Source organism: Pseudomonas sp. Sample_21, assembly GCF_004307525.1.
Lineage (GTDB): Bacteria > Pseudomonadota > Gammaproteobacteria > Pseudomonadales > Pseudomonadaceae > Aquipseudomonas > Aquipseudomonas atacamensis.
In genome coordinates, this window is sequence record NZ_RCNZ01000040.1 from 1 (window position 1) to 46,533 (window position 46,533).

At 60.7% G+C, this 46,533-nt stretch carries 35 protein-coding genes and 5 tRNA genes; 11 read left to right on the top strand and 29 right to left on the bottom strand.

What is annotated here, in order from left to right; translation table 11 throughout:
- Positions 1-100: 100 nt before the first annotated feature.
- The 4 genes from leuB to leuC all read right to left on the bottom strand — a co-directional run bounded on the left by leuB (position 101) and on the right by leuC (position 4,177).
- On the bottom strand, positions 101-1,183 hold the full coding sequence (gene leuB, locus D8U71_RS05835) for a 3-isopropylmalate dehydrogenase (protein ID WP_016773933.1): 1,083 nt from the start codon (positions 1,181-1,183) through the stop codon (positions 101-103).
- A gap of 55 nt (positions 1,184-1,238) precedes the next feature.
- Positions 1,239-2,006, bottom strand: a complete 768-nt coding sequence (locus tag D8U71_RS05840; RefSeq protein WP_130887372.1) for a class I SAM-dependent methyltransferase — start codon at positions 2,004-2,006, stop codon at positions 1,239-1,241.
- A gap of 95 nt (positions 2,007-2,101) precedes the next feature.
- Positions 2,102-2,746: a 3-isopropylmalate dehydratase small subunit gene (gene leuD / locus D8U71_RS05845; RefSeq protein WP_073474092.1), complete on the bottom strand. Its 645-nt coding sequence runs from the start codon at positions 2,744-2,746 to the stop codon at positions 2,102-2,104.
- A 12-nt stretch (positions 2,747-2,758) separates the two neighbouring features.
- Complete coding sequence (leuC, locus tag D8U71_RS05850) at positions 2,759-4,177, bottom strand: 3-isopropylmalate dehydratase large subunit (RefSeq protein ID WP_016773930.1); 1,419 nt, start codon at positions 4,175-4,177, stop codon at positions 2,759-2,761.
- Positions 4,178-4,316: 139 nt separating this feature from the next.
- On the opposite strand from leuC, the gene D8U71_RS05855 reads away from it, so the two are divergent.
- The 3 genes from D8U71_RS05855 to D8U71_RS05865 all read left to right on the top strand — a co-directional run bounded on the left by D8U71_RS05855 (position 4,317) and on the right by D8U71_RS05865 (position 10,335).
- Positions 4,317-5,207 carry a LysR family transcriptional regulator gene (locus tag D8U71_RS05855; protein WP_024012384.1) on the top strand — a complete coding sequence of 297 codons (891 nt, stop codon included), beginning with the start codon at positions 4,317-4,319 and terminating at the stop codon, positions 5,205-5,207.
- A 63-nt stretch (positions 5,208-5,270) separates the two neighbouring features.
- Positions 5,271-8,549 (top strand): PAS domain S-box protein, encoded by a 3,279-nt coding sequence (locus tag D8U71_RS05860; protein ID WP_125927224.1) that lies wholly within the window; start codon positions 5,271-5,273, stop codon positions 8,547-8,549.
- A gap of 94 nt (positions 8,550-8,643) precedes the next feature.
- On the top strand, positions 8,644-10,335 hold the full coding sequence (locus D8U71_RS05865) for a molecular chaperone HscC (protein WP_130887373.1): 1,692 nt from the start codon (positions 8,644-8,646) through the stop codon (positions 10,333-10,335).
- On the opposite strand, the gene D8U71_RS05870 is transcribed toward D8U71_RS05865, so the two are convergent.
- From D8U71_RS05870 to uvrB, 13 genes are all read right to left on the bottom strand, one after another.
- Entirely contained in the window at positions 10,332-13,004 is a 2,673-nt protein-coding gene (locus tag D8U71_RS05870) for a DUF805 domain-containing protein (RefSeq protein ID WP_130887374.1), read from the bottom strand. The two genes, D8U71_RS05865 and D8U71_RS05870, sit on opposite strands and share 4 nt — an antisense overlap.
- Positions 13,001-13,696 carry a DUF1266 domain-containing protein gene (locus D8U71_RS05875; protein WP_071171646.1) on the bottom strand — a complete coding sequence of 232 codons (696 nt, stop codon included), beginning with the start codon at positions 13,694-13,696 and terminating at the stop codon, positions 13,001-13,003. The genes D8U71_RS05870 and D8U71_RS05875 overlap by 4 nt, the downstream gene beginning before the upstream one ends.
- A 187-nt stretch (positions 13,697-13,883) precedes the next feature.
- Positions 13,884-14,330: an Hsp20 family protein gene (locus D8U71_RS05880; RefSeq protein ID WP_016773925.1), complete on the bottom strand. Its 447-nt coding sequence runs from the start codon at positions 14,328-14,330 to the stop codon at positions 13,884-13,886.
- A 119-nt stretch (positions 14,331-14,449) separates the two neighbouring features.
- Entirely contained in the window at positions 14,450-15,409 is a 960-nt protein-coding gene (locus D8U71_RS05885; RefSeq protein ID WP_130887375.1) for a tRNA-dihydrouridine synthase, read from the bottom strand.
- Positions 15,410-15,583: 174 nt separating this feature from the next.
- Complete coding sequence (locus tag D8U71_RS05890; RefSeq protein WP_016773923.1) at positions 15,584-16,027, bottom strand: thioesterase family protein; 444 nt, start codon at positions 16,025-16,027, stop codon at positions 15,584-15,586.
- Positions 16,028-16,073: 46 nt separating this feature from the next.
- Positions 16,074-16,907: an alpha/beta fold hydrolase gene (locus D8U71_RS05895; protein ID WP_125927218.1), complete on the bottom strand. Its 834-nt coding sequence runs from the start codon at positions 16,905-16,907 to the stop codon at positions 16,074-16,076.
- Positions 16,908-16,937: 30 nt separating this feature from the next.
- Positions 16,938-17,477, bottom strand: coding sequence for a TetR/AcrR family transcriptional regulator (locus tag D8U71_RS05900; protein ID WP_016773921.1), 540 nt, complete (start codon positions 17,475-17,477; stop codon positions 16,938-16,940).
- Between the two features lie 181 nt (positions 17,478-17,658).
- Positions 17,659-17,734 (bottom strand) — tRNA-Glu (locus D8U71_RS05905).
- A gap of 80 nt (positions 17,735-17,814) precedes the next feature.
- A tRNA-Ala gene (locus D8U71_RS05910) sits at positions 17,815-17,890 on the bottom strand.
- A gap of 53 nt (positions 17,891-17,943) precedes the next feature.
- Positions 17,944-18,019 (bottom strand) — tRNA-Glu (locus tag D8U71_RS05915).
- 79 nt (positions 18,020-18,098) lie between these two features.
- Positions 18,099-18,174, bottom strand: a tRNA-Ala gene (locus D8U71_RS05920).
- A 188-nt stretch (positions 18,175-18,362) separates the two neighbouring features.
- Positions 18,363-19,844: a glutamate--tRNA ligase gene (gene gltX / locus D8U71_RS05925; RefSeq protein ID WP_071171803.1), complete on the bottom strand. Its 1,482-nt coding sequence runs from the start codon at positions 19,842-19,844 to the stop codon at positions 18,363-18,365.
- Positions 19,845-20,068: 224 nt separating this feature from the next.
- Entirely contained in the window at positions 20,069-22,084 is a 2,016-nt protein-coding gene (uvrB, locus tag D8U71_RS05930; protein WP_024012378.1) for an excinuclease ABC subunit UvrB, read from the bottom strand.
- A gap of 337 nt (positions 22,085-22,421) precedes the next feature.
- On the opposite strand from uvrB, the gene D8U71_RS05935 reads away from it, so the two are divergent.
- Together D8U71_RS05935 and D8U71_RS05940 are read left to right on the top strand one after the other, a co-directional pair.
- Positions 22,422-23,618 (top strand): amino acid aminotransferase, encoded by a 1,197-nt coding sequence (locus D8U71_RS05935; RefSeq protein WP_016773918.1) that lies wholly within the window; start codon positions 22,422-22,424, stop codon positions 23,616-23,618.
- A 223-nt stretch (positions 23,619-23,841) separates the two neighbouring features.
- Entirely contained in the window at positions 23,842-24,042 is a 201-nt protein-coding gene (locus D8U71_RS05940) for a hypothetical protein (protein ID WP_016773917.1), read from the top strand.
- On the opposite strand, the gene D8U71_RS05945 is transcribed toward D8U71_RS05940, so the two are convergent.
- Entirely contained in the window at positions 24,039-24,269 is a 231-nt protein-coding gene (locus tag D8U71_RS05945; RefSeq protein WP_122700510.1) for a hypothetical protein, read from the bottom strand. The genes D8U71_RS05940 and D8U71_RS05945 overlap by 4 nt on opposite strands.
- 219 nt (positions 24,270-24,488) lie before the next feature.
- On the opposite strand from D8U71_RS05945, the gene D8U71_RS05950 reads away from it, so the two are divergent.
- Positions 24,489-24,564: transfer RNA gene (locus D8U71_RS05950), tRNA-Asn, on the top strand.
- A gap of 113 nt (positions 24,565-24,677) precedes the next feature.
- Here the strand turns inward: D8U71_RS05950 and D8U71_RS05955 are convergent.
- Entirely contained in the window at positions 24,678-26,201 is a 1,524-nt protein-coding gene (locus D8U71_RS05955) for a nucleobase:cation symporter-2 family protein (RefSeq protein WP_024012376.1), read from the bottom strand.
- 252 nt (positions 26,202-26,453) lie between these two features.
- Here D8U71_RS05955 and D8U71_RS05960 point away from each other — a divergent pair, with 252 nt between their 5' ends.
- Together D8U71_RS05960 and D8U71_RS05965 are read left to right on the top strand one after the other, a co-directional pair.
- Positions 26,454-26,738 carry a BrnT family toxin gene (locus tag D8U71_RS05960; RefSeq protein ID WP_041478522.1) on the top strand — a complete coding sequence of 95 codons (285 nt, stop codon included), beginning with the start codon at positions 26,454-26,456 and terminating at the stop codon, positions 26,736-26,738.
- Between the two features lie 3 nt (positions 26,739-26,741).
- Complete coding sequence (locus tag D8U71_RS05965) at positions 26,742-27,077, top strand: BrnA antitoxin family protein (protein WP_076567077.1); 336 nt, start codon at positions 26,742-26,744, stop codon at positions 27,075-27,077.
- On the opposite strand, the gene D8U71_RS05970 is transcribed toward D8U71_RS05965, so the two are convergent.
- The 10 genes from D8U71_RS05970 to D8U71_RS06015 form a co-directional block, all read right to left on the bottom strand.
- Complete coding sequence (locus D8U71_RS05970; RefSeq protein WP_130887376.1) at positions 27,074-27,907, bottom strand: arylamine N-acetyltransferase; 834 nt, start codon at positions 27,905-27,907, stop codon at positions 27,074-27,076. The genes D8U71_RS05965 and D8U71_RS05970 overlap by 4 nt on opposite strands.
- 100 nt (positions 27,908-28,007) lie before the next feature.
- Complete coding sequence (xth, locus tag D8U71_RS05975; RefSeq protein ID WP_130887377.1) at positions 28,008-28,802, bottom strand: exodeoxyribonuclease III; 795 nt, start codon at positions 28,800-28,802, stop codon at positions 28,008-28,010.
- Positions 28,803-28,885: 83 nt separating this feature from the next.
- Positions 28,886-30,328, bottom strand: a complete 1,443-nt coding sequence (locus D8U71_RS05980; protein WP_024012372.1) for a mechanosensitive ion channel family protein — start codon at positions 30,326-30,328, stop codon at positions 28,886-28,888.
- A 326-nt stretch (positions 30,329-30,654) separates the two neighbouring features.
- Complete coding sequence (locus tag D8U71_RS05985; protein ID WP_130887378.1) at positions 30,655-31,521, bottom strand: pirin family protein; 867 nt, start codon at positions 31,519-31,521, stop codon at positions 30,655-30,657.
- A gap of 158 nt (positions 31,522-31,679) precedes the next feature.
- Entirely contained in the window at positions 31,680-34,886 is a 3,207-nt protein-coding gene (locus tag D8U71_RS05990) for a transporter substrate-binding domain-containing protein (RefSeq protein ID WP_130887379.1), read from the bottom strand.
- A gap of 10 nt (positions 34,887-34,896) precedes the next feature.
- The gene (locus D8U71_RS05995; RefSeq protein WP_130887380.1) at positions 34,897-35,529 is read right to left on the bottom strand and encodes a response regulator transcription factor; all 633 of its coding nucleotides are present in this window, start codon (positions 35,527-35,529) and stop codon (positions 34,897-34,899) included.
- Between the two features lie 125 nt (positions 35,530-35,654).
- On the bottom strand, positions 35,655-36,089 hold the full coding sequence (locus D8U71_RS06000) for a hypothetical protein (protein ID WP_016773907.1): 435 nt from the start codon (positions 36,087-36,089) through the stop codon (positions 35,655-35,657).
- A gap of 216 nt (positions 36,090-36,305) precedes the next feature.
- On the bottom strand, positions 36,306-39,005 hold the full coding sequence (mgtA, locus tag D8U71_RS06005) for a magnesium-translocating P-type ATPase (protein ID WP_130887381.1): 2,700 nt from the start codon (positions 39,003-39,005) through the stop codon (positions 36,306-36,308).
- A gap of 676 nt (positions 39,006-39,681) precedes the next feature.
- Positions 39,682-41,019, bottom strand: coding sequence for a SidA/IucD/PvdA family monooxygenase (locus tag D8U71_RS06010; protein WP_016773905.1), 1,338 nt, complete (start codon positions 41,017-41,019; stop codon positions 39,682-39,684).
- Positions 41,020-41,152: 133 nt separating this feature from the next.
- Positions 41,153-41,635: a sigma-70 family RNA polymerase sigma factor gene (locus tag D8U71_RS06015; protein WP_016773904.1), complete on the bottom strand. Its 483-nt coding sequence runs from the start codon at positions 41,633-41,635 to the stop codon at positions 41,153-41,155.
- Between the two features lie 279 nt (positions 41,636-41,914).
- Here D8U71_RS06015 and D8U71_RS06020 point away from each other — a divergent pair, with 279 nt between their 5' ends.
- The 3 genes from D8U71_RS06020 to D8U71_RS06030 are packed head-to-tail and all read left to right on the top strand — an operon-like array spanning position 41,915 to position 46,451.
- Positions 41,915-43,078: an efflux RND transporter periplasmic adaptor subunit gene (locus D8U71_RS06020; RefSeq protein WP_110646429.1), complete on the top strand. Its 1,164-nt coding sequence runs from the start codon at positions 41,915-41,917 to the stop codon at positions 43,076-43,078.
- Positions 43,079-45,049: a MacB family efflux pump subunit gene (locus tag D8U71_RS06025; protein ID WP_130887382.1), complete on the top strand. Its 1,971-nt coding sequence runs from the start codon at positions 43,079-43,081 to the stop codon at positions 45,047-45,049.
- A 7-nt stretch (positions 45,050-45,056) separates the two neighbouring features.
- The gene (locus tag D8U71_RS06030) at positions 45,057-46,451 is read left to right on the top strand and encodes an efflux transporter outer membrane subunit (protein WP_130887383.1); all 1,395 of its coding nucleotides are present in this window, start codon (positions 45,057-45,059) and stop codon (positions 46,449-46,451) included.
- Positions 46,452-46,533 lie beyond the last annotated feature (82 nt).

Here is a 46,533-nt window from a genome sequence, read left to right on the forward strand (position 1 = left end):
TCCCGCGCCAACCGATCAGACCTACACGTTTCATCGCAACTACACCTTCTTGAAAAGTGGGCCGCTGCTTTGTATTGAATTTCGCAGCGGGCCCGAGAGATTACAGATTCCGCAGCGCGGCGACTACTGCGTCGCCCATTTCCTGCGTACCGACTTTGGTACAACCGGCCGAGTGGATGTCGCCGGTGCGCAAGCCCTGATCGAGCACGACGCTGACGGCTTTTTCGATGGCATCGGCAGCGTCGTGCAGATTGAAGCTGTAACGCAGCATCATCGACACCGACAGGATCGTCGCCAGCGGGTTGGCAATGCCTTTACCGGCAATGTCCGGCGCCGAACCGTGGCACGGCTCGTACATGCCCTTGTTGTTGGAATCCAGCGAGGCCGACGGCAGCATGCCGATCGAACCGGTGAGCATCGACGCTTCGTCGGAGAGGATGTCGCCGAACATGTTGTCGGTGACGATCACGTCGAACTGCTTGGGTGCGCGCACCAACTGCATGGCGGCGTTGTCGACGTACATGTGGCTCAGTTCGACTTCCGGGTAATCCTTGGCCACCTGCTCGACCACTTCACGCCACAACTGGCTGGATGCCAGCACGTTGGCCTTGTCCACCGAGCAGAGCTTCTTGCCACGAACCATGGCCATGTCGAAACCGACACGGGCGATGCGGCGAATTTCGCTTTCGCTGTACGGCAGGGTGTCGTAGGACTGACGCTCGCCATTGTCCAGCGTACGGGTACCACGCGGCGCGCCGAAGTAAATGCCGCCGGTCAGCTCACGGACGATGAGGATGTCCAGACCGGCAACGATTTCCGGCTTCAGGCTCGACGCGTCGGCCAGTTGCGGATAGAGGATCGCCGGGCGCAGGTTGCCGAACAGGCCCAGTTGCGCACGGATTTTCAGCAGACCGCGTTCAGGGCGGATATCACGCTCGATGGTGTCCCATTTCGGGCCACCGACAGCGCCCAGCAGCACGGCGTCGGCAGCGCGGGCGCGATCAAGGGTTTCGTCGGCCAGCGGCACGCCATGCTTGTCGATGGCCGCGCCACCGATCACGTCGTGGCTCAGCTCGAAGCCCAGGCTGTACTTGTCATTGGCCAATTCCAGCACCTTGACCGCTTCGGCCATGATTTCCGGACCAATACCGTCACCCGGGAGAATCAGAATCTGCTTGCTCATGCTTTCCTCGTGTCTTCAAGCGGTGCGCCAGTGAACGGCGCGCCGGGAAAAATTCTTATCGCTCAGCCATCAGTACGATTACATCGGTACTGAACGAGCCGTCGGCATCTATCTCAAAATACTCACGCACTTCGTTGCCCATCGACTGCTGCAACTGGCGGATCGCCGCGCGCATCACGTCAGGTGTGCGCATGCGCTCGACCCAACTGCTGTACTCCAGAAGCAGGCGCTGACGGGTGGTGCTGCGCACATGCAGACCGGCTTCGCTGACCTGGCGCAGCCACTCGGCGGCGGAGTAGTCGCGGACATGGCTGGTGTCGCGCAACACTTCAACGCTTTGCAGGTAAGTGTCGAACAACGCACTGCCCGGTGACAACACATCAACGAACGCCGCCACCCCGCCCGGCTTCAGCACCCGACGCACTTCGCGCAAGGCCTGACCGAGGTCGCTCCAGTGATGCGCCGAATAGCGGCTGAACACAAAATCGAACTCGCCATCGGCGAACGGCAAGCGCTCGGCAGCACCGTTGACGGTAATGATGTTGCTCAAGCCGCGATCGACGGCAGCGCCGGCAACCACATCAAGCATTTGCTGCGACAAGTCGTAAGCCACCACTTCCCTGACCAGCGGCGCGACATGGAAACTGACGTGACCGGCGCCACAGCCCAGATCCAGCACCCGCGCTCCACCCTGCCCGGCCAGTTCAGCCTGGAGCAGCGCGAATTCGCTGCCTTGGGCGTGAACCGCGCTGCTCAGGTAAGCGGCTGCCTGTTCGCCGAATTGCTTCTGGACGACCTGGGTGTGCTGGGCGGTGCTGGTCATGGATCACATCCTGTAAGCAGTGTTATTTGAAATACATTCCCTGTGGGAGCGAGCCTGCTCGCGAAGAGGCCCGCCCTGACTACATCAATCCCGAATCAAGCGTCGCGAAACAACCACGGCTGACTAACCCGATGCTTGGCTTCGAACGTCGCAATCGCATCGCCGTCCTGCAAGGTCAGGCCGATATCGTCAAGACCATTGAGCAGGCAGTGCTTGCGGAACGCGTCGACCTCGAAGCTGTAGACCTTGCCATCCGGGCGGGTCACGGTCTGCGCTTGCAAGTCGATCTGCAATTGATAACCCGGCTCGGCTTCAACCTGCTTAAACAGTTCATCAACTTCTGCATCGCTGAGGATGATCGGCAGCAGGCCGTTCTTGAAACTGTTGTTGAAGAAAATGTCGGCGTAACTCGGCGCGATGATGCTGCGGAAACCGTACTCTTCCAGCGCCCACGGCGCGTGTTCACGGCTCGAGCCGCAGCCGAAGTTCTCGCGGGCGAGCAATACGCTGGCACCCTGATAGCGCTCGGCGTTGAGGACGAAATCCTTGTTCAACGGGCGCTTGGAGTTGTCCTGGTACGGCTGGCCGACATCCAGATAACGCCACTCGTCGAACAGGTTCGGACCGAAACCGGTGCGCTTGATCGACTTCAAGAACTGCTTGGGAATGATCTGATCAGTGTCGACGTTGGCACGATCCAGAGGCGCGACAAGACCAGTGTGCTGGGTAAAAGCTTTCATGCTGCGCTCCTTTTAGATCAATTCACGAACGTCGATGAAACGGCCGTTCACTGCTGCTGCGGCAGCCATGGCCGGGCTGACCAGGTGGGTACGGCCACCGGCGCCCTGACGGCCTTCGAAGTTACGGTTGGAAGTCGAGGCGCAATGCTCGCCGGACTCCAAACGGTCCGGGTTCATCGCCAGGCACATCGAGCAACCCGGCTCGCGCCATTCGAAACCGGCCTCAAGGAAAATCTTGTCCAGCCCTTCGGCTTCCGCCTGCGCCTTGACCAGACCCGAGCCCGGCACGACGATCGCCTGCTTGATGGTCGAGGCCACCTTGCGGCCCTTGGCGATCACCGCAGCGGCGCGCAAGTCTTCGATGCGCGAGTTGGTGCAGGAACCGATGAACACGCGATCAAGCTGAATGTCGGTGATCGCCTGATTGGCGGTCAAACCCATGTATTTCAAGGCGCGGACGATCGAGTCGCGCTTGACCAGATCCATTTCCTTGGCCGGGTCCGGCACGTTCTGATCAACAGCCAAAACCATCTCAGGCGAAGTGCCCCAGCTGACTTGCGGCTTGATTTGCGCGGCGTCGAGCTCGACCACGGTGTCGAATTTGGCATCGGCGTCGGAGACCAGGTCTTTCCAGGCTTCGACGGCCATGTCCCACTGCTCGCCTTTCGGCGCGAATGGACGACCTTTGACGTAGTCGATGGTCTTCTGATCCGCCGCCACCAGGCCGACGCGGGCGCCGGCTTCGATGGACATGTTGCAGATGGTCATGCGGCCTTCGACGGACAGATCACGGATCGCGCTGCCGGCAAATTCGATGGCATGGCCGTTACCGCCGGCGGTGCCGATCTTACCGATCACCGCAAGGACGATGTCCTTGGCGGTCACGCCGAACGGCAATTGGCCTTCGACGCGCACCAGCATGTTCTTCATTTTTTTGGCGACCAGGCACTGTGTGGCGAGGACGTGCTCGACCTCGGAGGTGCCGATGCCGTGGGCCAACGCACCGAATGCGCCGTGGGTCGAGGTGTGCGAATCGCCGCAAACCACGGTCATGCCCGGCAAGGTCGCGCCCTGCTCCGGACTGATCACGTGAACGATGCCCTGACGCACGTCGTTCATCTTGAATTCGACGATGCCGTATTCATCGCAGTTGTCGTCGAGGGTCTGCACCTGCAAACGCGAAACCTGATCGGCAATGGCTTCGATGCCGCCCTTGCGCTCAGGGGTGGTCGGTACGTTGTGGTCCGGGGTCGCAATGTTGGCATCGATGCGCCAAGGCTTGCGCCCGGCCAGACGCAAGCCTTCGAAAGCTTGCGGCGAAGTCACTTCGTGGATGATGTGACGATCGATGTAGATCAGCGCCGAGCCATCGTCGCGCTGCTTGACCAAATGCGAATCCCAGAGCTTGTCGTAGAGCGTTTTGCCGGCCATCAGACGGTTCCTCATCAGCTTGTTTCTATGCCCTGGGCTTATCAATAACCCTTTGGCTTGTGAGGCCGATCCTATGGGGTTAGATTAAATAACTCAAATTCATATTTTTTATGCTTTGGATAACCAACTGGAATGCGACATGGACTTGGCTAACCTCAACGCTTTTATTGCCATCGCCGAGACCGGCAGCTTCTCCGGCGCCGGCGAACGCCTTCATCTGACCCAACCGGCGATCAGCAAGCGCATCGCCGGTCTTGAGCAGCAATTGAAGGTGCGCCTGTTCGACCGCTTGGGCCGTGAAGTCGGCCTGACCGAGGCCGGTCGCGCCCTGCTGCCACGGGCTTATCAGATTCTCAACGTGCTCGACGACACCCGCCGCGCCCTGACCAACCTGACCGGCGAGGTCAGCGGTCGCCTGACGCTGGCCACCAGTCACCACATCGGCCTGCATCGCTTGCCGCCTCTATTAAGGGAGTTCACCCGCCGCTACCCACAGGTTGCGCTGGATATTCAGTTTCTTGATTCGGAAGTGGCCTACGAGGAAATTCTCCACGGCCGCGCAGAATTGGCGGTCATCACCCTCGCGCCAGAGCCGCATACCTTGGTCAAAGCCACGCCGGTGTGGGACGACCCGCTGGATTTCGTCGTCGCCCCGGAGCATTCGCTGATCAACAACGGTGCCGTCAGTCTGGCGGACATCGCCGGCCACCCCGCGGTTTTCCCCGGCGGCAACACCTTTACCCACCACATCGTCCAGCGTTTGTTCGAAGCCCAGGGCCTGACGCCGAACATCGCCATGAGCACCAACTACCTGGAAACCATCAAGATGATGGTCTCCATTGGCCTGGCCTGGAGCGTGCTGCCGCGCACCATGCTCGACGAACAAGTGGCAAGCATCGCATTGCCGGGCATACAGCTCACTCGCCAGCTAGGCTATATCTTGCACACCGAACGGACGCTATCGAATGCAGCACGCGCCTTCATGGCCCTGCTGGATGCACAAATCGATCGGCCAGGGATCCCGGCCTGACTTGTGCTACTCCTATAGAGCCGCTCCTGTGCCTAACGCCACTCAGCTCAAGGCCCGCTGACAATGCCGAAATCTGTTGACCGAACTCCGCCGATGCCGCGAATCCAGGCCGTCGATCCGCGCCATTCCGAGCAGAGCTGGGAAAGCGCGCCGCAATTGCTCGCCGCGCTCAACGGCGCGCGGCTCGGCGCCTGGTATTGGGACATCGAGCGTGGGCAGATCAGCTGGTCGCGGGGCACCCAGGCGTTGTTCGGTTTCGATCCACGGCAGCCGTTGCCCGCCGATTTGGAATACCTCGACCTGTTGCCGCCGGAAGACCGCGCGAAAACCGTGCGTGCTTTCCACGCGGTGATCGCCGGCGCGCCGCTGGAGCAGGCGATGCATCACCGCATCCGCTGGCCCGACGGCAGCCTGCACTGGCTGGAGATCAGCGGCAGCCTGCTGCCAGACAAGAACGGCCGGCCCCGAATGATCGGGGTGATTCGCGAAATCACCCACCAACGCCAGCGCGAGCAGGCCTTGAGCAGCTCGGAGAAACGTTTCGCTACACTTTTCCACCTATGCCCGAACATGGTTCTGCTGACCCGTCAGGATGACGGTCTGATCAGCGAGGCCAACCAGTATTTCGAAAGCCTGTTCGGCTGGCCGGTGCAAAGCGCGATCGGCCGCACCACCCTGGAACTGGGCTTGTGGGTGCAACCCGAGCAACGCGCCGAACTGGTGAAGAAAACCAAAGCCAAGGGCGAGCTGATTAGCATGGAAGTGCAGTTCCGCGCCAGCAATGGCCAGGTGCACGACGGCATCCTCAGCGCGCAGAAGGTCGAGCTCGAAGGCCAGCCCTATCTGCTCAGCACCTTCCTCGACACCACCGAACGCAAAGCCGCCGAACTGGCCTTGAAGGACAGCCAGGAACGCCTCGACCTGGCGCTGGATTCAGCGCAACTCGGCACTTGGGACTGGCACATCCCCAGCGGCATGCTTTACGGCTCGGCGCGCGCTGCGCAATTGCACGGGCTGGAGCCGATTCCATTCCATGAATCATTCGAGGAGTTTTTCGAAGGCGTGCCGGGCGAGGAACGCGACAGCATGCGCGACGCGTACCGCAGCCTGCGCGAAGGCCCCGCCGGCAATTATCAACTGACCTATCGCGTGCAATTGCCCGACGGCAGCTCGCGCTATCTGGAAAGCCGCGCGCGTCTCTATCGCGACGACAACGGCGCACCGCTTCGCATGGCCGGCACGTTGCTGGACATCACCGATCAGGTCGAGCGCGAGCAGCGTCTGGTGGCCTCGGAAGAGAAATTCGCCACGCTGTTTCAGGTCAGCCCTGATCCGATCTGCGTCACGCGCCAGGAAACCGGGGAGTTCATCGAGATCAATTCCAGCTTCAGCCAGACCTTTGGCTGGAGCGCCGCCGATGTGATTGGCCACACCGCCGAGGAAATCGGCCTGTGGGACGCCTCGGCGAAAAGCCTGCAACGCATCGAACGGGTGATTCGCGAACAAGGCCTGAGCAACGTGGCCATTCTCGTCCAGCACAAGGACGGCCAGTCGCTGACCTGCGTGATTTCCAGCCGGCAGATCAGCGTCGGCGACCAGCCGTGCATCGTCACCACCCTGCGCGACATCACCCAGCAACAACGCTCGGAAGCAGCGCTGAAGGCCAGCGAAGAAAAATTCGCCAAGGCGTTTCACTCCAGCCCCGACGCCATCACCATCACCGAGCGCGACACCGGGCGTTATCTTGAGGTCAACGATGGCTTCTGTCGCCTCACCGGCTACCGCGCCGACGAAGTGGTGGGCAAAACCGTTTATCAGGTGGGGATCTGGGCCGAAGAGAAACAGCGCTCGACCTTACTCGCCGAGTTGCAGATCAAGGGCCGCGTGCATCATCAGGAAATGCTCGGGCGCAACAAGCGCGGCGAATTGCTCACGGTGGAAGTCTCGGTCGAGCCGATCACGCTCAATGAAACCGCGTGCCTGCTGCTGACCGCGCGCGACGTCAGCCTGTTGAAGAACGCCGAAGCGCAGATTCGTCACCTGGCCTATCACGACCCGCTGACCAACCTGCCCAACCGCGCCCTGCTGATGGATCGCCTGAGCCAGCAGATCGCCCTGCTCAAGCGCCACAATCTGCGCGGCGCCTTGCTGTTTCTCGACCTCGATCACTTCAAGCACATCAACGATTCCCTCGGCCACCCGGTCGGCGACACCGTGCTGAAAATCATCACCGCGCGGCTCGAAGCCAGTGTGCGCATGGAAGACACGGTGGCGCGCCTCGGTGGCGATGAGTTTGTGGTGTTGCTCAGCGGCCTCGAAGGTTCGCGCAGTGAAGTCAGCGAACAAGTGCGCGCGCTGGCCGACACCATTCGCGAATTGCTTTCGGAGCCGATGTTCCTTGATGGCCAGCGCCTGCAAGTGACGCCGAGCATTGGCGTGGCGCTGATTCCCGATCACGGCTCGACTCCGACCGACCTGCTCAAACGCGCCGACATCGCCCTGTACCGGGCCAAGGATTCCGGGCGCAACACCACGCAGATGTATCACAACACCATGCAGAAAGCGGCCAGCGAACGCCTGCGCATGGAGACCGACCTGCGTCTTGCGCTGTCGCGCGGCGAGTTCAACGTGCATTTTCAGCCACAGGTCGATGCCCGCGACAACCGCATCATCGGCGCCGAAGCCCTGGTGCGCTGGAACCATCCCGAACTCGGCGCGCAATCGCCCACCGAGTTCATCAAGGTACTGGAAGACAGCGGCCTGATTCTTGAAGTCGGCACGTGGATCCTCGATGAAGCCTGCAACGCCTTCAAACAACTGATCGCGTTGAAACTGGTCGACCCGCTCAACTTCAGCCTGTGCGTGAACATCAGCCCCCGGCAGTTCCGCCAGAACGATTTCGTGGAACGCATCGAACACAGCATGACCAGCCACGGCCTGCCCTGCTCGCTGCTGAAACTGGAAATCACCGAAGGCATCGTCATCCAGAATCTGGAAGACACCATCAGCAAAATGCGCCGCTTGAAAAAGCTCGGCGTGAGCTTCGCCATGGACGACTTCGGCACCGGTTATTCGTCGCTGACTTATTTGAAGCGCCTTCCGGTAGACACCCTGAAGATCGACCAGTCGTTCATCCGCGATGCGACCACTGACTCCAATGTTGCCGAGATCATTCGCGCAATTGTCGCGATGGCCCGCAGCCTTGAGCTGGAGGTCATTGCCGAGGGCGTGGAGACGCCAGCGCAACTGGCGTTTTTGCAGGGCCTGGAATGCCACTTGTATCAGGGCTATCTGCACAGCCGACCGGTGGGGTTGGAGGATCTGAAAAAACTGCTGCCCTGAATCGGCGGTCGCACAGACTGGCAACAGAGCAACAATTGCCACGGTTTGCGTCAGCCTGTAGGGTCGCGTTTTTTGCGCCGCTTCGAGATCAACCATGCAGGATGCATCCCTTCCCCGCCCGGCCCTGCTGGGCATCGACCTTGGCACCACCAACAGCCTGATCGCCGTCTGGCGTGAAGGCCGCGCCGAACTGATCCGCAACGCCCTCGGCGATGTGCTGACACCGTCGGTGGTCAGCCTTGATGAAGACGACACGATTCTGGTCGGCAAAGCCGCCCGCGCCCGCCTGACCACGCACCCGGAACGCACTGCCGCCGCGTTCAAGCGCTTCATGGGCAGCGACAGGCAAATCCAGCTCGGCTCTCGCCAGTTCAGCCCGGAAGAGTTGTCGGCGCTGGTACTTGGCTCACTCAAGCAGGACGCGGAAGCCTTTCTCGGCCAGGCGGTCACAGAAGCGGTCATTTCCGTACCGGCATATTTCAGTGACGAGCAGCGCAAGCGCACCTTGTTCGCCGCCGAACTGGCCGGGCTGTCCGTGACGCGCCTGATCAATGAACCGACCGCTGCCGCCATGGCGTACGGCCTGCACGAACAGAAGTTCGAACGCACGCTGATATTCGATCTCGGCGGCGGCACGTTCGACGTCACCGTGCTCGAATACGCATTGCCGCTGATCGAAGTGCACGCCTCCACCGGTGACAACTTTCTTGGCGGCGAAGACTTCACCGCCGCCCTGTTGCAGGCCTGCCTGAAACACTGGCAACTCACCCCCTCAACGATCGATGCACAAGCCATGGCCAGCCTCGGTGATGCGCTCGAACAGCTGAAATGCAAACTCGGCGAAGGCGCGCAGCACTTGAGCTGGCGGTATGCCGAGCAGACATTCGAATGGGAACTGGATGAAGCCGCTGCAGTGAAAATATGGGAGCTGTTGCTGGCCCGCTTGCGCGCGCCAATCGAACAGGCTCTGCGCGATGCCCGACTGAAACCGCGCGACCTCGACAGCCTGGTGCTGGTCGGTGGCGCCACGCGCATGCCGGCGGTGCAGCAAATGGTCGCCACATTGTTTGGACGCCTGCCTTATCGGCATCTTGATCCGGATACTATCGTGGCGCTGGGGGCGGCGACGCAGGCGGCATGCAAGGCGCGGGACGGTGCGGTGGAAGAATTGATTCTGACGGATGTCTGTCCGTATACGCTGGGGATTTCGACCAATCGTGGCGAAGGCGTCAGTGGCGCGTTCTCGCCGATCATCGAACGTAACACGGTGATTCCAACGTCACGGGTGCAGCGTTACTCGACGACGTTTGCGCAACAGACTGAAATCCGTGTCGCGGTGTATCAAGGGGAACGCCCGTGGGTACGCGACAATATTTTCATCGATTCTTTCGACATCCAGTTCACCCCTAGTGAGCAGCTGCAGAGCCTCGATGTGCGTTTCAGTTATGACATCAACGGCCTGCTGGAAGTCGACGTCACGCTTCTGGAAACCGGCGAACGTTACGGCCACAGCATCGACCGCAGCCCGACCGGACTGGATGAACAGGCGCGCAGAGACAGCCATGCCCGGCTCGCGACGCTCAAAGTCCACCCTCGCGACGCCCTGCCCAACCGCACCCTGCTCGCACGACTGGAGCGAGCATGGATGCAAACTCTGGGCGACGAGCGTGCGCGCATTGCCGAGTGGATGGACACCTTCAACACCGTGCTTGCCGGCCAGCAAGCCAGCGAAATCGCCAGCCACCGCTCAGCGCTGAATGATGCGCTTGATCAATTACGTTTTTAACCGTTTAGCCGTCGCAGATTGGCTTGCAAGCCACCGGCCAGAGTGTTTTCCCGCTCACTGCCCGGTGGCACGCCATAGCGATTGGGCAGCTTTTCTCCGGGAAAACCGAACAGCACCAACGGCAAGAACGGTAGAACTGGCGAAAGGCCGGCGATCAGCACAAACGTCGTGACGCCTCGCCCCATGTCATGAAGACGCCGCAAAATGGCACTGAGCAGCAGGGCGAGCGCTCCCCCAAGCACAACAAAAGCAGTAACCACCGAGCCGCTGAACAATGCCAGTAGCGGCGTGAGCAGCACGATACCGATGACTTGCGCAACGAATGCCTCACGACCCAGCCGACTACCGAGACGCCAGAATGCAGTTGCCGGCGTTGGAATGGTCTGTGCCTTGGCCAGCAACAAACGCTCCGACCACGACAGCAGGGCACTGAACACGAAGCGCAGACCGAGTCCGTTATCGAGGTCGTCCTTGGCCCGCTGCATACGTAAAAGGGTTTTCTGACTTGGTACACCGATACTGCCAAAACGCACGAGGTCCCTGAGCACATCCAGCGCCAGGTAAAAAGCGTCGCCGACACCCTCGTCCGACAGCGCCTCGCGAGGCGGATGAGGAGGTTCTCCCTTGATCAGACCGTGACGGAAGCCATCGAACCACTCCTGAGGGTTGACTACTTCGGTGATGCTTTCGAGCAGATATTTGCGCTGTTGCGCATTGAGCAGGGGATCGTGATACAGGACGCCCGCTAACAGCATGCGCCCAAGCAGATCATCATTGAACCGACCGATATCGCTGCGCATGCATTCAAACAACCGGTCATTACCCAGCAATCGGGTGCTGTCCAGAGCTTCCTGAACACTGAACAACTTGCGGGCCAGCAGCGAGTGCACCGGGTCGGCGGCTTGCAGCCAGCCGAGCAGACCGCTGGCGCTGCCCTGCTCTCGATTCAGGCGACAGAGCAGTGGCTGCAGACGTGCCAATGGGTGCTCACGCGCAACATTCATCCACTCAATGCAGCGTGCCGACTGCGCAGCCAACCAGCGTGTCGGTTCATCGAGCGTAGCAAGCAAGTACAGCGCCTGACGGTGCCACTCCCAGACATCGTCCCGGCTATCAATGGCCGGGAACACCATGCCCTGCGTGGCCAACTCAGCTTGCAGTTTCAGACCATCCAGCATGGTGTCTCGCTTGTCCAGACTGAATGCTTCGTCCAACCGCGCCAGCGAACCGGCATCGTAAGCGCGCAAACGGCGCATCCACAACAGGCTGAGCTCAAGCGGTTGGCCTTTGTGCAGTTCCGGCGGCAACGGGGTGGCGTGGTCGGCTGCCAGATACGCCTGCATTGCCAGTGGAATTGGCGCCTGGGTCAACCAGCAGATCTGTTGCCCGGCCTGATACTTGAAGCCCTCCAGCACCAATTGATCAAGAATATCCAGCGGTGCTGCTGCGTCCATGACACGTCCCAGCAAGGCCTCATCACCGCGATGCAACGCCCAGGCATGCTGATAGAGGATTTGTAGCGGCGGATCTTCGCTGTCGCTGATCAGCCACGCCAGCAGCGGCAATTCATCACCACTGATACGCCACTCGACAAATGCATCGGCGATGCCTCGCAATTCGAGCTGCCGGGCGCGGAACCAGCGCGCCAGTGTTTCCGGACGTTGTGACGGACTGCCGTATTCCTGACTGACATCATTCAGGTCAGTTGACCAGTCGCGGAAATTTTCTAGGCGGTCAAAGGCCTGGATCAGCAAGGGCAAGCGCTGCGGCTGGTGACGCGCGCACAAGTCCAGCAGCCATGACGCAGCTTTCGGGTGATGATGCTCGCGCCAGAGCTGTACCCATGCCTGTAACGCCAATTCCTCCATGCCCAGCGCGCTGCGCTGGCACGCCAGCAGATAGAGCCAATCGACCTGCTGAGGCGCAAGCCGATGCATCTCACCGACAATCTCGAGAAAATCCTTGCTGGCGATGCCGGCCTGACTGAACTGTATCGCCAGGCGTCGCAGCAACCCGTCATCAGCGGGTAGGGGCAGACACATGTGCTGCCCGGCGAAGTGTCGAAAGTCATCCAGCGAGGCTTCGCGGTGCAGGTAATCGAGGGTGCGCACGTACCAGAGCGTTTCCAGCTGCGCGGCAGCGGGCCAATGGCTGATCAATGACGTGTCGAATGGATCCGGCAACTCGATGCGCTGCAAGAACTCGTCGACATGCCGCGCATTGTCGAAATCCATGTCCAGCATCCGGCTTGCCCAGCTCAGGCGTTGGGCCAGCAAACGCGCGCAGACATGGGAAATCGGTCCCGCTTCCAGCAGTTCGCGCAATAACGGCCAGCAGACTTCGTCCAGCACTTCCAGCGCAAGACGATCAAGCTTGAGGTTAAATGCCTGCCATGCCGCCGGCTCGAACCGGCGGGCTGGATCGAGCAGCAAACTATCGAAATCCGCCATGATCCTGCCAGCGGGACTTACCTCGTCCTGGGTCTGTTCAACGGGCTCGGCAACTTCTTCGCGGGCAAAGCGTAACGCCAGCTCATAAGCTTCGCGCAGCGCCTGAAAACCTTCCGGATCGGTTTCGGGATGGTGTTGCGGCAAACGCGCACGATAGGCGCCACGAATGGTGTCGTTGTCTTTGGTGGGCTCGATACCCAAGCGAATCCAGCAACTCATGACCAGTCAAACTCCCCTAGCGTGTCAGGCCGCTCGGGAAGGTGCAGAGGCATATTCCATGGCAATTGCGCAAATAATTCACGGGCATCGCGATCAAGATTGTGGATGACCACGGTGGTACCGATATAGTCGCCCTGCCGGTCAAATTCGTGGCTCAATTCCTCGTCCTTGTTGCCCAGGCAATGCCAGAAGGCCTTGCCGACGACGAAACCATTCAGATAGCTCGTCCAACTGTCGTAGTAGTAGCGCGCACGTGCCGCCATGCGACCATGCAGCCAAAGGCTTTCGGTCAGGTCGATCCATCCGTGCAGCACCGCGGAGCGCAGCAGAAATCCCATGCGGCCAATATCCCAGGCGCGGATGCCGCCAGAACCACACTCGCCGAATGTGCGGCTGGCCAACTCATAAAACGCGCGCTGACGAGTACCCAGCGAGTCGAGCAATGACTGCCATTCTGACGGCAGGCATCGCTCCCACTGGCGATAGGCTTCGTTCAGTTGCGTCGCGTGCCCGTTATCGGCCGTTCTGAGCATGTCCAATAATTGCGGGCGCGTGGTAATCCCCCAACCGCCTTCAACATCGACATGCTTGAGATCGAAACAATAGGTGGGTGCGGTGTAATCGGCGTCGGGATTGAGGGCGACAAGAGGCGATGAAAGCGCATATAGCCAGCGCTGTTCCAATTCGTCCATGAACAAAGGCTCCGTGCCGGTGGAAATAGGGAAAGCCGGCTTGATGGGCGCCGATTGTAAAGAGCCCCGCCGACAGCGGCAAACCCAGCATCACTTTTTCTGTGCCCACAAAAAAGGCCCCGACGTATCGGGGCCTTTCGTTCAGCGGCTTATCGCCGGTTCGGGCGATTGTGTGTCAGCACATGAATCAATGCTGCAACGCCGGCTGCTGCGCTCCATTGATCGGGATGCGCTTGGCTTTCGCTTCTTCCGGGATCACACGGAGCAGGTCGATGCTCAGCAGGCCGTTGCGCAGCGCAGCGTCCTTGATCTCGATGTGATCGGCCAGACGGAACGACAGCTTGAAGGCTCGCTGGGCGATGCCTTGATGCAAGAACGTGACGCTCTCGTCAGTGTCACGCTTGCCGCCACTGATGGTCAGCACACCCTTCTCGACTTGCAGGTCCAGGTCTTCTTCCTGGAAACCGGCGGCCGCAACGACGATACGGTATTGGTCATCACCGTGTTTTTCGACGTTGTAAGGTGGATAGCTGCTGCCTGGCTCGTTGCGCAGGGCGGTTTCGAACAGGTCGTTGAAACGGTCGAAACCTACCGAGGAACGGAACAGTGGCGCGAGAGAAAATGCAGTACTCATGATTCAAATCTCCTGAAAACAATCAGCAAGGTTTTGTGTCTCCGCGACCCGAATTCGGCATCGCGTAACCCTTAGATAGGGACCGCTGTTTTGATTTCAAGAGATTATTTTGAGATTTTTTATGCGGCCTCGACGAACGGCAATCCGAGCAGACGCGAGACTTGATCCGGCTCGGTTTCACGGCGCAGAACGGTGAAAAGCTCGGCGGCTTCCGGGTAGTTGCGCGTCAGCATGGCCAGCCATTGCTTGAGGCGACCGGGCGATTGGCGCGCGGTCATCTGCGCTTTGGCCTGCAGCCAGAAGTCCTGAATCAGCGGCATCAGCTCGGCCCAAGTCATCTCGACGACCTCTTCGCCAGCGCGCGCCGCAGCGATCTGCCGAGCGAGATCCGGGCGGGAGACCAGACCCCGACCGAGCATAATGTCTTTCACGCCACTGATTTCGCGGCAACGGCGCCAGTCTTCGACGCTCCAGATATCGCCGTTGGCGAACACAGGCACCTTGACCACGTCCTGCACGCGCGGGATCCACTCCCAATGTGCCGGCGGTTTGTAGCCGTCCATTTTCGTCCGCGCATGTACGACGATGTGCTCTGCCCCGCCTTCGGCCAGCGCCGTGGCGCAGACCAGCGAGCCGTCAGGACTGTCGAAACCCAGGCGCATTTTCGCGGTGACCGGGATGTGCGCCGGTACGGCGCGACGGACATGTTCGACGATCTGGTTGAGCAGCTCCGGCTCCTTGAGCAGCACGGCGCCGCCGCGGGATTTGTTGACGGTCTTGGCCGGGCAGCCGAAGTTCAGATCGATCACTTCCGAGCCGAGCTCGCAGGCCAGCGCGGCGTTTTCCGCCAGGCATACCGGATCAGAACCGAGCAATTGCACGCGCAGCGGCACGCCGGACGCGGTGCGAGCGCCGTTGAGCAGCTCGGGGCCGAACTTGTGGAAGTACGCCGGGGTGAGCAACTGGTCGTTGACCCGAATGAATTCGGTCACGCACCAGTCGATGCCGCCAACGCGGGTCAGCACGTCGCGCAGGATGTCGTCGACCAACCCTTCCATGGGCGCCAGAGCAATTTGCATGGGAAACACTACTTGAAGAAAAAACGTGCGGCAGTTTACTGGATATCGTGGAAGACCGCAGAACAACACATCTCTCTGTGGGAGCGAGCCTGCTCGCGAAGGCGGCCTGTCAGTTCATGCATGTGTGACTGACCTGACGCTTTCGCGAGCAGGCTCGCTCCCACAGGGTGAGATTTACATCGCCTCTGCAATCTGGATCGCCGGGCCATAGCCTTCGATGAATTCAGCCGGCATGCGCTTGGGCTTGCCGGTCGACAGTTCGATGCAGACAAACGTGGTCTGCGCGCGCAGCAGGGTGGCGTTGTCGCTGGGGCGTTTGAGCTGGAAATGCCGGGTCATTTTCAGGCGCTGATCCCAGTCGACGATCCACGTCGCCAGCTGCAGTTCATCGCCTTCGTAGGCGGCGGCCAGGTAATCGATTTCATGGCGGACGACCGCCATCGCCCGATCCAGCCGCCGGTATTCGACCAGGTCCAGGCCGAGGCGCTGCGAATGGCGCCAGGCGCAGCGCTCGAGCCAGGTCACGTACACCGCGTTATTGGCGTGCCCGAGCCCGTCGATGTCTTCGGCGCCTACTTGCAGATCAATGGTAAACGGCGTTGCCCGATCCCAGCCCATGCCCCACTCCCGGTCAAAGTATTCAACCGGGGCAGTGTAACGGAGCTCAGGCCGATTGGCGCGTTTGAAGGCTGCGACCGGCAAGCAGTGATAACACACCATCAATCACTCGAGGGTCGGCCAGCACCCGCTGATGGCCGCCGCTTTCCAGGCGCAGCAGGCGGCTGTCGAACCAGGCTTCGTGAATCAATTGCGATTCTTTGACCGAGACGAAATTGTCGTCCTCGGCGTGCACGATCAGGCCGGGCATATCCAGTTGATAGTGGGCCACGTCCAGCGTTGCGGCGCGCATGCCGACGTCCTGCTCGACCTGACGAATAAACGCCGAACGCGCGCGCGGCGGCATGCCAACCATTCGCGCAAAACCGCGCAGCACGCCGAGAATCCGCGACGGTGCGGCGATGCTGACCAGAGTTTCCGTGCGCAGACCCAATTGCACGGCGAGCATCGCGCTGGCGCCGCCCATGGAATGGCCGATAACCGCTTGCAGCGGCGGCAATTCGGCAGCCGCTTCAAGCATGGCGCGGGCGAACAGCACTACATTGGCTTCGCGCCCAGGGGAGCGACCGTGAGCCGGGCCATCAAGCGCGACGACGGTATAGCCGGCATCGACCAGAGCATTGATCAGCGAGGCGAACTGCGTTGGCCGCCCTTCCCAACCATGCATCAGCAACACTGTCGGGCCTTGGCCCCAGCGCAGCGCCGACAGGCCGAAGCGCAACGTGATGCGTTCGGAGCTGGCCAACAGCGGCAGCTCCCAATCGCGCAGCGGTAGCGCGCGGGGCGTCATGAACGCCAGACGCATTTTGCTCGCCACCAGCTTCGGTGCAAACCAGCCCAAGGTACCGTTAACGCCACGAACCCACTTCAACGCGTTCATCGCACTCTCCTCAGGCTTGTTGCCTTCAGGTCAACGCACCGCCGACTTGGCGGCGCGCAGCAATCGATCGGATAACTCTCCCGGACCCAGCGCCCTGGCCAAGGCCAGACCACCGACCATCAACGCGACATCGGCCAAAGCCTTGTCGGTGTCTTCAGGGCTGGCGGCCAGTTGCGCGACCATCAGCTCCAGATGCTCGTTCAGCGCGATGCGGAACGACTCCGGCAAACGCCCCAATTCGCCAATCGAGGCCGGAATCGGGCATGCGGCTTCGCTGGAATCCCGGTGTTTGCGTGACAGGTAGAACGCAGCCACCAAAGCGCGACGCTCTTCGCCGGTCAGATCGGCGTCCATGTCGGCAATCAGGTCGCGACGGCGGCCCAGCAGTTGCTTGAACGCTTCGAGCATCATCGCGTCCTTGCTTTCGAAGTGTGCGTAGAAGCCGCCGACGGTCAGGCCGGCTGCGCCCATCACTTCGCCCACGCTCGGGTCAGCCGGGCCGCGCTGAATCAGTGCGGCGCTGGCAGCCTTGAGGATGCGTTCGCGGGTTTGAGCTTTTTTATCGTTCATCGTTGCCTCCGAATATTACGACTAGAATATTATTCGCATAATAATATTCCGCAAGTCATGAATATGACCGCTGGTCTGAAGCACAGTGTAAGGAAAAAGGAGAGTTGGCCAAACGCCGGACAAACAAAAGGGCCATTCAATAATTGAATGACCCTTATAAATCCCGCAGAGCGGGTAATCGTGGCGTCCCCTAGGGGACTCGAACCCCTGTTACCGCCGTGAAAGGGCGGTGTCCTAGGCCACTAGACGAAGGGGACACAAACCCTTCTATACAACTGATCAGTGCTGAGAGCTGATCGATTCAAGGCCGGTGTGGCCAGACCTTGAACTGTAAAATTGGTGGAGCTAAGCGGGATCGAACCGCTGACCTCCTGCATGCCATGCAGGCGCTCTCCCAGCTGAGCTATAGCCCCGGATTTTTCGCCTCGCGGCGGAGTGATCTCTTGCAACATCACTTCTGTAAAACTGGCGTCCCCTAGGGGACTCGAACCCCTGTTACCGCCGTGAAAGGGCGGTGTCCTAGGCCACTAGACGAAGGGGACGCAAACCCTTCTATACAACTGATCAACGCTGAGTGTTGATCGCTTCAAGGCCGGTGTGGCCAGACCTCGAAGTGTAAATTGGTGGAGCTAGACGGGATCGAACCGTCGACCTCTTGCATGCCATGCAAGCGCTCTCCCAGCTGAGCTATAGCCCCTCATCGCTGAGGACGGGGCGAATCTTAAGGGCGTATCGAAAGCCTGTCAAACTTATTTTTGAAAAATTTCAAAATTTTTTGCCGGGATAACAATCACTTACCGCCCTCCCCCGTAAATTCGGGAGAAACGCCGGAGGCAGGATCAAAAGATCGCAGCCTTCGGCAGTCCTGCAGAGAAGCAAAAGCAATCAGGCGATGGCGCCCAAGAGCTTTTCCCACTCTTTGTTTTCTTTCTTCGACACGCCGCCCAGCAGGTCAATCGCCTGGCGCAAGCGGAATCGGGTGAGATCCGGGCCGAGGATTTCCATCGCATCGAGCACCGACACCGAACTCGCCTGCCCGGTGATCGCAGCAAACATCAGCGGCATCGCGTCGCGCAGTTTCAGCTCCAAAGATTCGACCACCGCCTGAATCGTCGCGGTGATGCTGTCCTTCTCCCACTGCCGCAGGCTTTCCAGTTTCCACAGGATCAACTGCATCAACTGGCGAACCTGATCGCCGGAGAGCTTTTTCGACTCAAACAGCTTGGCATCCGGATTCACGCCGCCGGCAAAGAAGAACCCCGCCAGCGGTGCGACCTGGCTGAACGTTTCAACCCGGCCCTGCACGTGCGGCGCGATCTTCATCATGTAGTCGGAGTTGAACGCCCACTTCTGCACGCGGGCGGCAAACTCTTCCACCGGCAGATCGCGCAGCCACTGGCCGTTGAGCCACGACAGCTTCTCGATATCGAAGATCGGCCCGCCGAGGGATACGCGCTTGAGGTCGAAGTTGTCGACCATTTCCTGCAGCGAGAACTTCTCGCGCTCGTCCGGCATCGACCAGCCCATGCGCCCGAGGTAGTTGAGCATCGCTTCCGGCATGAAGCCCATGCGCTCGTAGAACGTCACCGAGGTCGGGTTCTTGCGCTTGGACAGCTTGCTCTTGTCCGGGTTGCGCAGCAGCGGCATGTAGCACAGCTCCGGCTGTTCCCAGCCGAAGTATTCGTACAGCAAAATCAGTTTCGGTGCCGATGGCAGCCATTCTTCGCCACGCAGCACGTGGGTGATGCCCATCAGATGGTCATCGACGACGTTGGCGAGGAAGTACGTCGGCAGGCCGTCGGTCTTCATCAGCACTTGCATGTCCATGCGATCCCACGGGATCTCGACGTCGCCACGCAGCATGTCCGGTACCACGCAGACGCCTTCGCTCGGCACTTTCATGCGGATCACGTGCGGTTCGCCAGCAGCCAGACGCGCGGCGACTTCTTCCTTCGACAGCAGCAGTGCGCGACCGTCGTAGCGCGGGGTTTCGCCGCGAGCCATTTGCTCGGCGCGCATCTGATCGAGTTCTTCAGCAGTGCAGAAGCACGGGAACGCATGGCCCATGTCGACCAGTTGCTGGCAGTACTTCTGATAGATATCGCCGCGCTCGCTCTGCCGATATGGGCCGTGCGGGCCGCCGACGTCCGGGCCTTCGCTCCAGTCGATGCCGAGCCAGCGCAGGGCGTCGAAGATCTGCTGTTCGGACTCGCGGGTCGAACGCAACTGATCGGTGTCTTCAATGCGCAGGATGAACTCACCGCCGTGCTGCTTGGCAAAGCAGTAGTTGAACAATGCGATGTAAGCGGTACCTACGTGGGGGTCCCCGGTAGGCGATGGCGCGATGCGAGTGCGGACGGTGGTCATGGCTTGTCTCGAAAAAATGAAGAGCAGAACAATCAAGCGGCGAATGGTAACAGGCGACACCCGCCCCGCTCCAGCGGGCAGGGTATTTAAGCCGGATGCGCTAGGCCGTCCGATTTGTGTGAAGGCCATTCGCGAGCAGGCTCGCTCCCACAGGGATACACAATGATCGATGGGACGCAGAGCGTCCCGGGCGGCATTCCCACGCAGAGCGTGGGAACGATCCCTTATACCGTAAGCAATCGTTCGCGCAGTTTGGCAATCTCGTCACGCATCTGCGCCGCCGCTTCAAACTCCAGATCCCGCGCCAGTTGGTACATCTTCTCTTCCAGCGCGCGGATGCGTTTGGTGATTTCGCTTGGCGAGCGCAACTCGGCTTCGTACTTGGCGTTCTCTTCGGCGGCCTTGGCCATGCCTTTGCGTTTCTTGCTGCGCGAACCCGGCACGGTGGCGCCTTCCATGATGTCGGCGACGTCCTTGATCACACCTTTTGGGGTAATGCCGTTCTCAAGGTTGAAGGCGATCTGCTTCTCGCGACGGCGCTCGGTCTCACCAATCGCCCGCTCCATCGAACCGGTCATGCGATCAGCGTAGAGAATCGCCCGGCCATTGAGGTTACGCGCCGCGCGACCGATGGTCTGGATCAGCGAGCGCTCGGAACGCAGGAAGCCTTCCTTGTCGGCATCGAGAATCGCCACCAGCGACACTTCCGGCATGTCGAGGCCTTCACGCAGCAGGTTGATCCCGACCAGCACATCGAACACGCCGAGGCGCAAATCGCGGATGATCTCGACGCGCTCGACGGTGTCGATGTCCGAGTGCAGATAACGCACGCGCACGCCGTGGTCGGCGAGGTAATCGGTCAGGTCTTCGGCCATGCGCTTGGTCAGCGTGGTGACCAGCACACGTTCTTCGATCGCTACACGCTTGGTGATTTCCGAGAGCAAGTCATCGACCTGGGTCAGCGCCGGCCGCACTTCAACCTGCGGGTCGACCAGGCCAGTCGGCCGCACCACCTGTTCGACCACGCGCCCGGCGTGCTCGGCTTCGTAATTGCCGGGCGTTGCCGAGACGAAAATGGTTTGCGGGCTGACCCCTTCCCACTCGTCGAAACGCATGGGCCGGTTGTCCAGCGCCGAAGGCAAGCGGAAGCCGTACTCAACGAGGGTTTCCTTGCGCGAGCGGTCGCCCTTATACATCGCGCCGACCTGCGGCACGCTGACGTGGGATTCATCGATCACCAGCAAGGCGTCGGCAGGCAGATAGTCGTAAAGCGTGGGCGGCGCCGCGCCGGCCGGACGCCCGGAAAGGTAGCGCGAGTAGTTTTCGATGCCGTTGCAATAGCCCAGTTCGAGGATCATTTCCAGGTCGAAACGGGTGCGCTGTTCCAGACGCTGGGCTTCCACCAGTTTGTTGTTGCTGCGCAGGTATTCGAGGCGCTCCTGCAATTCGACCTTGATGCCTTCGATAGCATCGAGCAGGGTTTCCCGAGGCGTCACGTAGTGGCTCTTCGGATAGAAAGTGAAGCGCGGCATCTTGCGGATGACTTCGCCGGTCAGCGGATCAAACGCGGAAATGCTCTCGACCTCGTCATCGAACAGCTCGATGCGGATCGCTTCGAGGTCGGATTCCGCCGGGAAGATATCGATCACGTCACCGCGCACGCGGAACGTCGCCCGGGCGAAATCCATGTCGTTGCGGGTGTATTGCAGGTCGGCCAGGCGCCGCAGCAGCGCACGCTGATCAAGCTTGTCGCCGCGATCAACGTGCAAGACCATTTTCAGATAGGTTTCCGGACTGCCCAGACCATAGATGCACGACACCGTGGTGACGATGATCGCATCTTTGCGCTCGAGCAACGCTTTGGTCGCGGACAGTCGCATCTGCTCGATGTGGTCGTTGATCGAGGCGTCCTTCTCGATGAAGGTGTCGGACGACGGCACATACGCTTCGGGCTGGTAGTAGTCGTAGTAGGAAACGAAGTATTCAACGGCGTTGTTCGGGAAGAACGCCTTGAACTCCCCATACAACTGCGCGGCCAGGGTCTTGTTCGGCGCCAGTACCAGCGTTGGCCGCTGGACCTGGGAGATGACGTTGGCAATGCTGAAGGTCTTGCCCGAACCGGTCACACCGAGCAGTGTCTGGTGCGCCAGCCCGGCGTCAATGCCCTCAACCAACTGGCGAATGGCTTCCGGCTGATCGCCGGCAGGCTCGAAGCGGGTGACTAGCTGGAATTCCGACATACACACCTCTGGAATCGCGGCGTTCCGCGTCAGGCGGAGCACCACGAGGACGACCGCAAACGACCGATGTCGCGCAAGAAAAAACCTGGATTGTGCTGAATGTGGTGGCGATTGCCTGACCTTTCAAGGCAAACGTCCTACATCCGGTAAAGAGTCTGACAAAGTCAATCGACTAACGGTCAAGAAATAATCGGAAAAACTTACCCTAAAAGCCGATTCGCCTGTCGCCATTGCGCGGTGATGGCCTCTATACTAGCTCCCCGTTTGTGCACCGCTCTAGTGCATTCGGCTGGAGCGCGACACGTCCCTCCACTCTCCATTCAGAGCCGCCGTAATAATGAGCCTGTTCTCCGCTGTCGAAATGGCACCCCGCGATCCAATCCTGGGCCTCAACGAAGCATTCAACGCCGATACCCGGACCACCAAGGTCAACCTGGGCGTGGGCGTGTACTGCAACGAAGAGGGGCGAATTCCACTGCTGCGCGCGGTGATCGAAGCCGAGACGATTCGCGTCGCGCAACACGCTTCGCGCGGTTACCTGCCGATCGATGGCATCGCTGCCTACGACCAGGCCGTGCAGAAACTGCTGTTCGGCAACGACTCGCCGCTGATCAGCGCCGGTCGCGTCATCACCACTCAGGCCGTCGGCGGGACCGGCGCACTGAAAATCGGTGCCGACTTCCTCAAGCAACTGCTGCCGAACGCCGTCGTGGCGATCAGCGACCCGAGCTGGGAAAACCACCGCGCGCTGTTCGAAACCGCTGGTTTCCCGGTGCAGAACTACCGTTACTACGACGCTGCCACCCATGACGTGAACCGTGCCGGCATGCTCGACGACCTCAACGCCCTGCCGAACGGCTCGATCGTTGTCCTGCACGCCTGCTGCCACAACCCGACCGGCGTCGACCTGACCCCGGCGGACTGGAACAAGGTACTGGAAGTCGTCAAGGCCAAAGGTCACGTACCGTTCCTCGACATGGCTTACCAGGGTTTCGGCGACGGCATCGATGAAGACGCCGCCGCTGTGCGCCTGTTCGCCGAATCCGGCCTGACCTTTTTCGTCTCGAGCTCGTTCTCCAAGTCGTTCTCGCTGTACGGCGAACGCGTTGGCGCACTGTCGATCATCAGCGAATCGAAAGAAGAAAGCGCGCGCGTGCTGTCGCAGGTCAAGCGCGTTATCCGCACCAACTACTCCAACCCGCCGACCCACGGCGCCAGCATCGTAGCTGCGGTGCTGAACAGCCCGGAACTGCGCGCGCAGTGGGAAGCCGAACTGGCCGAGATGCGTCTGCGTATTCGCGGCATGCGCGAGCAGATGGTTGCCCTGCTGGCGGAAAAAGCGCCGGGCCGCGATTTCAGCTTCGTCGGTCGTCAGCGCGGCATGTTCTCCTACTCCGGCCTGACCACTGAACAAGTGCATCGCCTGCGCAACGAGTTCGGCATCTACGCCCTGGACACCGGCCGCATCTGCGTGGCCGCGCTGAACCAGAGCAACATCAAGGCTGTGACGGACGCGATCGTTCAGGTCATCTGATTTCGGCCAGTGATGAAAAACGGGAAGCCTTTTGGGCTTCCCGTTTTTATTTGTCTCTGGAAACGCCTCGCAACCTCTAGACTGCACACAATTCAAAGTGCAGGAGCTGACGAGTGCAACGAGGCTGCGATCTTTTGATCTTGTTTCTAAGATCAAAAGATCGCAGCGTTCCGCAGCTCCTACCGGTTTTGTGTACACCCGAGATTTTTTGAAGAGAACCCACATGAAAAACGACAACCTGCGCGCTGACCGTGACGACCTGGATGATTTCATCCCGCGCGCTCCGGCCAAGCGTGAAAAGAGCCTGGTGCTGCAAGTCGCCACCGGGGTATTCCTCGGTGGCCTGGCCCTGTGGCTGGTGCAACTGGCGGCGACGGCGGCCTATGCCAAGCTGATGCTCGGCACGATTACCTTCGGCAGTTAAGCCAGCTCGGCCGAGCGTTGAGTGGCAGCATCGTCGTAAATCACATACAGCGACTCGGCGACCTGGCTCTTGATGGCCTTGCTGCTTTCAAGACCAAGCACGAAACCTTCAGCCTTGCCGCCAGCGCGGTTCAATTCTTCGGCGGTGCTTGCCCCGGCGATTGCATCGAAGAGTTTTTCGGCGTGCGGGCCGATCCCTTTGGGCAGGCTGATCTGTGCAGTGCTCATGCGAGCACCTCGGTATTACGGGTGATTTGAGTCATGGCGCGTACCTTTGCGGCGAATGGCCGGCAGCGCGTGTGACCACTTCCGGGTTGCCATGGTAGACCTCTGAGGCCTTTCTGGTAACCGCCAATCGCTGACAAAATGCCGTCCGTCCCGACGAATCGCAAAAGTTGCCAGGCGATGCTTGACTTCTCTTTTTGAATCAGTAACATACGCACCAATTCCGCAATAGCTCAGTTGGTAGAGCAAGTGACTGTTAATCACTGGGTCCCTGGTTCGAGTCCAGGTTGTGGAGCCAAATAGCAAAGCCCCTGAATCGCGAGATTCAGGGGCTTTTTTGTGGACGCTCGAAAAATGCCAAAAGGCCGATCTGCTTGGGCAGATCGGCCTTTTCTGTTTCAGACGCAGCGGTCAGACATGTTCGCTGCTTTTCACCTGCACCTTCGGCGCGCCGTGGCCATGGTCGTGGTCATCCGGCTCGATCACCGGCACTTCCTTGCCATCGCAATCATGCAGCTTGCCGTCGCTGAAGTAATCGCCTTCACGCAGCGCGGCCAGATCGCGATAACGCAGGGTGCGCTCTTCGGCTGCGGCGAACACCGATTGTTGATCCGAATTGCCGGTCGTGAAGTGGTTGAACGCCAGGTTGAGCAGGATCGCCATGATTGCAGATGAACTGATGCCCGAATGGAAAATAGTCGCGAACCAGCTCGGGAAATGATCGTAGAAGTTCGGCGCGGCGATCGGGATCATGCCGAAACCGATCGAAGTGGCCACGATGATCAGGTTGACGTTGTTGCGGTAGTCCACCTTCGACAACGTGCGAATGCCGCTCGCCGCCACGGTGCCGAACAGCACGATCCCTGCGCCGCCAAGGACCGAAGTCGGCACGGCGGCAATCACCCGGCCCATGAACGGCAGCAGGCCGAGCACCACCAGGAACAAGCCGCCGGTAGCGACCACGAATCGGCTCTTGATCCCGGTCACCGCCACCAGCCCTACGTTCTGCGCGAAAGCACTTTGCGTAAACGAACCGAAGATCGGCGCAAACATGCTCGACAGCATGTCGGCACGCAGGCCGTTACCCAAGCGTTTGGAATCCACCTTGGTGTCAATGATCTCGCCCACGGCGAGGATGTCCGCCGAGGTTTCCACCAGCGTCACCATGACCACAATGCACATCGACAGGATCGCGGCGAAATGGAAGGTCGGCATGCCGAAGTGGAACGGTGTCGGGAAGCCGAACATGGGGCCGGTGGTGACACTGGAGAAATCCGCCATGCCAAGGAACACCGCCAGCACCGTGCCGATGACCATGGCCAGCAGAATCGACAGCCGAGAAATGGTCGCGCTGCCAACCTTGCTCAGCAGCAACACCAGCACCAGCGTGACCGCCGCCAGACCGATGTTCTGCATGCTGCCGAAGTCCGGCGCGTGGCTGTTGCCGCCCATCGCCCAGCGTGCGGCCACCGGCATCAGCGTCAGGCCGATGGTGGTGATCACAATGCCGGTGACCAGCGGCGGAAAGAACTTGGTGATGCGTGAAAACACCGGCGTGATCAGCAAGCCGATCAACGAGGCGGCAATCACCGCACCCAGCACCGATTGGAAACCGCCCTCCCCGCCGCTGCTGACGATCGCAACCATGGTCGCCACGCCGGAGAACGATACGCCCTGGACCAGCGGCAGCTGACAGCCAAAAAACGGCAGACCCAGGGTTTGCAGCAACGTCGCCAGCCCCCCCGCAAACAATGAAGCAGCAATCAACAGACCAATGTCCGCCGGCGACAGACCGGCCGCCTGGCCAATGATCAGTGGCACCGCAACGATACCGCCGTACATGGTCAGAACATGTTGCAGGCCGTAAGCCATATTCGCGCCGACCCCGAGGTTTTCGTCCTCGGGCCGTTGGTGTGAAACATGGGGCGTTTTCATGGTGGGGGGTTCCCTGGTTTTTGTTATGCGCACACTGTATTCAATACTCAGGACAAATGTCCATAGAGTTGTATACAACTTGTCAGTCACATTATGGTTAGGTAGCCATCCAACCTTCTAGCCTGCGCTTCTTGCCCCAACAAATCCGGCAACACATCCCCGCTGCATCCTCGCCAGTGCCCACTAGGCTGAAGTGTTCACGGCGACCGACGGTGCAGTCGCGCTCTTTTTTATACATATAAAGTATGCATAATGAAGTCATTCAAGATTCAGTACGACAAAAGCAAAAACGCAGCCAACAAACTCAAGCACAAAGGCATCAGCCTCGCCGAAGCCGAACCGGTTTTTCACGACGAACGCGCACTGACACTTGAGGACAACGACCATGACGAACAACGCTGGATCACCCTCGGCCTCGATGCCAAAGGTCGTGTGCTTGCCGTTGCTTACAGCTATCGCGAAGCCAATGTTGTTCGAATCATTTCCGCACGTCTCGCCACACCCAGCGAACGGCGCGCGTATTTTCAGGAGGCTTGAACGATGAAAGACGAATATGACTTTTCCGCAGGTAAACGCGGCGCAGTAGCGCCGAGCAAGGGCAAGACCCGCATCACTATCATGCTTGATGACGCGGTGATTGAAGCGGCGCGTACCGCCGCAGAAACCGAGGGCTTTGGCTACCAGACTGTGATCAACAACACCCTGCGCCATGCTCTGCTTGATGGCCCACGCCAGCAGGAAAGCGCCGACGATTCAGGTCTGACGGGCCAATTCAAGAAAGGCATCACCGCCACCGATCTCAAGAGTCTCGAGCGAAAGCTGTCAGCGGCCATCGGCGAAATCCGTCGCGTATTGGAGCCTGATGTAAAGCCTTAGATGGAGGCTGGCGCGATGACCCGAGCCAGCGCTTGTCGCACACGCGGTGAATCAGGCACCTGAAGATCGAACTCGCGCCGCAGCAATTTCATCAGCTCGTCGACGTCCGCCACCTCCCGCCGCTCACTGTCCGCGCCCATGTGATGAATGGCAAAACTGCCGTTGTTCAGGGTTTTGCGCCAGCCAGCGCCGGTGCGCGCGACCATCAGGCGCTGGGCAAAAGGTGACTCGGGATGGGTGGAGACGTACCAGTTGCCGACGGTGTAATCAATGTCTTCCTGGCGTTGCAAATCGTACAGGTACATCGGCCGCCATTCGCCTGCGACTTTGGCGCGCAGCAGGTAGCCATCTGCTTGCTTGTCGATGCGGTAAGGTTCGTGCGGGGTGGGTTGCTCATCTTCGCTGTCGAGCAACAGCGGCGCGGTGGGCACCATGCCACCGAAGCCGACATCGGTGATGTAACGCACTCCGTCGATGGTCACCAGACTCAAACGATGGGTTCGCGCCGTCCAGCTGCCTTCCGGTTGATTCATCACCACGCGCCCGCTGATCGCCCGTGCGTCGAAGCCCAATTCAAGCAGCAGCGCATAGAACAAATGATTGAGCTCATAGCAGTAGCCGCCCCGCCCCTGCTGCAACACCTTGTCTTCGATGGAGACCAAGTCGATCAACACCGGCTCTGCACTGATCGTCGCCAGATTTTCGAAAACAAACTGAGCGGTGTGGCGCGACTGCAACTGGCGCAACGTATCCAGCGTCGGTGGCGGCGGCGCATCGAAACCCAGACGTTGCAGGTACAGATTGGTATTGGTCAGCCGTGGCGCACTCATTGCTCGATCCTTATGCATGGGCCGCAGAACACTGCGTGGTTATTGCCCTGTATACGGGATCAAGCACGGCTTCCGACAATTGATTTCGCCAATCGCCCGTTCAGCGCTTTTTCCGCGAGCCGATCCGAATCCATGTCGGTGCATGGTCGCTGGCGTGCGGTTCATTGCGCACCCAGGCGTCGACGCCGGCGTCATGCAGATACGGGCTCAATGCCGGGTTGAGCAGCAGGTGGTCGATGCGCAGGCCGGAGTTGGTTTGCCAATGATTGCGGAAGTAATCCCAGAAGGTGTAGAGGCGCTCTTCGGGATACACGTGGCGCAGGGAATCGGTCCAGCCCTGATCCAGCAACCGCTGGTAGCACTCGCGGCTTTCAGGTTGCAACAAGGCGTCCTTGAGCCAGGAACGGGTGTTGTAGATGTCCATGTCGGTGGGCACGACATTGAAGTCACCGGCCAGGACCACCGGGTGATCGCTGCTTTGCAGGTCTTTGGCGTAATTGATCAGACGCTCGAACCAGGCCAGTTTGTAATCGAATTTCGGCCCCGGCTGCGGGTTGCCGTTGGGCAGATACAGGCAACCGACCAGCACACCGTGCACCGCCGCTTCGATATAACGGCTGTGGGTGTCATCGGGATCGCCGGGCAAACCGCGTCGACTCTCCAACGGCTGCGCATCACGCGCCAGAATCGCCACGCCATTCCATGACGCCTGGCCCTGCCAGATTGCGCCGTAACCGGCGGCCTCCAGTTCGGCGGCGGGAAATGCGCTGTCGACTGATTTGAGCTCTTGCAGGCAGACGATGTCCGGTTGCTCGCGTTTGAGCCATTCCAGCAGATTCGGCAGCCGCGCGCGCATGCCGTTGACGTTGAAGGTGGCGATCCGCAGGTTTTTCATCGTCTGCAACTCCTGCCCGGTGGGATTGCAAATTGTGACCCTGAGAACGCCGCGCAGGTTGCATCGAATCACAATACGACAGCTCAGACGCGATTACGCAGCCATTGCAGAAAGCCTCTTTTCGGCGCGACCACGGGCGTTTCCTCGGTCAGCGACTGTGCCTTGTGCAGACGGAAATCGAGCAACGCCTGCATCGCATCATGAATGTCATGGCGCGCGTCCAGGCACGGTTTCAGGTAGGACTTCTCGATGCGATACAGGGCGCAGAAAGTCTTCGCGGAAAAATCCGCCGGCAGCGCGGTGTCGGAAAGAATCCCGGCCTCACCGATCACCTCGCCCGGCCCCATGCGCCCGGATTCAAGTGGCGCACCATGGCGCTTGAGCGTCACCGATACCACGCCGGATTCAATGATGAACAAATGATCGCTGACCTCCCCGCCCGCGAGAATCGTTTCGCCGGCGCGGAAAGTTTGCAGGGTCATGTTCTGGCTGAAGGTGTCTTTCTCTTCTTCACGCAGAGTCGAGAAGATCGGTGAGCTTTCCAGCAGCGCCCGTGGCCGCGACAACTGCGGTGCGGCGCTGGTCTCGTTGCTGGACAGCAGGTTGACCCCGGACGCCTGCAAATGCCGGTAAGCGAGGTCGAACAACTGATTGCGCACCACGCGCTTCTCGCCCATCGAGGCGACAAACCCGCTGATTTCGTATTCCGCGCCGCCGCTGGCAGAACTCTTCAACGACACGCTCGGCGCCGGTGTGTCGAGCAATTGCCGGCAGCCTTGCATCGCTCGCTCCAGCGCCTCGATTACCGAACTGGGTCGGGCATGGGGGCTGACGGGCACGCTGACGGAAACGCCGAACATATTGCTCGGTCGGCTGAAGTTGATGATTTTGGCTTTCGCCGCCAGCGAGTTGGGAATCACGGCCATGCTGCCCTGACTGGTTTGCAGACGCGTGGCGCGCCAGTCGATGTCGGTGACGCGGCCCTCGGTGCCGTCGATGGAGATCCAGTCATCAAGTTGATAGGGCTTGGTGGTGTTGAGGACGATGCCGGAGAACACGTCGCTCAAGGTGCTCTGCAAAGCCAGGCCGACAATGATCGCCAACGCGCCGGACGTCGCCAGCACACCTTTGACTGGCAGATCGAGCACGTACGCCAGCGCCGCAATGATCGCGATGAGGAAAATCACCGCGCCGAGCAAGTCCTGCAACAGCCGGCCGGTATGGCCGACCCGTTGCATCATCACCGCGCCGATCAGCACCGTCAGGGTCCGCGCACCAAACAGCCACCAGCCGATCTGCAGCCCGGTTGCCGCCAGATGCAGCGGCACGTTGTCGGCCCACGGCGCCGGCTCCATCGGGTTGAGGCCTTCGTTGAACAGCACAATGCTGAACAGGGCGAAAATCAGCACCCGCACCAACAGCTTCCATTCGCTGCCGCGAGAGCTGATCAGCCGCCACAGGCCAAGATCGAGCAGGATCAGGATCAACGCGCTAAACAACGGGTGTTCGGTCAGCAGAGACAGCATCAAACAACTCCGACAAAGGCCAATCGCGAGAAGATCGCACAGATTGGCACAGTGTAGGAGCAATTGATTTCGGTGGAGGAGCACCGGCTTACAAACACGGCAAAACCCTGAGCTGACGAAGGCTGCGATCTTGAGGCTGTGGGACGCGGAGCGTCCCCGGCTGCATTCCCACGCAGAGCGTGGGAACGATCAGACGCTGAACAACCTGTGGGAGCGAGCCTGCTCGCGAAGGCGTCATGTCAGTCACTACTTCTTCGACCGAATCAGAGCATTCGCGAACAGGCTCGCTCCCACAGTGGAGTTTCAGTTGCCAGTAAAGCTCGGGGTCAGGCGTGCATCTGGCCAAAACGCCCGGACTGGAAGTCGGCGAAGGCCTGGTGGATTTCCTGCTCGGTGTTCATCACGAACGGGCCATGGCCGACGATCGGTTCGTCGATCGGCTCGCCACTGAGCAGCAATACCACCGCGTCTCCGCTGGCCTGGAGGGTGAGTCGATCACCGTCGCGTTCGAACAGCGCCAACTGCCCTACCCCAACCGATTCCGCGCCGTTGACCTGCACCGAACCCTTCACCACCACCAGCGCGGTATTACGTCCTTCGTGCAGATCAAGCGTCAGCAACTTGCCGGCATTGAGGCGCAGATCCCACACGTCGATTGGCGTAAAAGTCCGTGACGGTCCGGTGTGCCCATCGAATTCGCCGGCGATCAGACGCAGGCTGCCGGCGTTGTCCTTGAGCGCGATGCTTGGAATGTCGCGGTCGAGAATGGTCTGGTAACCCGGCGCGGCCATTTTGTCCTTGGCCGGCAGGTTGACCCACAGCTGGACCATTTCCAGCTTGCCGCCGGTTCGGGCGAAGTTTTCCGAGTGGAATTCCTCATGGAGGATGCCGGACGCTGCGGTCATCCACTGCACATCACCCGGGCCGATGGTGCCGCCGCTGCCGGTGGAGTCGCGGTGTTGCACTTCGCCGTCGTAAACGATGGTCACGGTTTCGAAACCACGGTGCGGGTGCTGGCCGACGCCACGCTGTTCAGTGGTCGGGGTGAATTCGGCAGGACCGGCGTGATCGAGCAGCAGAAACGGGCTGATGTGCTTGCCCAGGTGGTCGTAGGAAAACAGCGTGCGCACCGGGAAACCATCGCCGACCCAATGGCCGCGCGGGCTGGTGTAAATGCCGATGATATTTTTCATGGGGTCTCCAATGGGTAAATGCATTGGATTAAGCGTAAGGGCATATCGAATATTCGACTAGAGGGTGGAAATCGGCTTGAGTGTTCCATATGCAGAACAATTGAGTCAGCGGCGCGCATTTCGCGAGCAGGCTCGCTCCCACAGGAATCTGCAATGGTTCAGAGGCACCGTGCGAGGCCGTGCATGGCTTCGCGCAACCTGTCGATGGCGCGGTCGATGACAGCGCTGTCACTGTCTCGGCACGCCGTGTCCAGATCTGCACACGCCGCAACAACCCGCGCAGCCCCAACCATTTGCGCACCGCCCCTGATGCGATGGGCCAGCTCACGCAGGCCGTTGCGGTCGCCGACGTGGGTCTGATCCAGAGCCTGGAGATCATCGCGCAAGCTATTACCGACTTCCTTGCGCAAACGCTCGATCAACGATTGATCGGCATCGGCCATCTGCTCCAGGGCACTCAGATCAATCTCGACGGGTTCGGCATTTGGCGGTTCATCTTCGTGGCGCTCGCAACGATGAGCGCCTTTCAGGGCTTCAGCCAGATCATGCAAACGAATCGGTTTGAACAGGCAACCGTCCATGCCAGCGTCCAGACAACGCAAACGCTCTTCGACCTGCGCATTGGCCGTAAAACCGAGGATCAGACAGGGTGCGCGGCCGCTGGCGGCTTCTTCGTTGCGAATCGCCTGTGCCAGCTCATAGCCATTGCGTCGCGGCATGTTGCAGTCGGTAATCACCACATCGAAGGCCTGGGTTCGCCAGCGGTCCAGCCCCTGTTCGCCATCGCCCACATCTACCGTGCGATGCCCCAGTTCGCTCAATTGCCAGCACATCAGCAAGCGGTTGACCGGGTGATCGTCCACCACCAACACGCTTGATACACAGGTAGCGGCTGCCGCCTCGGGCGTTGCCAGTGTGGTCGTCACAGCTGTCAACAGCGGCAAGGACAGATTCATTTCCACTCGCGTGCCTTGCCCGAGATCACTATCGAGACCCAGCGTGCCGCCCATCATTTCGCAGAGGTTACGGCTGATCACCAGACCCAGGCCGGAACCGCTGCGCGCCGCTTGAAGACTATTGCTCGCTTGAACGAACGGGCTGAACAGGCGCTTTTGATCTTCGCCGCTGATGCCGATGCCGTTGTCTTCGATGCGCAACAGCAAGTCCACTTCAGCGTCGGTCATGGCGATGACCTGCAAGCGCAAACTCACCTCGCCCACCTCAGTGAATTTGATCGCATTGCTCAACAGGTTCGACAGCACCTGTTTGAAGCGCGTCGGATCAATCAGCACATCCACGTCGGCGCGCGGATCAAGTTCGATGCGCCACGAGAGCCGTTTCTGCCGCGCCAGCCCTTCGAACACTCGGCATACCGATAACACCGTCTCGCGTAAATTGGCCCGCTCGGGCGAAAGGGACAAATGCCCCGACTCGATACGGGCGATGTCGAGAATGTCGCCAATCAACGCCAATAATTGCTGGCCGGCATTCGACGCCACCTGAATTGCCAGTCGATCAGTCACGCCCTCCTCTGCGCGCTTGAGCGCCAGTTCGAGCATGCCGATCAAGGCGTTCATCGGTGTGCGAATCTCGTGGCTCATGGTCGCCAGGAAAGTGCTTTTGGCCCGATTGGCCTCATCCGCTGCGTCCTTGGCCTGTTGCAGTTGCAACAACCATTGCTGGCGCTGATGGATCTGCCGACGCTGCCAGCCGATCCAGATCAGGGCCAGCAGCAGCAAGCCTGCGGCGCCGGCAAAACCAAGCAGAATTTCGCGGCGATGGCGCGACCAATAGCTGTCCTCCACCACCACATCGTGGCTCCAGCGCTCGACCAGTTCATCCATTTGCTGCGGCGCGATGCTCAGCAACGCCTTGTTCAGGATCGAGTGCAGCAGCGCCGACTGCGGCGCCGTGGCCAAAGCGATGCGCGCCGGCTGATCGCCTACGGTGCCGGTAATACGCAGGCGGTCGCGGTATTGGCGGGCGATCAGAAAACGCGCCACCAGCAACGAGCTTACCGTCACGTCGACCTGTCCACGGGCAATCAGCGCCATGCCTTCGGCGGGGCTTTTGACTTCGACCAGACGCAGGCCGGGAACCCGTTGCAAGAGGTATTCGCGCAACGGGTGGCCGCGATAGATCGCCAGGCGTTTGCCCGCCAGTTCGTCGAGCGGCAATGGATGTGGTCCGTTCGCTGCGCTGACTAGCACGAACGGATTGTTCAGATAGGCGCGGGTGAATTGCAGCTGCGCTTCCCGCTCGGTGCTCGGCGTCACCACGGGCAAAATATCGAGTGCGCCGGCCTGAAGTTGTTCGAACTGGTCGTTCAGCGAGGTGCCACGCACGATCTCGAAATTCAGCCCGCTGCGCTGCGCAATCAGGCTCAGCAACTGCGCTGCCAGCCCGTTGAAGCGTCCATCAGCATCGAAAAACGCCAACGGCGCGAAGTCTTCGACAGCGCCGACCCGCACCACCGGGTGCTGATCCAGCCACTGCTGCTCGGCGGCGCTGAGCTGTACCCGCGACTGTTCGGCCATCTCGGCGAGGCCGACGCTCCAGCGCTGTTCGATCAGATGGCGACGCTCCATGGGCACGGCCAGCAAGGCCTTGTCGACGATGCGTTTGAGCACCACATCGCTGCGCAACAACGCAAAGGCGAACGGATTGGCATCAAGCCCCGACGGCCCGGCCAGTTGCAGGTCGTTGCGATAGTTGGTGTTGATCAGATAATTGGCGCTGATGAAGTCGCCCAGGTACACGTCGTCGGCACCGAAGGCGACCGCGCCGAGTGCATCCATGGCCGAAGCGTAAAGCTGCACGTGGGCGCCGGGGTAGAACGCCTGAACATGGGCCAGCGGCAGGTAATCCTCGACCATGGCGATGCGTTTGCCTGCAAGGTCGGCGGGCAGTTTCTCGTCGTGACGCGTGACCAGCATCGGCTGATCTTCAGCATACGGCCGCGACAGAACAAAGGCCGGATCCGCCGCTTCGAAACTGTTCGAGGTGCCCAGGAGTTCGACGTCAGCGCGCTTGAGTGCGGCCATCAGTGCGGGACGATCGGCGAAACGCCGCACTTCGATCCTGATGCCGAGCAGTTGTGCCAGCAGATCGGCGTAATCGGCGGTCAGCCCTTCCAGTTCATGCTGTTGGCGGGTGATCTCAAAGGGCGGGTAATCCGGGCCGGAGATGCCCATGCGCAAGACTGGATGCTCACGCAGCCACTGGCGCTCCCGATCATCGAGGCGCACCTGGATACCCCCCGGTTCGAGGCGCGCCAGCACCTCCAGCGTCTGCGGCTGGTCATTCGCCCCGACCGAGGCAACAAGCCCCAGCCACAGCAATAAAACCCGCAGTCCCTGCGTCATGTCGGGGTACTCAGATCAAGTGATTGCGCTTGGCGAACTCACGCAGAAGCACCAGCGAACCCAGGCCAAGTTTCGCCATCATGCGGGTCTTGTAGGTGCTGACGGTTTTGTGACTCAGGTGCATTTCCAAAGCGATGGCCTTGTTCGGTTTGCCCAGCGCCAGATTCACGAAAATGCATAACTCTCGATCGGACAGCTGCGCGATCAGCTCCTTTTCCGTGCGTTGCACGGCGTTGTACAGACCGCTGGTATTGGGCAATGCGGAGAAATAAGTGTGGCCGGACATCAATGCCTTGATGGCTTCGTGCAGCAGAGTCAGTTGATTGCTCTTGGTCACGTAGCCCCGTGCGCCGGCGCGCAGACAGCGCTCCTGGTAATGCGTGGGCTCATGCATGCTGAACACCAGCACCCGGCAACACGCCGTTGGCGCCTTGATCTGGATTCGCGTCAGCACTTCCAGACCGTCCATCGATCCCAGCCCCAGATCGAGCACAACCAGGTGCGGATCATGCGCGCAGATCAACGGCACGACTTCATTGCCATTGGACGCTTCATGAATCCGGGTGAAGCCTTGAGCCTGCAGAACGATCCGAATGGCCGCGCGCACGACTGGATGGTCATCGACGATCAGCGCTGACTTCATTGGGACTCCTGCAAAATCGAAGACACCGCAACAGTCTGTCCCGGAGTCGGTGGCTGCGCCGGCACTGTTACATGGATGGGCAAGAGAATCACCTGTCAGGTCTGACAGTTGTGCAGAGTGTTTTTTTATGCATTGGCATGGCGCAACGATGCGTGGGCGTCAGGCGCTGCCTGGGGTTCGTCGCAAGTTTCGACTCTCGCCATTACCTGCCCGATGAGCTGTGAATTGGGCAATGGCGTCGGGCTGATCTGCGCGTTTTCCTGAGCAAACCCGGCAGCCGCCTGCAAAGGTGCCGACGGTTCGTTGTAGATCAGAGCATGGCGAACCTGTGGGTTATCGAGCAGAAAGCCCAGCAGATCGAGAGAGCCTGCCGCCAGTTCGGCATTGATCACCAGCACATCGAACGGCTCGCAGCCATAGTCGACCAGGGTCAACAGTTCGCCGAGAGTCTGCACCGGGGCGACGCGGTAGTAGCCGAGCGCGTTGAACAGGCGCTCGATTTTCATGCGATGAAAATGCTGCGGGTCGGCGATCAGGATGCGCAACGCTTTGTTGCTCATGGTCATTCTCCCGGTGAGGTTTGGGGAGGGCAAGACTACGCAAGCGTCGGCGATAGCTCTGTAGGACTTTTCCTAAAAATTTGGTCATTCATCCGGCGGCCCTGACGCACCAATATCCCCTGCTCGCGAAGGCGGTATACCTGTCAGAAATTTATTGACTGACACGGCGCCTTCGCGAGCAGGCTCGCTCCCGCAGGGGAAAGCATTCCATGGCGGTTATTGCCAGCCGAACCGGCGGATGTAGAAGCCTTTAACGGCTTGGGTCAGCGCCATGTACGCCAGCAGAATCACCGGCAGAAACACGAAATACAGCGACGGCAGCGCCTGCAACTTGAAGTAATGCGCCAGCGGCCCCATTGGCAGGAAGATGCCGACCGCCATGATGACCCCGGTCATCACCAGCAGCGGCATGGCGGCGCGGCTTTGCAGGAACGGGATCTTCGGCGTGCGGATCATGTGCACGATCAGCGTCTGGGTCAGCAGACCGACCACGAACCAGCCGGACTGGAACAGCGTTTGGTGATCCGGCGTGTTGGCGTCGAACACGTACCACATCAAGGCGAACGTCGTGATATCGAAGATCGAACTGATCGGGCCGAAAAACAGCATGAAGCGCCCGACGTCAGCCGGCTGCCAGCGCTGCGGCTGTTTCAGCATCTCGTCGTCGACGTTATCGAACGGAATGGCGATCTGCGAGATATCGTAGAGCAGGTTCTGCACCAGCAGGTGCATCGGCAGCATCGGCAGGAACGGGATGAACGCGCTGGCAACCAGCACCGAGAACACATTGCCGAAGTTGGAGCTGGCAGTCATCTTGATGTACTTGAGCATGTTGGCGAAGGTGCGCCGCCCTTCGAGCACGCCCTCCTCCAGCACCATCAGGCTTTTTTCCAACAGGATGATATCCGCCGCTTCCTTGGCGATGTCCACCGCGCTGTCCACGGAAATGCCGATGTCGGCGCTGCGCAGCGCCGGCGCGTCGTTGATACCGTCGCCCATGAATCCGACCACATGGCCGTTGCCCTTGAGAATGCCGACGATGCGCTCTTTGTGCGATGGCGTGAGTCTGGCGAAGACGTTGGTCGTCTCGACCGCCATAGCCAGCTCAGCATCGCTCATGCGCTCAATGTCATTGCCCAGCAGCAAACCCTGTTGGGCGAGGCCGACCTCGCGGCAGATTTTCGCCGTCACCAGTTCGTTGTCACCGGTCAGCACCTTGACCGCCACGCCATGCTCGGCCAGGGCCTTGAGCGCTGGCGCGGTGCTTTCCTTCGGTGGATCGAGGAATGCCACGTAACCGATCAGCGTCAGCTCCTGTTCATCGGCCAGGCTGTAAATTTCGCGACCTGCTGGCATTGAGCGAGCCGCGACCGCCACCACGCGCAGACCTTCGGCGTTGAAGGCGCCAGTGACTTGGCGAATCCGCACCAGCAATTCATCGCTCAAGACTTCATCGACCTCGCCGTGACGCACCCGACTGCACACCGCCAGCACTTCTTCCACCGCGCCTTTGCAGATCAATTGATGGGGCTGACCGCGGCCCTCCACGACCACCGACATGCGCCGGCGATTGAAGTCGAACGGGATTTCATCGACCTTGCGAAACGCACTGCCGACTTTCAACTCGCGATGGATTTCGACGTGTTCCAGCACCGCCACATCCAGCAGGTTTTTCAGGCCGGTCTGGTAGTAGCTGTTGAGGTAGGCCAGTTCCAGCACAGCGTCAGAATCCTCACCCCAGACATCGACATTACGCGCGAGAAAGATCTTGTCCTGAGTCAGGGTGCCGGTCTTGTCGGTGCACAGCACGTCCATGGCGCCGAAGTTCTGGATCGCGTCGAGGCGTTTGACGATGACCTTTTTGCGCGACAGGAACACGGCGCCTTTGGCCAGGGTCGAGGTGACGATCATCGGCAGCATTTCCGGGGTCAGGCCGACGGCAATCGACAGCGCGAAGAGCAGCGCTTCGCTCCAGTCGCCTTTGGTGAAACCGTTGATGAACAGCACCAGCGGCGCCATGACGAACATGAAGCGGATCAGCAGCCAGCTGACCTTGTTGACGCCCTGCTGAAACGAGGTCACCGCGCGGTCCGTCGCGCCGACCCGTTGCGCCAGCGCACCGAAGTAGGTGCTGTTGCCGGTGGTGAGAATCAGTGCAATCGCGCTGCCGGAGACGACGTTGGTGCCCATGAACAGAATGTTGTCCAGCTCGAGCGGGTTACGCGTGTCGCGATCGGTCTGCCGGGTGAATTTCTCCACCGGCATCGACTCACCGGTCATTGCTGCCTGGCTGACGAACAGATCCTTGGCGCTGAGCACGCGGCAATCGGCGGGAATCATGTCGCCGGCCGAGAGCACGATCAGATCGCCGGGCACCAGTTGCTTGATCGGCAGCTCCCGCCGTGGCCCATCCCGGCGCAGCACCGTAGCGGTGTTGCTGACCATGGCTTTGAGCGCATCGGCGGCCTGATTGGATTTGCTCTCTTGCCAGAAGCGCAGCAGCGTCGACAGCACCACCATGGAGAAAATCACCACGGCCGCCTTGAGGTCTTCGGTGAGCCAGGAGATCACCGCGAGCAGAGTCAGCAGCAGGTTGAACGGGTTTTTGTAGCAGTGCCCCAGATGGGTCCACCACGGCAGCGGTTGCTCGTGTTCGACTTCGTTGAGGCCATGTTGCGCGCGCAGAGTATCGGCCTCGACCTCGGTAAGCCCTTCGCCGTGCGTGCCCAACGACGGCAGCAACGCAGCGCTTTCTTCATGGGCGGCAGCGACCAGCGTGTTGGCCAGCGTCGGCGGCACTTCACGGCTGACCGATGTGTCATTGATCGAATCCAGCAGCGCGAGTCGACGGAAGTGCCGGGCAATGTGGCGGCTGCGCAGAAAGCCTGCGAAAAATTCCTTGAGCGTGAGTTTCATGGCTGTGTCCCCTGTGGTCAGCCGGGAAACCGTCGAGCAGGTACCGCCGCGCCCTGGCACCGGGAAAACCGGCACGGCAAGGCGTGGCACGCCGGTCGGGAATGACAGGCGTGTCGATAGGCGGCGCTGACGATTGAGGTCGTCAGCACGCTTGTTTCAGCGTCGTTGAGAAGGACGTCGAGACACGACCCAGAACTGGCCATGCACGGGATGCCGCTGCTCGCTGTTACGGCGAGACAACGGCAGGGAAAGGCTGCGCGTTATCTTGCCGAGAATCTGCCGGTGATCGAGACCGGCCGACAACTGTCACTCGAACAAGTACCCACTGTGGGTCTCCGCAATTGATGAAAACGCGCGCAGCTTACGCCCGCAGCGAAACGGCTGGAAGAGGTGTTTTCGGGGAATGTGGGGGGTGTTCAGGAAGGGTTCAGAATTTCCCCGCGATCGTTCCTGCGCTCAGCGTAGGAACGCCTCATCGGACGCTCCGCGTTCGGCTTCTGAAAGGGACGCGAAGCGTCCCGGGCTGCATTCCCACGCAGAGCGTGGGAACGATCATAATGTGGGGCTTTCCATGGCCCCTTCGCGAGCAGGCTCGCTCCCACATTTTGCCCTGCGTTCACAGAACCATTGTGGGAGCGAGCCTGCTCGCGAAAGCGGTATGTCAGGCAATGCAGATTCAGCTGGCAGTCGCCAACAACAACTCCGCCACCGAGCGGCTGTGCCCGCGCTGTTTGCCATGCTCGTACAGCGAGCCGGCGATTTCATCGGCGCGAATCGGCAGCACCGACAGCAGCGTATCGCTCAGGCCATGGCTGGCCTGGCAGAAGCCCTGCATATAAATGCCGGCCTTGCAGCGCTCGTCGGTGATCAGTTTGTAGTTGCGATCGACCTCGAACTCACCGAGGTATTCCTCCAGCGGCGCGAGCAACTTGCGGTGCATCTGCCGCTCGTAACCGGTGGCCAGCACCACGGCGTCATAGATTCGCACCGTGACTTCGCCGGTGGCGTTGTTGCGCACGGCCAGTTCGATACCGTTTGCGGTGGCAGTGGCGCTCTCGACGGTGGTCAGGGTGCGGAACGCATGGCGGGCAATCCCGGAAACCTTCTGCCGGTAGAAGATGCCGTAGATGCGTTCGATCAGGTCGATGTCGACAACCGAATAGTTGGTGTTGTGGTACTCGTTGACCAGACGCTCGCGCTCGACGCTGTTCTGCTGGAACACCAGATCAGTGAATTCCGGCGAGAACACTTCGTTGACGAACGGGCTGTCGTCCGCAGGCTTCAACGCCGAACCACGCAGGATCATGTCGACCTGCACCGACGGGAACGAATCATTCAGGTCGATAAAGGCTTCCGCCGCGCTCTGCCCGCCGCCGATGATGGCGATGCTCATCGGTTGGTTGTTCACGCACGGCTGCCTGGCCATTTGCGACAGGTATTGCGAATGGTGGAATACCCGGTGATCGCCCTTCAGTGCTTTGAACGCCTCCGGAATGCGCGGTGTGCCGCCAGCGCTGACCACCACCGAACGCGTGGTACGCACGAATTGCTGGCCGTCGCTGCCCCGGGAAATCACCCGCAAGGCCTCAACCTGCTGGTTGTGCAACACCGGTTCGATGAACTGCACTTCTTCGCCATAACGGCTCTGCGCGGTGAACTGCCCGGCCACCCAGCGCAGGTAGTCGTTGTACTCCATGCGGCATGGATAAAAGGTGCCGAGGTTGATGAAGTCGACCAGACGCCCGTGGTGCTTGAGGTAGTTGACGAACGAGTAAGGGCTGGTCGGATTGCGCAGGGTCACCAGGTCCTTGAGGAAGGAAATCTGCAACTCGCTCTGCGTCGACAAGGTGTTGCCGTGCCAGCTGTAAGTGGCCTGCTTGTCGAGGAACAGCACATCCAGTTCGCCCTGGATCCGGCCGCGTTCCTGCAGAGCGATGGCCAGTGCCAGGTTCGAAGGGCCGAAACCGACGCCGATCAGGTCGTGAACGATGGGCGATGCAATTGCCTGTGTCATTTCCAGTGTCCTCTGGATGAACCCCTCAACGCGGGGAAATAAAGCCTGGGTGGCCTGACCGGCCTGAATCAGGTCAGCAGGTCGTCTGTTGAGTAGGAACGAGGACGATGAAAGGAAATTTAACCGGCGCGGCTCACTGGCCATCCCATTGCTGGATGCGCAAGCGGCAATGCTTCATGGCGTTGACAATGTGTTTTTCCACCAGCGCCCGGGAGATGCCGAGGGTCTGAGCGATTTCCGGATGGGACATTCCTTCGATCTTGCGCAGCAGAAAACTGTCGCGGCACAGCGGCGGCAACTCGGCGAGTGCGCGCTGGAGCATTTCTAGACGCTGGCCGTGATCGAGGGTGCCATGGGGGGACGGGGTGAAATAGCGCTCTTCGTTGTCGAGCACGTCCAGCGATTCGACCTGGCGCAGCGCGTTGCGGCGGTGATCGTCGATAACCAGGTTCAGCGCGGTGCGATAAAGGAAGGCCCGTGGTTGTTCGATCGGCACCTCGCTGGAGCGCTCCAGCACCCGTACATAGGCGTCATGCACCACATCCTCGGCGACCTGACGGTTGCCCAGTCTGGCGTTGAGGAAACACACCAGCTCACGATAGTAGTTTTCCAACATGACTCCCGACCGCATCGATGCCGTTTCTGTCCTTGAGCGCACTGATCAGACCTGCGAATCACGCAGTAGCAAGATAGTGGCAACTTGAGGTGCGTAATTTATAGTAATTCTCATATAGATTTAAAGAGTTGATTCCATATCCCGGACAAATAGTCGTGGCCCGGCTGCGGTAACTCGATGTGTCTGCGGCTAAATTCCGTCGCCCATGCCTCGTTTACAGGACAGCCCCTGTGTCTGTCGTGCCTTGCGACGGGCCGCAACCACTGGCCGGAACCCTGCATGAATCGTCCCCGCCCCGCCCGTCGCGCGCTGTTTGCCGCCCTCTGTCTGATTCCCGTGATCGCCGTCGCTGCCTGGCAAGTCTTGCCACCCGGTCGCGACGCCGTTGCCACTGTGCAGGTCAGCCGCGGCGATATCGAAAACAGCGTGACGGCGCTCGGCACCTTGCAGCCGCGCCGCTATGTGGATGTCGGCGCACAGGCTTCGGGGCAGATTCAGAAGATTCACGTCGAGGCCGGCGATACGGTCAAGGAAGGCCAGTTGCTGGTGGAAATCGACCCGTCGACACAGAAAGCCAAGCTCGATGCCGGGCGTTTTTCCATCGAAAACCTCAAGGCGCAGCTGCAGGAGCAACGTGCCCAGCACGATCTGGCGCAGCAGAAATACCAGCGCCAGCAGAAACTCGCCGCCGGTGGCGCCACCCGCGAGGAAGACGTGCAGACCGCGCGCGCCGAGGTTCGCGCAACCCAGGCGCGCATCGACATGTTCCAGGCGCAGATCCGTCAGGCCCAGGCCAGCCTGCGCAGTGACGAGGCGGAACTCGGTTACACGCGCATCTACGCGCCGATGAGCGGCACCGTGGTCGCCGTCGGTGCGCGCGAAGGCCAGACCCTCAACGCGCAACAACAGACCCCGCTGATCCTGCGCATCGCCCGACTGTCGCCGATGACCGTGTGGGCCGAGGTTTCAGAGGCCGACATCGGCCACGTCAAACCCGGCATGACCGCCTACTTCACCACCCTCAGCGGCGGCACTCGGCGCTGGAGCAGCACGGTGCGGCAAATCCTGCCGGTGCCACCACGTCCGCTTGAACAGAACCAGGGCGGCAGCCCCACCAGCGGCCGCAGCGGCAGCGAACGCGTGGTTCTTTATACCGTGCTGCTCGACGTCGACAACGCCGATCATAGCCTGATGACCGACATGACCGCCCAGGTGTTCTTTGTCGCACAACAGGCGCAAGACACTCTGACCGTGCCGACTGCCGCCCTGCAACCGGGCTCGCGTCCGCAGTGGCAGCGAGCGCAGATCGTCGCCGCCAACGGTGATATTCAGGCGCGCGAAGTACGCACCGGCATCAGCGATCGCCTGCGCACCCAGGTGCTCGAAGGTCTGGCCGAGGGCGAGCATGTTCTCAGCGCGCCGGCCACTGGTCATGGAGGCTGAATGCACACGCCCCTGATCGACCTGCGGCAGATCCGCAAAGCCTACGGCGGTGATGACAGCCCACTGGTGGAAGTGCTGCGCGGGATCGATCTGTCGATCCACGCCGGCGAGTTCGTTGCGATTGTCGGCGCCTCCGGTTCAGGCAAATCGACGCTGATGAATATCCTCGGTTGCCTCGACCGTCCCACCAGCGGAGAGTATCTGTTCGCCGGGGAAAATGTCGCGCAGCTGGACAGCGATGAACTGGCCTGGCTGCGCCGCGAAGCCTTCGGGTTTGTCTTTCAGGGCTACCACCTGATTCCCTCCGGCTCGGCCCAGGAAAACGTCGAGATGCCAGCGATCTATGCCGGCACCCCGGCCGCCGAGCGGCATGCCCGAGCTCACGCGCTGCTGCAACGTCTCGGCCTCGGCACTCGCACCGGCAACCGTCCGCATCAGCTTTCCGGCGGTCAGCAACAGCGGGTGTCGATCGCCCGTGCGCTGATGAACGGCGGCCACATCATCCTCGCCGACGAGCCGACCGGCGCCCTCGACAGCCACAGCGGCGCCGAGGTCATGACCCTGCTCGACGAACTCGCCGATCAAGGCCATGTGGTGATCCTCATCACCCACGACCGCGAAGTGGCGCAACGGGCCAAACGCATCATCGAAATCCGTGACGGCCTGATCATCAGTGACAGCGCCGAGCACGCGTACGCGCCGCCTGCGGCCAATCCCGGGGCGTTGCAAGCGGTCGACCTGCGCCAGCGCCTGAGCAACGGCAGCAGCCAGACCGGCGCCTGGAAAGGTGAACTGCTCGACGCTGTACAAGCGGCGTGGCGAGTGATGTGGATCAACCGCTTTCGCACCGCGCTGACCCTGCTGGGCATCGTCATTGGCGTGGCCTCGGTGGTGGTCATGCTCGCCGTCGGCGAAGGCAGCAAGCGTCAGGTCATGGCGCAAATGGGTGCGTTCGGCTCGAACATCATTTACCTCAGCGGCTCGGCGCCGAACCCGCGTACGCCGGAGGGCATCATCACCCTCGACGACGTTGCCGAACTGTCCGCCCTGCCCCAGGTGGAACGGATCATGCCGGTCAACGGCTCGACCGCCGGGGTGCGCTTTGGCAATGCCGACCACAGCAGTTACGTCGGCGGCAATGACACCAACTTTCCGCAGATTTTCAACTGGCCGGTGATTCAGGGCAGTTACTTCACCCAGGCCGACGAGGACAGCGCCGCCGCTGTCGCGGTGATCGGCACCAAGGTTCGCGACAAGTTGCTCAAGGATGTCGCCGACCCGATCGGTCAATACATTCTCATCGAAAACGTGCCGTTCCAGATCCTCGGCGTGCTTGCAGAAAAAGGCGCCAGCTCCGGCGACTCCGATAGCGACAACCGCATCGCCGTGCCTTATTCGGCGGCGAGCACGCGCCTGTTCGGCAGCCGCAATCCGCAATACGTGGTGATTGCCGCCAAGGACGCGCGCAAGGTCAAGGACGCCGAACAGGCCATCGAACAGGCGATGTTGCGTCGGCACCACGGCAAGAAGGATTTCGAGCTGACCAACAATGCCGCGATGATCCAGGCCGAAGCGCGCACGCAAGGCACGCTGTCGCTGATGCTGGGGGCAATTGCGGCGATTTCCCTGCTGGTCGGCGGTATCGGCGTGATGAACATCATGCTCATGACCGTACGCGAACGTACCCGCGAGATCGGTATTCGCATGGCCACCGGCGCCCGTCAGCGCGACATCCTCCGTCAATTTCTCACCGAAGCGCTGATGCTCTCGGTGGTCGGCGGAATTGCCGGAATCGGCCTGGCGCTGCTGGTCGGCGGCGTGTTGTTGCTCAGCGGCGTGGCGATCGCCTTTCAAGGGCTGGCGGTGATCGGTGCATTCGCCTGTGCGCTGGTCACCGGCGTCATCTTCGGCTTCATGCCGGCCCGCAAAGCTGCCCGGCTTGACCCGGTCACGGCCCTTACCAGTGAATGATCGACCTATGAAAGTGCGACTGACCTTCCTCGCCGCCAGCCTGTTGCTGGCGGCCTGCAGCAGCCCGGCGCCGCGCCTGGACAGCGGCGTGCAGCCACCGAGCGCGTGGCAGTCCGCCGCCACCCCCGGCGCGCTGCAGAGCAATCGGCAATGGTGGACGCAATTCGGCAGCCCCGAGCTGGAGCGGCTGGTGGAACAGGCGCGGCTGGGCAGCTATGACCTCGCCGCCGCCGTTGCGCGGGTCAGGCAGGCCGAGACCAGCGCAACCATCGCCGACGCCCCGCTGCTGCCCGAGCTCAAGGCCGGTTTGAATGCCAACCGGCAGAAACTGATCCACGGCAAGGGCTACAGCCAATTGGATGTCAGCCCGGAGAATCGCTCGCTGGACTATTACGATGCCGAGCTCAGCGCCAGTTACGAAGTCGATTTCTGGGGCGGTAAGCGTGCCGCCCGCGACAGTGCGGTGTTCGGCGTGCAGGCCAGCGAGTTCGACCGCGCCACCGTCGAGCTGACCTTGCTCAGCGGCGTCGCCAACAGTTACACCCAGGCCCTGGCCTTGCGTGAGCAGGCGCGCATTGCCGAACTCAATCTGAAAAATGCGCAGAATGTGCTGCAGCTGGTGCAGACCCGTTTCGACGCCGGCAGCGCCACCGCGCTGGAACTGGCCCAGCAGAAAAGCCTGGTGGCCGAACAACAGCGTCGCCTGCCGCTGGTGCAACAACAGGCCCGCGAAGCACTGATCAGCCTCGCCGCCCTGCTCGGCCAACCAGTGCAAACGTTACCGTTGCCCACACAATCCTTCGCCCAATTGCACTGGCCGGACATCGCCAGCGGCGTGCCGAGCGACTTGCTCAGCCGCCGCCCGGACATTGCCAGCGCCGAGGCCAAGCTTGCGGCAGCCCAGGCTGATGTCACCGTCGCCCGCGCCGCAATGCTGCCGAAAATCACCCTGACCGCCAGCCTCGGCAGCGGCGCCGACCTTGCCGCCGACCTGCTGCGCACGACGTTCTACAACCTGTCCTCGGGGCTGACCGCGCCGATCTTCAACAACGGCCGCCTCAGCGCCGAACGCGACAAGGCCAAGGCGCGGCAGGACGAATTGCTGGAGACCTATCGCGGGGCAATCATCAACGGCTTCGCTGACGTCGAAAAAGCCCTCAGCAGCATTCGTGGCCTCGATGAACAACGGCAATGGCAAAGCGAAGAACTGAACCAGGCACAAACCGCCTTCGACATCGCCCAAAGCCGCTACCAGGCCGGCGCCGAAGACCTGCTCACCGTCCTGCAAACCCAGCGCACGCTGTATGCGGCGCAAGACCTCAACGTGCAACTGCGCCTGTCGCGGTTGCAGGCGAGCATTGCCTTGTACAAAGCGCTGGGGGGTGGCTGGGAGGTGATCTGACAGAGATGCGTCGAATGGACTGACGCCTTCGCGAGCAGGCTCGCTCCCACAAATGGAATTCGGTTTGGACGGAAATCTCCGC

What these genes read in the sequence shown, in the direction of transcription:
- D8U71_RS05990 (WP_130887379.1), bottom strand. Translation starts at nt 34,886, where the DNA reads ATGACGCAGGGACTGCGGGTTTTATTGCTGTGGCTGGGGCTTGTTGCC.
- D8U71_RS05860 (WP_125927224.1), top strand. Translation starts at nt 5,271, where the DNA reads ATGCCGAAATCTGTTGACCGAACTCCGCCGATGCCGCGAATCCAGGCC.
- D8U71_RS05885 (WP_130887375.1), bottom strand. Translation starts at nt 15,409, where the DNA reads ATGCAAATTGCTCTGGCGCCCATGGAAGGGTTGGTCGACGACATCCTG.
- D8U71_RS06030 (WP_130887383.1), top strand. Translation starts at nt 45,057, where the DNA reads ATGAAAGTGCGACTGACCTTCCTCGCCGCCAGCCTGTTGCTGGCGGCC.
- leuC (WP_016773930.1), bottom strand. Translation starts at nt 4,177, where the DNA reads ATGGCCGGCAAAACGCTCTACGACAAGCTCTGGGATTCGCATTTGGTC.
- D8U71_RS06025 (WP_130887382.1), top strand. Translation starts at nt 43,079, where the DNA reads ATGCACACGCCCCTGATCGACCTGCGGCAGATCCGCAAAGCCTACGGC.
- D8U71_RS06015 (WP_016773904.1), bottom strand. Translation starts at nt 41,635, where the DNA reads ATGTTGGAAAACTACTATCGTGAGCTGGTGTGTTTCCTCAACGCCAGA.
- D8U71_RS06010 (WP_016773905.1), bottom strand. Translation starts at nt 41,019, where the DNA reads ATGACACAGGCAATTGCATCGCCCATCGTTCACGACCTGATCGGCGTC.
- mgtA (WP_130887381.1), bottom strand. Translation starts at nt 39,005, where the DNA reads ATGAAACTCACGCTCAAGGAATTTTTCGCAGGCTTTCTGCGCAGCCGC.
- D8U71_RS05880 (WP_016773925.1), bottom strand. Translation starts at nt 14,330, where the DNA reads ATGAGTACTGCATTTTCTCTCGCGCCACTGTTCCGTTCCTCGGTAGGT.
- D8U71_RS06000 (WP_016773907.1), bottom strand. Translation starts at nt 36,089, where the DNA reads ATGAGCAACAAAGCGTTGCGCATCCTGATCGCCGACCCGCAGCATTTT.
- uvrB (WP_024012378.1), bottom strand. Translation starts at nt 22,084, where the DNA reads ATGTCGGAATTCCAGCTAGTCACCCGCTTCGAGCCTGCCGGCGATCAG.
- D8U71_RS05945 (WP_122700510.1), bottom strand. Translation starts at nt 24,269, where the DNA reads ATGAGCACTGCACAGATCAGCCTGCCCAAAGGGATCGGCCCGCACGCC.
- D8U71_RS05900 (WP_016773921.1), bottom strand. Translation starts at nt 17,477, where the DNA reads ATGAACGATAAAAAAGCTCAAACCCGCGAACGCATCCTCAAGGCTGCC.
- D8U71_RS05995 (WP_130887380.1), bottom strand. Translation starts at nt 35,529, where the DNA reads ATGAAGTCAGCGCTGATCGTCGATGACCATCCAGTCGTGCGCGCGGCC.
- D8U71_RS05855 (WP_024012384.1), top strand. Translation starts at nt 4,317, where the DNA reads ATGGACTTGGCTAACCTCAACGCTTTTATTGCCATCGCCGAGACCGGC.
- D8U71_RS05890 (WP_016773923.1), bottom strand. Translation starts at nt 16,027, where the DNA reads ATGGGCTGGGATCGGGCAACGCCGTTTACCATTGATCTGCAAGTAGGC.
- D8U71_RS05965 (WP_076567077.1), top strand. Translation starts at nt 26,742, where the DNA reads ATGAAAGACGAATATGACTTTTCCGCAGGTAAACGCGGCGCAGTAGCG.
- D8U71_RS05935 (WP_016773918.1), top strand. Translation starts at nt 22,422, where the DNA reads ATGAGCCTGTTCTCCGCTGTCGAAATGGCACCCCGCGATCCAATCCTG.
- D8U71_RS05970 (WP_130887376.1), bottom strand. Translation starts at nt 27,907, where the DNA reads ATGAGTGCGCCACGGCTGACCAATACCAATCTGTACCTGCAACGTCTG.
- leuB (WP_016773933.1), bottom strand. Translation starts at nt 1,183, where the DNA reads ATGAGCAAGCAGATTCTGATTCTCCCGGGTGACGGTATTGGTCCGGAA.
- D8U71_RS05980 (WP_024012372.1), bottom strand. Translation starts at nt 30,328, where the DNA reads ATGCTGTCTCTGCTGACCGAACACCCGTTGTTTAGCGCGTTGATCCTG.
- xth (WP_130887377.1), bottom strand. Translation starts at nt 28,802, where the DNA reads ATGAAAAACCTGCGGATCGCCACCTTCAACGTCAACGGCATGCGCGCG.
- D8U71_RS05940 (WP_016773917.1), top strand. Translation starts at nt 23,842, where the DNA reads ATGAAAAACGACAACCTGCGCGCTGACCGTGACGACCTGGATGATTTC.
- gltX (WP_071171803.1), bottom strand. Translation starts at nt 19,844, where the DNA reads ATGACCACCGTCCGCACTCGCATCGCGCCATCGCCTACCGGGGACCCC.
- D8U71_RS05955 (WP_024012376.1), bottom strand. Translation starts at nt 26,201, where the DNA reads ATGAAAACGCCCCATGTTTCACACCAACGGCCCGAGGACGAAAACCTC.
- D8U71_RS05875 (WP_071171646.1), bottom strand. Translation starts at nt 13,696, where the DNA reads ATGGACGAATTGGAACAGCGCTGGCTATATGCGCTTTCATCGCCTCTT.
- D8U71_RS05985 (WP_130887378.1), bottom strand. Translation starts at nt 31,521, where the DNA reads ATGAAAAATATCATCGGCATTTACACCAGCCCGCGCGGCCATTGGGTC.
- D8U71_RS05870 (WP_130887374.1), bottom strand. Translation starts at nt 13,004, where the DNA reads ATGAGTTGCTGGATTCGCTTGGGTATCGAGCCCACCAAAGACAACGAC.
- D8U71_RS06020 (WP_110646429.1), top strand. Translation starts at nt 41,915, where the DNA reads ATGAATCGTCCCCGCCCCGCCCGTCGCGCGCTGTTTGCCGCCCTCTGT.
- D8U71_RS05840 (WP_130887372.1), bottom strand. Translation starts at nt 2,006, where the DNA reads ATGACCAGCACCGCCCAGCACACCCAGGTCGTCCAGAAGCAATTCGGC.
- leuD (WP_073474092.1), bottom strand. Translation starts at nt 2,746, where the DNA reads ATGAAAGCTTTTACCCAGCACACTGGTCTTGTCGCGCCTCTGGATCGT.
- D8U71_RS05895 (WP_125927218.1), bottom strand. Translation starts at nt 16,907, where the DNA reads ATGAACGCGTTGAAGTGGGTTCGTGGCGTTAACGGTACCTTGGGCTGG.
- D8U71_RS05960 (WP_041478522.1), top strand. Translation starts at nt 26,454, where the DNA reads ATGAAGTCATTCAAGATTCAGTACGACAAAAGCAAAAACGCAGCCAAC.
- D8U71_RS05865 (WP_130887373.1), top strand. Translation starts at nt 8,644, where the DNA reads ATGCAGGATGCATCCCTTCCCCGCCCGGCCCTGCTGGGCATCGACCTT.